55 protein-coding genes, 1 tRNA gene and 2 rRNA genes are annotated in these 57,671 nt (G+C 46.3%); 35 read left to right on the top strand and 23 right to left on the bottom strand.

Going from position 1 to position 57,671, the window contains the following annotated elements; translation table 11 throughout:
• Positions 1–103 precede the first annotated feature (103 nt).
• Positions 104–316 carry a YdcH family protein gene (locus L5M28_RS04800; RefSeq protein ID WP_006083288.1) on the top strand — a complete coding sequence of 71 codons (213 nt, stop codon included), beginning with the start codon at positions 104–106 and terminating at the stop codon, positions 314–316.
• A gap of 65 nt (positions 317–381) precedes the next feature.
• Here the strand turns inward: L5M28_RS04800 and L5M28_RS04795 are convergent, their stop codons facing one another.
• Positions 382–1,557, bottom strand: a complete 1,176-nt coding sequence (locus tag L5M28_RS04795; RefSeq protein WP_105251256.1) for a type III PLP-dependent enzyme — start codon at positions 1,555–1,557, stop codon at positions 382–384.
• Between the two features lie 377 nt (positions 1,558–1,934).
• Complete coding sequence (locus L5M28_RS04790; protein ID WP_219250687.1) at positions 1,935–2,414, bottom strand: hypothetical protein; 480 nt, start codon at positions 2,412–2,414, stop codon at positions 1,935–1,937.
• A gap of 169 nt (positions 2,415–2,583) precedes the next feature.
• On the opposite strand from L5M28_RS04790, the gene L5M28_RS04785 reads away from it, so the two are divergent.
• The 3 genes from L5M28_RS04785 to L5M28_RS04775 all read left to right on the top strand — a co-directional run bounded on the left by L5M28_RS04785 (position 2,584) and on the right by L5M28_RS04775 (position 6,085).
• On the top strand, positions 2,584–3,420 hold the full coding sequence (locus tag L5M28_RS04785) for a mechanosensitive ion channel family protein (RefSeq protein WP_131523458.1): 837 nt from the start codon (positions 2,584–2,586) through the stop codon (positions 3,418–3,420).
• A 118-nt stretch (positions 3,421–3,538) separates the two neighbouring features.
• Positions 3,539–5,077, top strand: coding sequence for a tetratricopeptide repeat protein (locus L5M28_RS04780; protein ID WP_219250688.1), 1,539 nt, complete (start codon positions 3,539–3,541; stop codon positions 5,075–5,077).
• Positions 5,078–5,308: 231 nt separating this feature from the next.
• A complete protein-coding gene (locus tag L5M28_RS04775; RefSeq protein ID WP_263202649.1) occupies positions 5,309–6,085 on the top strand; it encodes a substrate-binding periplasmic protein in 777 nt (258 codons plus the stop codon).
• A gap of 33 nt (positions 6,086–6,118) precedes the next feature.
• Here the strand turns inward: L5M28_RS04775 and L5M28_RS04770 are convergent, their stop codons facing one another.
• On the bottom strand, positions 6,119–6,958 hold the full coding sequence (locus tag L5M28_RS04770; RefSeq protein WP_263202647.1) for a LysR family transcriptional regulator: 840 nt from the start codon (positions 6,956–6,958) through the stop codon (positions 6,119–6,121).
• Positions 6,959–7,149: 191 nt separating this feature from the next.
• Here L5M28_RS04770 and L5M28_RS04765 point away from each other — a divergent pair, with 191 nt between their 5' ends.
• Positions 7,150–7,881, top strand: a complete 732-nt coding sequence (locus L5M28_RS04765; protein ID WP_263202645.1) for an SDR family oxidoreductase — start codon at positions 7,150–7,152, stop codon at positions 7,879–7,881.
• Positions 7,882–8,160: 279 nt separating this feature from the next.
• Entirely contained in the window at positions 8,161–9,321 is a 1,161-nt protein-coding gene (locus tag L5M28_RS04760; protein ID WP_219250690.1) for a putative sulfate/molybdate transporter, read from the top strand.
• Between the two features lie 104 nt (positions 9,322–9,425).
• On the opposite strand, the gene L5M28_RS04755 is transcribed toward L5M28_RS04760, so the two are convergent.
• Genes L5M28_RS04755 through L5M28_RS04745 form a run of 3 tightly spaced genes read right to left on the bottom strand, consistent with a single transcriptional unit; the run spans position 9,426 to position 12,189 of the window.
• A complete protein-coding gene (locus tag L5M28_RS04755; RefSeq protein WP_219250691.1) occupies positions 9,426–10,418 on the bottom strand; it encodes a polysaccharide deacetylase family protein in 993 nt (330 codons plus the stop codon).
• Complete coding sequence (locus L5M28_RS04750) at positions 10,415–11,053, bottom strand: ester cyclase (protein WP_219250692.1); 639 nt, start codon at positions 11,051–11,053, stop codon at positions 10,415–10,417. Before L5M28_RS04750 ends, L5M28_RS04755 begins: the two co-directional genes overlap by 4 nt.
• Positions 11,053–12,189 carry an alkene reductase gene (locus tag L5M28_RS04745; protein ID WP_263196589.1) on the bottom strand — a complete coding sequence of 379 codons (1,137 nt, stop codon included), beginning with the start codon at positions 12,187–12,189 and terminating at the stop codon, positions 11,053–11,055. Before L5M28_RS04745 ends, L5M28_RS04750 begins: the two co-directional genes overlap by 1 nt.
• A 111-nt stretch (positions 12,190–12,300) precedes the next feature.
• On the opposite strand from L5M28_RS04745, the gene L5M28_RS04740 reads away from it, so the two are divergent.
• Complete coding sequence (locus tag L5M28_RS04740) at positions 12,301–13,212, top strand: LysR family transcriptional regulator (RefSeq protein ID WP_263196590.1); 912 nt, start codon at positions 12,301–12,303, stop codon at positions 13,210–13,212.
• Between the two features lie 7 nt (positions 13,213–13,219).
• Here L5M28_RS04740 and L5M28_RS04735 read toward each other — a convergent pair whose 3' ends face one another.
• Positions 13,220–15,031 carry a PhnD/SsuA/transferrin family substrate-binding protein gene (locus L5M28_RS04735; protein ID WP_219250694.1) on the bottom strand — a complete coding sequence of 604 codons (1,812 nt, stop codon included), beginning with the start codon at positions 15,029–15,031 and terminating at the stop codon, positions 13,220–13,222.
• A 212-nt stretch (positions 15,032–15,243) separates the two neighbouring features.
• Here L5M28_RS04735 and L5M28_RS04730 point away from each other — a divergent pair, with 212 nt between their 5' ends.
• The 8 genes from L5M28_RS04730 to L5M28_RS04695 all read left to right on the top strand — a co-directional run bounded on the left by L5M28_RS04730 (position 15,244) and on the right by L5M28_RS04695 (position 21,180).
• Entirely contained in the window at positions 15,244–15,846 is a 603-nt protein-coding gene (locus L5M28_RS04730; RefSeq protein ID WP_219250695.1) for a response regulator transcription factor, read from the top strand.
• 414 nt (positions 15,847–16,260) lie between these two features.
• Positions 16,261–16,536, top strand: a complete 276-nt coding sequence (locus tag L5M28_RS04725; protein ID WP_006087082.1) for a hypothetical protein — start codon at positions 16,261–16,263, stop codon at positions 16,534–16,536.
• Between the two features lie 15 nt (positions 16,537–16,551).
• Complete coding sequence (locus L5M28_RS04720) at positions 16,552–17,103, top strand: dihydrofolate reductase family protein (protein ID WP_263196593.1); 552 nt, start codon at positions 16,552–16,554, stop codon at positions 17,101–17,103.
• 192 nt (positions 17,104–17,295) lie between these two features.
• On the top strand, positions 17,296–17,871 hold the full coding sequence (locus L5M28_RS04715) for a type II secretion system protein (RefSeq protein WP_006087084.1): 576 nt from the start codon (positions 17,296–17,298) through the stop codon (positions 17,869–17,871).
• A gap of 149 nt (positions 17,872–18,020) precedes the next feature.
• Positions 18,021–18,545: an ATP-dependent protease subunit HslV gene (gene hslV / locus L5M28_RS04710; protein ID WP_006083300.1), complete on the top strand. Its 525-nt coding sequence runs from the start codon at positions 18,021–18,023 to the stop codon at positions 18,543–18,545.
• Positions 18,546–18,564: 19 nt separating this feature from the next.
• Positions 18,565–19,893 carry an HslU--HslV peptidase ATPase subunit gene (hslU, locus tag L5M28_RS04705; RefSeq protein ID WP_263196594.1) on the top strand — a complete coding sequence of 443 codons (1,329 nt, stop codon included), beginning with the start codon at positions 18,565–18,567 and terminating at the stop codon, positions 19,891–19,893.
• A gap of 196 nt (positions 19,894–20,089) precedes the next feature.
• On the top strand, positions 20,090–20,476 hold the full coding sequence (locus L5M28_RS04700; RefSeq protein WP_063883307.1) for a gamma-butyrobetaine hydroxylase-like domain-containing protein: 387 nt from the start codon (positions 20,090–20,092) through the stop codon (positions 20,474–20,476).
• Between the two features lie 119 nt (positions 20,477–20,595).
• Complete coding sequence (locus L5M28_RS04695; RefSeq protein WP_263196595.1) at positions 20,596–21,180, top strand: DMP19 family protein; 585 nt, start codon at positions 20,596–20,598, stop codon at positions 21,178–21,180.
• A 34-nt stretch (positions 21,181–21,214) separates the two neighbouring features.
• On the opposite strand, the gene L5M28_RS04690 is transcribed toward L5M28_RS04695, so the two are convergent.
• Positions 21,215–21,691: a hypothetical protein gene (locus L5M28_RS04690; protein ID WP_173496430.1), complete on the bottom strand. Its 477-nt coding sequence runs from the start codon at positions 21,689–21,691 to the stop codon at positions 21,215–21,217.
• Positions 21,692–22,232: 541 nt separating this feature from the next.
• Between L5M28_RS04690 and L5M28_RS04685 the strand changes: the two genes are divergently transcribed.
• The 3 genes from L5M28_RS04685 (at position 22,233) to L5M28_RS04675 (ending at position 27,445) form a co-directional block, all read left to right on the top strand.
• A complete protein-coding gene (locus tag L5M28_RS04685; protein ID WP_263202644.1) occupies positions 22,233–23,798 on the top strand; it encodes a cryptochrome/photolyase family protein in 1,566 nt (521 codons plus the stop codon).
• An 85-nt stretch (positions 23,799–23,883) separates the two neighbouring features.
• A complete protein-coding gene (locus L5M28_RS04680) occupies positions 23,884–24,591 on the top strand; it encodes an SDR family oxidoreductase (protein ID WP_263202642.1) in 708 nt (235 codons plus the stop codon).
• A gap of 520 nt (positions 24,592–25,111) precedes the next feature.
• Positions 25,112–27,445, top strand: coding sequence for a M4 family metallopeptidase (locus tag L5M28_RS04675; protein WP_263202641.1), 2,334 nt, complete (start codon positions 25,112–25,114; stop codon positions 27,443–27,445).
• Positions 27,446–27,655: 210 nt separating this feature from the next.
• On the opposite strand, the gene L5M28_RS04670 is transcribed toward L5M28_RS04675, so the two are convergent.
• From L5M28_RS04670 to L5M28_RS04660, 3 genes are read right to left on the bottom strand one after another with little or no spacing between them, the layout of a single operon-like run.
• A complete protein-coding gene (locus L5M28_RS04670; protein ID WP_105251231.1) occupies positions 27,656–28,207 on the bottom strand; it encodes a response regulator transcription factor in 552 nt (183 codons plus the stop codon).
• Positions 28,204–29,514 (bottom strand): sensor histidine kinase, encoded by a 1,311-nt coding sequence (locus L5M28_RS04665; RefSeq protein WP_263202639.1) that lies wholly within the window; start codon positions 29,512–29,514, stop codon positions 28,204–28,206. Before L5M28_RS04665 ends, L5M28_RS04670 begins: the two co-directional genes overlap by 4 nt.
• Before the next feature lie 8 nt (positions 29,515–29,522).
• Entirely contained in the window at positions 29,523–30,437 is a 915-nt protein-coding gene (locus L5M28_RS04660) for a dTDP-4-dehydrorhamnose reductase family protein (protein ID WP_263202637.1), read from the bottom strand.
• Between the two features lie 178 nt (positions 30,438–30,615).
• Here L5M28_RS04660 and L5M28_RS04655 point away from each other — a divergent pair, with 178 nt between their 5' ends.
• Complete coding sequence (locus tag L5M28_RS04655) at positions 30,616–32,466, top strand: alkaline phosphatase D family protein (RefSeq protein ID WP_263202683.1); 1,851 nt, start codon at positions 30,616–30,618, stop codon at positions 32,464–32,466.
• A 4-nt stretch (positions 32,467–32,470) separates the two neighbouring features.
• On the opposite strand, the gene L5M28_RS04650 is transcribed toward L5M28_RS04655, so the two are convergent.
• The 4 genes from L5M28_RS04650 to L5M28_RS04635 all read right to left on the bottom strand — a co-directional run bounded on the left by L5M28_RS04650 (position 32,471) and on the right by L5M28_RS04635 (position 35,810).
• Positions 32,471–32,863 (bottom strand): hypothetical protein, encoded by a 393-nt coding sequence (locus L5M28_RS04650; protein ID WP_105251227.1) that lies wholly within the window; start codon positions 32,861–32,863, stop codon positions 32,471–32,473.
• Between the two features lie 147 nt (positions 32,864–33,010).
• A complete protein-coding gene (locus L5M28_RS04645) occupies positions 33,011–33,928 on the bottom strand; it encodes a pseudouridine synthase (RefSeq protein WP_263202636.1) in 918 nt (305 codons plus the stop codon).
• A gap of 53 nt (positions 33,929–33,981) precedes the next feature.
• A complete protein-coding gene (locus L5M28_RS04640) occupies positions 33,982–34,557 on the bottom strand; it encodes an LON peptidase substrate-binding domain-containing protein (protein ID WP_105251225.1) in 576 nt (191 codons plus the stop codon).
• A 197-nt stretch (positions 34,558–34,754) separates the two neighbouring features.
• Entirely contained in the window at positions 34,755–35,810 is a 1,056-nt protein-coding gene (locus L5M28_RS04635) for an alpha/beta hydrolase (RefSeq protein WP_263202634.1), read from the bottom strand.
• Positions 35,811–36,157: 347 nt separating this feature from the next.
• Here L5M28_RS04635 and L5M28_RS04630 point away from each other — a divergent pair, with 347 nt between their 5' ends.
• The 4 genes from L5M28_RS04630 to L5M28_RS04615 all read left to right on the top strand — a co-directional run bounded on the left by L5M28_RS04630 (position 36,158) and on the right by L5M28_RS04615 (position 41,086).
• Positions 36,158–38,551, top strand: a complete 2,394-nt coding sequence (locus tag L5M28_RS04630) for a TonB-dependent receptor plug domain-containing protein (protein WP_263202632.1) — start codon at positions 36,158–36,160, stop codon at positions 38,549–38,551.
• 177 nt (positions 38,552–38,728) lie between these two features.
• Positions 38,729–39,190, top strand: coding sequence for a YhcH/YjgK/YiaL family protein (locus L5M28_RS04625; protein ID WP_105251222.1), 462 nt, complete (start codon positions 38,729–38,731; stop codon positions 39,188–39,190).
• A gap of 143 nt (positions 39,191–39,333) precedes the next feature.
• Positions 39,334–40,254: a manganese-dependent inorganic pyrophosphatase gene (locus tag L5M28_RS04620; RefSeq protein WP_173496421.1), complete on the top strand. Its 921-nt coding sequence runs from the start codon at positions 39,334–39,336 to the stop codon at positions 40,252–40,254.
• 220 nt (positions 40,255–40,474) lie between these two features.
• Entirely contained in the window at positions 40,475–41,086 is a 612-nt protein-coding gene (locus L5M28_RS04615) for a DedA family protein (protein ID WP_263196612.1), read from the top strand.
• 45 nt (positions 41,087–41,131) lie between these two features.
• Here the strand turns inward: L5M28_RS04615 and L5M28_RS04610 are convergent, their stop codons facing one another.
• From L5M28_RS04610 to L5M28_RS04590, 5 genes are all read right to left on the bottom strand, one after another.
• The gene (locus L5M28_RS04610; protein ID WP_113940127.1) at positions 41,132–41,575 is read right to left on the bottom strand and encodes an energy transducer TonB; all 444 of its coding nucleotides are present in this window, start codon (positions 41,573–41,575) and stop codon (positions 41,132–41,134) included.
• 363 nt (positions 41,576–41,938) lie between these two features.
• Positions 41,939–43,399: a thioesterase gene (locus L5M28_RS04605; RefSeq protein ID WP_113940129.1), complete on the bottom strand. Its 1,461-nt coding sequence runs from the start codon at positions 43,397–43,399 to the stop codon at positions 41,939–41,941.
• A 141-nt stretch (positions 43,400–43,540) separates the two neighbouring features.
• Positions 43,541–44,581 carry an MJ1255/VC2487 family glycosyltransferase gene (locus L5M28_RS04600; RefSeq protein ID WP_105251217.1) on the bottom strand — a complete coding sequence of 347 codons (1,041 nt, stop codon included), beginning with the start codon at positions 44,579–44,581 and terminating at the stop codon, positions 43,541–43,543.
• A gap of 70 nt (positions 44,582–44,651) precedes the next feature.
• A complete protein-coding gene (locus L5M28_RS04595) occupies positions 44,652–45,164 on the bottom strand; it encodes a phosphatase PAP2 family protein (RefSeq protein WP_263202631.1) in 513 nt (170 codons plus the stop codon).
• A gap of 413 nt (positions 45,165–45,577) precedes the next feature.
• Positions 45,578–45,826 carry a YgjV family protein gene (locus L5M28_RS04590; protein ID WP_006083323.1) on the bottom strand — a complete coding sequence of 83 codons (249 nt, stop codon included), beginning with the start codon at positions 45,824–45,826 and terminating at the stop codon, positions 45,578–45,580.
• 324 nt (positions 45,827–46,150) lie between these two features.
• Between L5M28_RS04590 and rraA the strand changes: the two genes are divergently transcribed.
• From rraA to hemB, 12 genes are all read left to right on the top strand, one after another.
• Positions 46,151–46,636 (top strand): ribonuclease E activity regulator RraA, encoded by a 486-nt coding sequence (gene rraA, locus L5M28_RS04585; protein ID WP_006083324.1) that lies wholly within the window; start codon positions 46,151–46,153, stop codon positions 46,634–46,636.
• A 129-nt stretch (positions 46,637–46,765) separates the two neighbouring features.
• Positions 46,766–47,830, top strand: a complete 1,065-nt coding sequence (locus L5M28_RS04580; RefSeq protein WP_263202629.1) for a formimidoylglutamase — start codon at positions 46,766–46,768, stop codon at positions 47,828–47,830.
• Positions 47,831–48,075: 245 nt separating this feature from the next.
• On the top strand, positions 48,076–48,831 hold the full coding sequence (ubiE, locus tag L5M28_RS04575) for a bifunctional demethylmenaquinone methyltransferase/2-methoxy-6-polyprenyl-1,4-benzoquinol methylase UbiE (protein WP_006083326.1): 756 nt from the start codon (positions 48,076–48,078) through the stop codon (positions 48,829–48,831).
• Positions 48,831–49,451 carry an SCP2 domain-containing protein gene (locus L5M28_RS04570; protein WP_220777270.1) on the top strand — a complete coding sequence of 207 codons (621 nt, stop codon included), beginning with the start codon at positions 48,831–48,833 and terminating at the stop codon, positions 49,449–49,451. The genes ubiE and L5M28_RS04570 overlap by 1 nt, the downstream gene beginning before the upstream one ends.
• On the top strand, positions 49,448–51,097 hold the full coding sequence (gene ubiB / locus L5M28_RS04565) for a ubiquinone biosynthesis regulatory protein kinase UbiB (protein WP_263202625.1): 1,650 nt from the start codon (positions 49,448–49,450) through the stop codon (positions 51,095–51,097). The genes L5M28_RS04570 and ubiB overlap by 4 nt, the downstream gene beginning before the upstream one ends.
• Before the next feature lie 59 nt (positions 51,098–51,156).
• Positions 51,157–51,396 (top strand): Sec-independent protein translocase subunit TatA, encoded by a 240-nt coding sequence (gene tatA, locus L5M28_RS04560; RefSeq protein ID WP_006083329.1) that lies wholly within the window; start codon positions 51,157–51,159, stop codon positions 51,394–51,396.
• A gap of 6 nt (positions 51,397–51,402) precedes the next feature.
• A complete protein-coding gene (tatB, locus tag L5M28_RS04555; RefSeq protein WP_168825776.1) occupies positions 51,403–51,891 on the top strand; it encodes a Sec-independent protein translocase protein TatB in 489 nt (162 codons plus the stop codon).
• Between the two features lie 3 nt (positions 51,892–51,894).
• Positions 51,895–52,647 carry a twin-arginine translocase subunit TatC gene (gene tatC, locus L5M28_RS04550; RefSeq protein ID WP_168825778.1) on the top strand — a complete coding sequence of 251 codons (753 nt, stop codon included), beginning with the start codon at positions 51,895–51,897 and terminating at the stop codon, positions 52,645–52,647.
• A gap of 45 nt (positions 52,648–52,692) precedes the next feature.
• Positions 52,693–53,214 (top strand): hypothetical protein, encoded by a 522-nt coding sequence (locus tag L5M28_RS04545; RefSeq protein WP_219234468.1) that lies wholly within the window; start codon positions 52,693–52,695, stop codon positions 53,212–53,214.
• On the top strand, positions 53,214–54,017 hold the full coding sequence (locus L5M28_RS04540) for a TatD family hydrolase (protein WP_263142611.1): 804 nt from the start codon (positions 53,214–53,216) through the stop codon (positions 54,015–54,017). The genes L5M28_RS04545 and L5M28_RS04540 overlap by 1 nt, the downstream gene beginning before the upstream one ends.
• Positions 54,010–55,896 carry a diguanylate cyclase gene (locus L5M28_RS04535; RefSeq protein WP_198573019.1) on the top strand — a complete coding sequence of 629 codons (1,887 nt, stop codon included), beginning with the start codon at positions 54,010–54,012 and terminating at the stop codon, positions 55,894–55,896. The genes L5M28_RS04540 and L5M28_RS04535 overlap by 8 nt, the downstream gene beginning before the upstream one ends.
• 9 nt (positions 55,897–55,905) lie before the next feature.
• The gene (gene hemB / locus L5M28_RS04530; protein WP_105251204.1) at positions 55,906–56,913 is read left to right on the top strand and encodes a porphobilinogen synthase; all 1,008 of its coding nucleotides are present in this window, start codon (positions 55,906–55,908) and stop codon (positions 56,911–56,913) included.
• Between the two features lie 243 nt (positions 56,914–57,156).
• Here the strand turns inward: hemB and rrf (L5M28_RS04525) are convergent.
• From rrf (L5M28_RS04525) to rrf (L5M28_RS04515), 3 genes are all read right to left on the bottom strand, one after another.
• Positions 57,157–57,272 (bottom strand): 5S ribosomal RNA (gene rrf / locus L5M28_RS04525).
• Between the two features lie 37 nt (positions 57,273–57,309).
• Positions 57,310–57,385, bottom strand: a tRNA-Thr gene (locus L5M28_RS04520).
• A 38-nt stretch (positions 57,386–57,423) separates the two neighbouring features.
• Positions 57,424–57,539: ribosomal RNA gene (gene rrf / locus L5M28_RS04515) — 5S ribosomal RNA — on the bottom strand.
• Positions 57,540–57,671: the final 132 nt, after the last annotated feature.

The raw sequence follows: 57,671 nt of genomic DNA, 5'->3' as shown, positions 1-57,671 counted from the left end.
AAGTGACCGCTAAAAGTGATCTAAGTCACGTTTAACGACTTGGTATAAGGTTAGGGTTAAGGCGTAACCTGAAGTGTAGTAAATGACGACAAGGAGAATGCCGATGTTTCCAGAGTACAGAGAATTAATTTCCACCCTGAAAACCCAAGATGCTCATTTTCAACGTAAGTTTAATGAGCATAATCAGTTAGACGAGGAAATCAAACAACTGGAAAAACGTGTCGCCAGTGATTTCAATCCCACTGTGAAAGAACTCAAAAGCAGAAAGTTACATTTAAAAGAGGAAATTTATCAGATCCTCAAATCCCACGAGTAATTCTACTATTACTCTAAAGACAAATAAGGGCGCCTAAGCGCCCTTATTAATGTCATCACAATCGCTTACAGATAGTAATCCTTCAGCGGTGGGAAACCGTTAAAGCATACTGCTGAATACGTCGTCGTATAAGCCCCTGCGGTTAACCAATACATACGATCGCCAATGGCTAAGTCATTTGGTAAGCCATAGCTATAGTGCTCATACATGATATCTGCACTGTCACAGGTTGGGCCGGCAATCACGCATTTATCCAGCTCGCCTTGACGCTCAGTATAAATCGGGAACTTAATCGCCTCGTCCATCGTTTCAATCAAGCCAGAGAATTTACCCACATCGGTAAACACCCAACGCTCTAAAGCCGTGTAAGATTTTTTGCTGATCAGTACCACTTCAGACACTAAAATCCCCGCGTTAGAGATCAACGAACGACCTGGTTCCAAAATAATTTGTGGTAAATCATCACCAAAATCTTCCTTCAGGAAGTGAGTGATTTGCTCGGCATACACACCCAATTGATTGGTTTTATCAATATAGTTAGCAGGGAAACCGCCGCCCATATTGATCATCTTCAGGGTGATATTGTGCTCATCACGCAGTCGGTCAAAAATACTTTTCACTTTACCAATAGCGGAATCCCAAGCACCTATGTCACGTTGCTGAGAACCCACATGGAAAGAAATACCGAAAGGTTCTAAGCCTAATTCCTGCGCCAATACTAATAGCTCATAGGCCATTTCGTTTTGGCAGCCGAATTTACGGGATAACGGCCAATCAGCAGTATCTGTACCTTCGGTCAGAATGCGCACATAAATACGTGAACCCGGCGCTTCTTCAGCGATCATTCGCAAATCGGCTTCTGAGTCAGATGCATACATACGCACGCCACGCTCATAAAATGCACGTACATCTTGACGCTTTTTAATCGTATTACCATAGCTGACTCGATCGGTTGTCACACCGACATTCATGACCATATCTAGCTCATAAATCGAGGCTATATCAAAGTTTGATCCTTTATCTTTTAGTAAAGATAAGATCTCGGCCGCAGGGTTTGCCTTAACTGCATAATAAACGTTGGCGTAAGGAAAACTATTAACCATGTCATCGTATTGTTTCGCTATGATACTGGTATCGATCACGACGAACGGGGTTGCTTTGTCTTTGGCAAACGCTTCAATACGCTTGAATGTGTCCATATCATAATAGTCAGCAACATCAATAGATTGAAATTGGCTCATTGGGCCAGAGTCTCCTTTGGGTCAGATAGATAACAGTAAGTGTGATGTATTAAAAACGTGCGCAGTAAACGATATTTTTTCGCTTTACGCAACGAATTTTTATGCTGAATTAATAACTTTTTATTCCCCAACTCTTTAAGGAACTGAACCATCAAAAAAAGGCGCTATAAAACAAATAATTATGCACACAAACCCTAAGGTAAATTTGTGTTCATTATCAGAATAAAAAGTGAATTTTTTACGACGTTATCGGAAGGGAGATGGATAGACTGGCTGGAGCCAAAATATCCATCTAAAAACAGTTATCTTGAAGTAACAGTCACACAGCGAAAAGAAGACTAATGGATGCCTTAAAATACGTCCGTTAAATCGAGTCGTTACTGCGGCTGATTGAGTTTTGCGAGGGCTTGGTTCAAGGCTTCACTGGAATCAAAATAGGCAATGTCCAAAATGTTACGCTGCTTGAGCAATATCATAGTGGCCATATCTTTGTTATCAGGTAATAAACGACTGATCTCACCATCCCTATCTAACCCAATCGCAAAAGGTAAATCTTGCATCTGTGGCACAGCCACAAATTTAGCGATCAAAGAAGGCATACCACTGATATCGGCAACATAAACTAAACCCGCTGGCATTTGAGTCGCGCTCAAGGGGGTAAGTGCATCCTTAATCACATCACCGCCTTTCATGCTGCGACTAAAGAGCAGCACTTGAGTCTCATCAGTCACATTAATGGTTTTATCATTTTGGTCGAGAAGTGAAATGGGATTAATCGCATCTCCGGCAACATAACTCGCAGCATACGCCCAGATTGGGGTTAACAGACAAGACAAACATAACAACAGCGTTTTCATAAACACTCGACTCCATTATTGGATAGGCGAACAGCATACCTGACTCCCCCTATCGACTCATTAAATCAACCACGATTACATGATACGCTTCACACATGAAGGGCGAAAAGTATTTGGTGAAATTTCTACGCTATAATCGCACAGTTAATTTTATTACAAGGATATCATAATGATAACACCTGGACTCGATCAAGAATTGCAGCAACTACAAGGCGTTTATCAACTCATCACCGAGTTTTTAGTCACCTACAGCTTTCAACTCGTAGGTGCTTTGCTGATCTTTTTGTTAGGTTTATGGGTAGCCAGTAAAGTATCACGCTTAGTCGCTAAGCAATTCGACAAACACAATATCGATATCACCCTAAGCAATTTTGTCAGCAATCTTATCCGCATTCTGATCATCGTCATGGTTGGGATTATCGCCCTCGGCAAAATCGGCATCAGTATTACCCCTATGGTTGCGGCAATTGGTGCCGCCTCCCTCGGTGCAGGTTTAGCCTTACAAGGTATGCTAGCGAACTATGCCGCAGGCGTGACTATTATCGTCACCCGCCCTTTTGTGGTAGGCAATACTATTGAAATTAAAGGGGAAAGCGGCGTTGTTAAACGTATCCACTTAGGCATGACCATACTCACCAATGAGGAAGGCGAGCAAATCAGCATTCCTAATAAGCATATCGTCGGCGAAATCCTGCACAACTCCTTCAGCAATAAGCTAGTCGAAACCCAGTTCAATCTCAGTTACAACACAGATCCCGAACGAGCCATTAGTGTGATTACTGAGTTATTGAGCAATAATCCCTATGTTTATCAAGAGACCACACCTAATATTGGCATCAATGGTTTTAATGCTAATGGAATTGAAATGGGGGTTCGTTACTGGGTGCCCACACAAAGCTATTTTCAACATAAATATAAGGTGAACCTCGCTCTTTATAACGCCCTTAAGCAGGCAGGAATCGAGATTGCCTGCCCCATTAGGGAGATCCATCTGCAAGATAAATAACGCTAATGCCCATGGGATTGGTAGGCTTAGTCGATCAGCCTAGCCCAAATTGTAAACTTGCATTCTTGTAAAAATTTACGTTTACTATACTCCCAAATATCGATAGTGATGGACTACTATGTTGTTGATACTCATAATTATTGCTTTTATTGTACTGTTTATTTTTTTCGCTAAATATCAAAAAAAACAAGTGCAAGCTAAAGCACTTGCCGCAGGTGATCCTACTGCGCTACTCAATCATGGCTTAACACTGATTAACCAAGGCGAAGTCAACTCTGGCCTAGATTATATTCAGCAGGCAGTCGATAAAGGCTTAGCCGTTGCCGCCATTGCTATGGCCGAACTTTATTCCGGTCGATTCCCACAAGTTCCCGCCGATCCCAAGGCATCTAACGATTGGTATAAAAAAGCCGCCGAAATAGAGCCTCAATTTTTACCCATGCTCACACTACCTAATTTGCTCTCTTCTGAGTCGCAAACACTCGATGAGTTAATCGCACAGGCAGAACAGCTCAAACCTAATGCCGAAGCGGGGCAAGCCGAGTTTCAATATGAGCTTGCTTACTTGTATCTAAGCCAGCCCTTTCTCGATCCCGATGCTAGCCAAGCAATTTACTGGTTCGAAAAAGCCGCCGCACAAGAAGACCAAAGAGCCTATTACCATTTAGCCACACTCTACTGGCATGATGAACGCGTTACTTCGGACTATTCCAAAGCACGGGAATACTTTGAGAAATCCGCCGCCGCTGGTGATGAATTAGCAAAAGATGATCTAGGACATATGCTTGCTGCTGGCCAAGGTGGACCTAAAGATTTAGCGCGTGCAGAGGCATTACTTAGCGAGCGCGCCGCAGACGATGATTTCCGCCAGTATTATCTTGGTAAACGTTTCCTCTACGGTGAAGATTTGGCTGTCGACTATGACAAGGCGCGCCATTGGTTAAGCCAATCTGTCGCTAGAGGTAATGACTTCGCTAAGATTGAATTTGCTCATCTTTTACTGAAAGCGCCACAAAATGAGAGTGATTACCAACAGGCTAAAATTGACTTTGAAGAATTCGCACTTAAGTGGAATGAAGACGCACTGCTAGGCTTAGGCAAGATTTATGAGCAAGGTTTAGGCGTGAGTCGCCAACCGATTAAAGCGTTAATGTATTACCAGCTCGCGGCCATGAGCAATAGAGCCGATCATCTAAAAGAATTAGCCAGATTCAGTCAGCAACTAGGTACCTTAGAGATAAGAGAGGCTGAGCGTCTACGTGACAGTTTCTTGCATCAGCATCCAATCCCCGCTGAGCAACAACAATATTTTTATTTCTATAAGGCTGAATCATTTTTAAGTGGTGAAAAACCCACTCAAGAGGCTCTACAAGCGGCAGAAGCTTGGTACGTCAAATCGGCAGAGCTAGGTCATGAAATTGCTATGCGGGAACTGGTCAATATTTACGGCGCAGAACAATTAAATAAACCTATACAAATGTTTATTTGGTCTAGTTTATTGCTACGTCATTTTGGTAAATACGGGATGAATAGCGCTCAACGACTCCATCAAAACACCGCAAAATCATGTTTAACCGAATCCGAACTTGCCTACGCCGAAACTCAAATTGAGGCTATTGAAACCCAATTAACGCCCTATCTTGAGTCGGATAGGTAAGTTTCCTAGCAGCGAATGAGCCCCAGAAAAGGTTTGGTCAGATTTAACAGGCCAAACCGTTTGGTTATAAAATAGAGTGAATTTATAATTACTTAAAAAGCACAGTGGATGTATAAGCACTACAATCAATTATTGACCAAACCTGCGCAGCTAAACGACTCAAAAATAAAACATAGTCAGGTTAACTGCCCAGCCCTAAATTAAAACTGACCATTTTAATAGGCAAGATGTATGAGGCTGATACTGATCATTGTCATTTCATGCTTATTTCTGCCCCAAGCAAGGGCAGAAACCTCTGCCGTTGTCTGGCAAGCACACTGCCGCGATAGGCATCCTGTTATTTATGTCGAAAATGGTGAGTGCAAAGGCCCAGGTGCAGCTGTCATCAATGAAGTCATCGCCCGCCTAGGTCACAAGATAAATTGGAGTAATGTGCCTTGGGCACGCACAATTAAAGTGGCAGAAATGGGACAAGTCGACCTAATCCCCGTCCATTCGATGAAGCCAGAGCGCAACGATTTTCTAGACCCTATGCTACTGGGATACGACAAGCGCTACGTCTATTACTTTGCCCTTGCGAATAGACAACTTGAAGTCAAACATTTCGATGAACTAAAACCTCATATCATTGGCGCACTTAGAGGCGCTTTTTACTGTCCGCAGTTCAATGACAATCAAAACCAACTAAAAGTGTCTTTTGTTAATGATAACGGTCAGTTAATCAATATGTTGAAGGCTGGACGTATCGATTTAGCCATCACCTCCGAACAACATGAAATGCAATTCTTTGCTAAAGATCCCCAGCTTAAGCAGATGGCATACGTAGATATCAGCAAAAATGGCCGCTATTTCAGTATTCCGCTCATGTCGCCGCGGCATCAATATGCCAAGCAAGTTCACCAGATAGTCGACGACATGCGCACCTCAGGTGAAATTACTCAACTATTTAAATCCTACGGCGTCGAGCCTCCACTTAATCTCACTGAATCGCCCTTAGCGACTCACTAATCTGAATGCTGATAACCCAAAACTAACTTGGAATTAATTCGATCGAGCGGCTAAATGCCGTAACAAGGTCGCCAATGTTGGCGCAACTGCCTGATGGGAGGGATAACACAAACCAATACGACGGAACATTCTCGGACCATCAAATTTCACTTGCTTGAGCCTAGGCTCATCTTCAATCAAACCATCGGGTAAAAAACTCACGCCAAATCCGGCTAACACTAGCGACATCACTAGAGATTTTGACTCAGCCTTAGCGACCAAATTAAGCGACATATTGCTGCACGCCAATAAACCTATCGTTTGCTGATGAGCTTCACAGGGTGGGCACTCAATAAAGTCAAAGCCATTGAGCTGCTCGGGACGTAGGCTATCTACTTGGGCGAGGGTATTATCCTTGGGGACGCAGAGCACATAATCCTCCTCCCACAGCGGAAAAAATACTTCATCTTCATGGCGCAAGCTGTCGATGCTTAAACGGCAATCTGCAGGGCTTTGATAGTCCACCAGCTCCAGATCTAGCTTATCAATGGCTTGATTCACCTGTTGTAAAAATCCAGCCAAACGCCGCTGGCTTAAGTCTGGCATCACAGCCAAACGTAGCTTTTGCCGGCTTGCCTTCGCCATAAACAAGCCTGGTAACTTACTCGCCTCCTCGACTAATTTAACCGCCAAAGGGTATAGATAGTGCGCGCTGTCCAAAGGTTTAACGCCTTTTTTGCTGCGCTCAAATAACTGACCACCAAGCTCTTCTTCGAGTTGCTTTAACCCAGCAGACAGTGAAGGCTGGCTCACAAAGCAACGGTTAGCCGCCGAGGTAATATTGTTCTCTTCAAAAATTGCGATAAAGAAACGCAGCAAACGCAAATCGACCATTTAATCTTCTCCGACAACCGACGAGTTCAGCACAAATTTCAACAATAGTGCCATAGGCTGAGCCTATCATATCCAACTGGAATAAGTATTTTTCGACTGAAAATCCCCAGACTATACTGGTTAACAAGTTCAAGACGCCGAACAACAGTTTGTTTACGGCTTACATTGGCTCCAATTAATAGGAAATACTAATGAATCAAGTTACTAAATCACTGGTTGTCATCACAGGCGCTTCATCGGGTATTGGCGCCGCTATGGCCAAAAGCTTTAGCGCTGCAGGCCACCCGCTGCTATTACTGGCACGCCGAGTTGAAGCAATGCAAGCGCTTGAATTACCAAACAGCCTTTCTATCAGCGTCGATGTCACCGACGGCGCAGCTATTAAAGCAGCCATAACCCAAGCAGAAGCGCAATTTGGCCCGGTCGGCTGTCTTATCAATAACGCGGGAATCATGCTACTAGGCCAAATCGATGTGCAAGATCCCAATGAATGGAGCCGCATGCTCAATATCAATGTGATGGGCGTGCTTAATGGTATTCATGCGGTATTAGCCGACATGAAAGCTCGCAAAACTGGCACTATCATTAATGTCAGCTCAGTGGCGGGGCGTAAAACCTTTCCAAACCACGCCGCTTACTGCGCCACTAAATTTGCCGTGCACGCCTTAACAGAAAACATTCGTGAAGAAGTCGCCATGGATGACGTACGCCTTATCACTATCGCCCCAGGCGCGGTAGAAACCGAATTGTTAAGCCATACCACCAGCGATGACATTAAAGCGGGTTACCATGACTGGAAAGAAGAAATGGGCGGCGTTATCGCCCCTGAAAACGTCGCCGCTGCTGCGCTGTTTGCATGGCAACAACCGCAAAATGTGTGCGTACGCGAAATCGTTCTAGCACCAACGCGCCAGCAACCTTAACACGCAACATTACACAATAAAGAATATCAACCACGGCACTGACCGCCAGTGTTGCGGTTGAATCATGACTCACAAATGAGCTTGAGTTAACAATTAACCCAATGCAGCCGCAATAGACACAGGTACAGACAATTAGACTCAGCCATTCTTCGGCCTTGCCCCAGTTTGTCTCATTGAGTGACTCAATACGGTAGTTTGACTCTGTTTACCCCCCAAATCATCTGATTTTTATGGCATTTATTTTGCGTAGTCATAGCGTGTTCAATTACGGCAATCAGTATGACCTCGGGCAAAATTTCCCAAACAGTATCCAATCCTTCATTCAACCGTTTACTCGGTGAAACCAGTGGCGCTTTTGCCGACTTAGGCACTTTTTTACCTTTAGTACTAGGGCTAATTGCCCTCAATCAATTTTCGCCCCAAGGGATATTTTTGGGGTTTGGTCTATTCGCTATTCTCAGCGCGCTGTTTTACCGTCGCCCGATTCCGGTACAACCGATGAAAGTCATCGCTGCACTGGTGATCGCTCAGGGCTTAACCCCAGGCATGTTGCAGGCAAGCGCCATGTTGATGGGCATTATCCTGTTAATTCTCGCCTTTAGCGGCGCCATCACTTGGTTAGCCAAACAGTTATCCCAAGCTGTGAGTGTTGGTATTCAACTCGCCATAGGTCTGCAACTGATGTGGATGGGCACTAAGATGATGAGTGAATTTTGGCTGGTTGGCGTGGGGGCATTTGTACTGTTATTTATCAGTAAATTTTTGCCGCTGCGTTACCTTGCCATGCCCTTAGTCATAGCAGCGGGGATGATTTGGCAAGCAAGTACACAAACTAGTTTAGCCACTAACTTTGATATTCAAGCAATGACAGCGCCATTTCAATTAGCGTGGCCGACATCAGTTGAATGGACCTCTGCCGCCGTTTTGTTGGTTTTGCCACAACTGGCATTAACCTTAACCAATGCGGTCATTGCCACGTCTGTAATGGCACAGGAGAAATTCCCTGAAGATGCCGCCAAACTCACGCCCAAAAACTTCGCCATTAGCTCTGGTCTTGCCAACTTATTGCTCGCGCCCTTTGGTGCCTCGGCCATGTGCCACGGTGCGGGCGGACTCGCGGTGCAATACCATTTTGGCGCCCGCACTTATCTGGCGCCGTTAATTTTTGGCAGTACGTGCTTAATGATAGCCCTATGCTGGGGTAGTCATATCGCTTGGCTATTAAGCCTTATTCCTATGGCAATCCTCGGCAGTTTACTGACCACTGCGGGGCTACAATTAGCATGGTCGAAACGCTTAATCGATGGTAAGCCCTTCTGTATCTTTGTGATTTTATCAACCGCTGTGACTTGCCTCGCTATCAACGCCGCTGCGGGACTTGCCGTGGGGATAATTCTGGAGCAAGGTCGCCGCACTTGGGCCATGCTGGCCATGCGTTAATCACTTCCGACTTGCTGTAATAAGGGTTCCCAAAAACAAAAAGCGCGTTATACAACGCGCTTTTTGTTAACCATTCAAACCTCTTCTAACAAAGCTACAGCAGGCTAAAATGTTCTTGCAGGATTGGTCGGTGTGTCCTTTTGCGCCAGCGCCCATTTAGCAATGGCATCTTTACGCATAAAGCCTACGTTAGTGTGACCTTTAGCGTACTGAATAAACTTATCTAAAGCGGTCACAAGTCCAGGAGCGCCACCAATACGGTCGTGCACACTGATCGACATCATCCGTCGCTGCGTCGAACCTTCTTGATAGAGCATATCGAACTCATCCTTTAGTTCCTGCAAAAAGGCCGTGGCCGTCATGGCAGTGTTGCCACCAAAACGTCCGATATCATTGTTCCGTAAAGTGTAAGGCACAACCGCAAAGGGCTTATTTCCTACAGGGATAATTGAAGGCTCGTCCCGCGATAGGTCATCGATATGATAAATAAAACCTAAGTCCTGCAAAATATTGAGGGTTTGAGTACTATGGCGCATCCAAAAGGCATTAAAACCTAAGGGGCGCTGACCTGTGATCCTTTGCAGCGTCTCAATACCCGCCACATAGGAGACGCGTTCCTCTGCTGGCGACATGCTGTATTGTGGCGTCCACGTTTGTCCGTGGCCCGAAATCTCATGCCCCTCATCTGCAACTTGTTTGGCAAGTTGAGGATGTAGTTCAGCGGCGCGCCCAACCATGTGAGAAGTCACCTTGATATTGTGCTTACGCCACAAGCGCAGCAGCCTTGGAATGCCTTCGTTCATACCGTAATCGTACCAAGTCGGGGTGATGGTATCTGGATAGCCCTTTTCCATCGGCGGAAACGGCCCTTCGGCATTTTTATCTTGAGCACCTGCTTCAAACTGCATTGAGATTGAAATCACTAACTGCTCACCACTTGGCCAAAATATTTTGTTCATCCCACTGCCACCTGAACTTTTGGAGTCATTTTCTAAGGTATCTAATGATGGTAAACCAATAGCAAGCGCCGTTTGGCTTAGGCCGAACCCAGCAGCGATGGCGCCACCTGCCATTAAAAATCGTCGACGTTGATTCATGATTGAGTCCCTGCAGCTAATTGAGAAAATAGCGTTTGATAATCTTCGAGGTGCCAGTTATCTGTGATGAAACCATCCCGTACTCGATACATGTCAACAGCACGAAAATCGATTTTCTGCCCTTGGCCTTTTTGCTCACCAAAGACACCAGTAAAGCGGCCATTAAAACGCAGACGTACCACTGCACGATCGCCAACGACTAGCAAATGCTCAACTGAAACAGAGAGATCGGGGACCGCTGCCCTAAATGCCTTTGAGGCTTCGAGTGGACCCGTGATTCCCTGTGCGCGGCCAGCGGGCAGAGTACGGTCGATAAAACCAGTCGCCAATGCGCCGTGGGCAAAACTTGCATCGCCCGTGTGCCAAAAACTGGCATATAACAAAGCGGCGCGGGCGATAGCTTGTGCCTGCGGTGATTCATCAGAAATCGTTTCCATTGCCGCCACTTTTGGCACTAACGCCGCTCGCACTTTAGCACTATCCTGTGTTGTTGCCCCTTGAGCGGCTAACGCATCCATGCTCAGACTTGCTAAGCTAAAACCCACAATAGCGATACCTATAAAGCCTGAAAACCATAGACTTAAACTGAGCCAAGCGGGTAAGCGTTGAACATACAAAGTGTTAACCCGATCCATTATGCCACCTCATCGTCAGCGGATCGGATGACGGCTCTCAATGCTTCGTTGTGTGTAGGATAATCGGTATAACCCGCCGCACTACCGCCAAACAAGGGCCCTTTGTCGAATGCAGATAAAGGCAATTGATGCATTAAACGGTAAGGCAAATCAGGATTCGCAATAAAAGGTCGACCGAAGGCAACTAAGTCCGCATAACCGTTATCAATCACTTCATTGGCACGCGCCACATCATAGCGACCCGCAACAATAATGCTGCCCTTAAAGACTCTGCGCAGCTCGACTCTAAAGGACTCTGGCACCTGCGGTGCATCATCCCAATCCGCCTCAGAAAGATGTAAATATGCCACGCCCAATGCCGATAAATGCTTAGCCGCTAACAGAATAGTGTCTACAATTTCAGGACACGCCATATCTTTAAACGTCACGTAAGGGGCGAGGCGAACCCCAACTTTATTGGCACCAATTTTCGCACTCACGGCTTGGACAATTTCGAGTAAAAAACGAATGCGATTTTCCTGAGAACCGCCGTAGGCATCAGTTCTGTGGTTTGAATTGGTGCGTAAAAACTGGTCAATCAGATAACCATTGCCGCCGTGAATTTCGATGCCATCAAAACCCGCCGCAACCGCATTCACACCCGCCTGTGCAAAATCGGCCACAACGCGGTCGATATCCGCTTGCACCATAGCCCTAGGTTCTGGGCAATCCACCATTTGCCCTTCAGGATGCGCTTCATCCACAATCCATACTTTAGTGCCAACGGGCGCAATAGCTGATGGCGCAATAGGGGCATTACCTTGCTGAAAAATCGGGTGCGATACACGGCCAACATGCCAAATTTGATTGAAGATTTTACCACCCGCCTGATGCACTGCCGCAGTGACTTTTTTCCAGCCCTCAATTTGCTCAGCGGTATACACGCCCGGCGTAAATGAATAGCCTTGACTGTCATCGGAGATTTGTGTCGCTTCTGTGATGATTAACCCCGCCGAGGCGCGCTGGGCATAATATTGCGCCATCAGATCATTAGGAATATTGCCTGGCTGCGTAGTACGCGCCCGAGTCATAGGGGCCATCACAATGCGATTGTTTAATGCCAGTGACGCTAATTTGTAAGACATGAATAGACTCATACACACTCCGAACCAGAAATTAAGATGAAACATCAGTGGTGCAATTGTGCATTAGTTAATCTATATTGATAATCAGGCTATTATTAAAATCATTTTCAAAAATAATTTGATATGTATCATTTAAACGATCTGCAATTAGCGCTGCGTATCGCAGCCTTAGAGAGTCTCTCGGCAGCCAGTAAAGAAATAGGCATGACGCCGGCAGCGGCAAGTGCCGCGCTGCAAAGATTAGAGAAAAAGCTAGGATGTCAGCTATTTGCTCGCTCGACGCGGCGCTTACAGCTCACAGAAGAAGGGCGGATCTTTCTCGATTCGGCGAAACCCGCACTGGCGATTCTCGAAACTGCCAGCGCCAATTTAGCAGAACACAGGGGTGAGCTTAAGGGCGAAGTACGCCTCGCGTTACCTTCGGATATTGGTCGCAGCCAGATCCGTGCTTGGCTCGATGAATTGATGGACAGCGCCCCAGAACTGACAGTGCAGCTGTATTTTGGCGATCATATGACAGACTTAATCGACCAAAATATCCATTTGGCTTTGCGCTATGGCCAACTTGACGACTCAAACCTTAAAAGGCGTCAGCTCGCCATGACCCCAAGGGTACTGGTCGCCTCACCCGCTTATCTGGCACAACACGGCACACCAAGCACGCTAAATGAACTGAGCCAACACGCAGTACTGATCTTAAATCGCGGCGGTGAGCCGTGGCAGAAATGGAAGTTAAGTCATAACGGCGCCTCCGTTGAAATCGAAGTCAGGGGCCAACGTTTCTGTAACGATGGCGCAGTGATCCGCGACTGGGCACTCTCAGGTCGTGGGATTGCCTATAAGAGTTGGCTCGATGTGGCGCAAGATGTGACCGAAGGCAGACTCCACTTAGTGCTAGCCGATAAAATAGCCCCGCCGATCCCACTGCAATTGGTATACCTACAAACCGATTATCCCAGCCATAAGATCCGTCGCACCATAGAGTTTTTAGTAGAAAAGCTCAGCCAGTTCTCCCAAAACTATCCACTGCCCTAATGGTAATTTATTCCTTGGGAAGCACGACTGTCACCACACAGCCCTGTTGCCAAGGGAGTAACGCTTGCGTGGATTGCTGACAGTTTTCGATTTGAATGCTGCCGTGATGGCGGGTGACCACATCCTTACAGATGGCTAAGCCAAGCCCTAATCCTGCATCTTTGGTTGAGGCAAAAGATGCCATCAACTCACTCGCCTGCCCCTGTAGCCCTTCGCCATTATCAATAACTAACACTTTGATTTCATTTGGATGATAATAGATATCGATCCATAATTGACGCACACGATTATCGCCGCAGGTTTCTAACGCATCTAAGCTATTTTTTACTAAATTGACCCACATTTGGCTTAAACCAACGCTATCGCCCATCAGTTCAAAGGGCTCACCCTGCACTCGCACATTCACTTGCACATTGGCGCGGTCTAGCTCGCGCCGCAACAGAGCTAAAGCTTCTTTCACCACTGGCACTATATCTAAAGGTTCGGCCTTGGCCTGACGCCGCTTGAGTAAACCGCGAATACGATGCACAACCGCTCCAGCGCGAATCGACTGCGCATTAATTTTACCGAGTACATCATAGAGTTCCGGATTATCTTGCCCAAGCCTTTCCAATTGCAGCATGGCACCTTCGCTGTATTGGGTAATCGCCGCTATGGGTTGATTGAGTTCGTGCGCAAGACCCGCGCCAATTTCCCCCAGAATTGCCGCACTTTGCAGCCGCTCAAGCTGCAATGCCTTGTCCTTTAATTGGCGCTCAGTGCTGACTAAAAACTCACTTTTCTGGCGAAACTTATATTCAAGCCACAGGTGATAAATGGTGGAAATAATGAAAATTAACAACAGTGCGCCACCCCATTCTTTATTTTTTGCCATCCATTTGTATACGGTTTGATAAAGTGGTGGTGATGCTCCCTGTAGTTGTAATTCTTTAAATAACTCAATCACTTTTAACTGGCTTACGGGCGCAGTCCAGCCCAAAGTATCGGCGGTAATTGCTGCAATATGATCGGCGGGTAAATCGAATAAGGCGCGGGTAATCGCCATAGTCAGCTTAGGAGAAACCGTATCCGCCGCAGCGAATGACCAGTTTGGGTATAACTGAGTGCTCACCTCGCAATCATATCCTGCAGGCGTTGCAGGATGGATAACCCGATAATCGCCCTGATTAACAAGACCCGTTGCGATCATTTCCTCTAAGGTACAAAAAGGCGCTATTGCGGCGTCGGCACTGCCATCTCTGACTTGATAGATAAGCGGTTCTAACGGGAACCCGAGGAAGCGCACTTGCCCAAAAAATTGTTCGGGTAAAAAACCCATTTTATGCAGTAACCCCATTGCCGCTTGATACCCCCCCAAAGCCTGCGGATCACTGGCGACCACATTGCGCCCGCGCAAATCCTGCAAGGTACGGATAGGGCTGTCGGCGCGGACAATAATGGTCGCACCTATGGTAAAAGTACTGCCTTGATGCTTACGACTCTTCATTGTCGCAAGCCAAGACAGCGGGAAGTTGTTACTTAAATGCAGATATTGCCCTGGGTTAGTGACGATAAACTGCAAATCATGTTCAAGTAACTGACTACGCATGCCATTAAAATCCACTGGCACGACTTCAAAATGACTATTAGGCACTTGCTCACTGAGGTAATCCATCATAGGTTGCCAACGCTGCTTAGCCTGTAACACACCATGGTTTGCCAGCACTCCGACTCTAAAATGGTTCACTTCTGTCGCTTCGTTGGCATAGGACGGATTAAGCCCAATGATACTCAGCAAGAATCCCATCAATATCGCTTTACACCAAGAGTCAATCGTCATCGCCTCTATTACCCACTCTTATATGCCATTGTCATGGAACGACTTTAGCTCGCAGCTAAAAATCAAGCTGTGAAATGCCGCCAAACTCTGGTTTATGCCCAGAGGGAATCGGCTAATTTAGTGATGTATCTCCCAAGACCTAGGCTTAAAATTGAGCCCACTCTGCACCCAGCTTAAGCTGATAGCATGCTTACCGACCTACAAGGAACACCATGTCGATAAAATTGCCACTCTATCTAGTCGATGACGATGAAGCGATTCTGGATTCACTGGGCTTTATGCTCGGACAATTTGGCTACCAAGTGCAAACCTTCAACAGCGGCCGCGACTTCCTTACGCACTGTGCATTATCGCAGGCGGGCTGCGTGATTTTAGATAGCCGAATGCCGGAGATCACCGGCCAAGAAGTGCAGCAAAAACTGCTCGAAACCCACAGTCCGCTTGGCGTCATCTTTCTCACTGGCCACGGCGACTTACCTATGGCGCTGAGCGCCTTTCGTAAGGGAGCCTGCGACTTTTTTCAAAAACCTGTGTCCGGCAAGGCATTAGTGCAAGCGATAGAAAAAGCACAGCGTGAAAGCCAGGCGGCCTTCGAGCAGCAAAGTCTGCAACATAAGTTTGACCAACTGACCGAGCGCGAACAGCAAGTGTTAGCCCATGTGATCCAAGGCATGACCAATAAGCAAATATCGGAGGCGATGTTTTTATCTCTGCGTACGATTGAAGTACACCGCGCAAAAATCATGAAAAAACTCGAAGTGAACAATATGGCGGAGCTAGTGCAACACTTAGGCAATCTGAATTCTGTCTTATAAGTCAATCACCCGTGGTCACTAAACAATCGTTAAGCCTTCTCGCCACGCATAAGGATTTAACCGTTAAACCCTTTTTACCCCGACCATTCAAGATACCGTAACTACACAGTTTTCATCCAACCTGCGACAAGCTGTCGCAGGTTGCGCATTTGGCTTTGTGAAATGTCGTATCAGCCCGCACAATCACGCCATAGGTTCCTTCCTTTGTGCCCCGCAGGCGCTCAAGAAATCCACTGCTTTTTGAACCTCCACCCGAGGGTAACTATGCCCTCGGGGATTTTTTCTCCCACCCGCGAATGCCTTACTCTGAGATAACAACCAAAGTGGAAATGAAACGATCCAGTTCTAGCTCCGTCTGTAAAGCAGTTATATACTTTCCAACCGTCTCAAATAATAAGAATCATGGAAGAGCGAATGTTCAAGCCTTTAATATTACTCAGTTTTAGCGCCTTAGCCTTGACCTGTATGAGTGGCTGCGTTGGGCCGCTTAATTCAAAATGTGATACAAATTCCCCCTACAGCAAACAAGAATGCAATGCAGCCGATGCCGCTGTTTATGTTGCAGCCGCCATATTAGAAGGCCCAGATAAAGGTCAAACGTGTAACGATATGTCGGGCAAAGCAAAACAAGACTGCCTCGCTCAGCAACAGGCACTAAAAGAATCACTAGAGAAACACGCTCGAAAATAGCATTAAGGAAGATAAATGAAAGCCTCCGTTTTTATTGCCGCGACCCTCGACGGCTATATCGCCACTCCCGATGGGGATATCGACTTTTTAAACCAGCATCCCAGTACAAATCCCGATGAAGACTTTGGTTATCATGCCTTTATCGACACTGTCGATGCGATAGTGATGGGACGTAAAAGCTTTGAGAAAGTCCTCTCCTTCGATTGTGATTGGCCCTATGTAAATATCCCAGTATTTGTATTAAGCCGCAGAGGTATAACAGTGCCGTCGGCGTTAAGTGAGCACTTACAAGTACTCAATGGCGATACAGCAAGCATTAGCGAACAACTTAAAACCCGTGGCTTTAAGCATCTCTATATCGATGGTGGCCAAACGATCCAAGGCTTTTTAGCGGCGGGGCTAATTCAAGAACTCACGCTCACTCGTATCCCCACTTTACTGGGTAAAGGTATTCCGCTCTTTGGCGACTTAGCTCAAGCGCTTCAATTAATGCCAATCCACACGCAGCAATATGACAATGGCTACGTACAAACCCGCTACCAAGTGATAGACGACACCACTTTATAAGTCGTTTACCTGCGGGCGATGACATTAATGACGAAGGTAACCCCTGCCATTTTGCGGCTTGCCCTCTTCTATTTGAGTTCATGTAACCAAAACGTTAAACAGAATGTTAAACAAATAAATACTATCAATGACTTACTGATTGCGAATCGAAGTTCCGTTAGAATATCCCCCTCTAACAGATAGGTGAGCAATATGAGTCGTTTGCAGTCATCGAAGGGTTTTACATTAATAGAACTGGTTGTGGTCATTATCATCCTTGGGATCTTGGCCGTCGTTGCGGCACCTAAGTTTTTAAACCTAGGCCAAGATGCCCACGATGCTAGAGCCAAAACCGCATTTGCGGCCTTTACCTCTGGCGTTAAGCTTTACCACAGCTGCTGGCTTGCAGGCGGTCACTCAGGTTATACCCAAGATCTCGCCTGCTATGGCGATGGTAAACTCGACTCGAGCACGACAGGATTTCCACTGGGAACAGAGACTGCAACCGCTGATGCCGGTGTTAAATTGCAGGGCGATTATTGCGGTCAGTTATGGCAAGGTCTTTTGGCTAATAATGAATTTATCATTGCTACTCAATATACTTGGCGCACAGTTCCCAATGTCGACATTGTTTACTGGTATGGTGCCGTCGACATTACCGATCCCAATGCTTACTGTATTTTCAACTATGTCTCGGACGATCGCAGCTTCGGCAGTGAAAACTGGGATTTTAAATACTATCCCTATAGTGGAAAGACTGAAGTCGGTCGCTCAACCCTTCCCCAGTAAGCGCTTATTTTTGCAGCCAAAGGTGCGCGAAAGATCGCAAACTCCTTTGGCTTTTCTCGCTATAACTTGAATTATTGTCATCTATCCCCATATCTACTCCATCATCCACCGCATGATTTGTCATTGCGGGCCAGAGAAGAGGATTCATTGTGACCACTATCGTATCAGTACGCCGTAATAATCAAGTTGTCATCGCCGGCGATGGCCAAGTCTCCCTAGGCAATACCGTAATGAAAGGTAACGCCAAAAAAGTGCGTCGCTTATATCACAACAAGGTACTGGCAGGTTTTGCAGGCGGCACCGCCGATGCTTTCACCCTATTCGAGCGTTTTGAGGCCAAACTCGAAATGCACCAAGGCCATTTATTGCGCTCGGCCGTTGAGCTCGCCAAAGATTGGCGTACCGACCGTATGCTGCGCAAACTCGAAGCCCTACTCGTCGTGGCCGATGCCGAAACCTCGCTTATCATCACAGGTAACGGTGATGTCGTTCAGCCAGAACACGACTTAGTCGCTATTGGTTCAGGCGGCAACTATGCCCAAGCGGCGGCCCTTGCGTTATTGCAAAATACCGAGCTATCGGCCTTAGAAATCGCTGAAAAATCCCTGACCATTGCTGCGGATATCTGCGTATTCACCAATCAATTCAAGACGATTGAAGAACTCAATTACTAAACAGCCCGTGAGGAATATTATGTCTGAAATGACCCCCCGTGAGATTGTCCACGAGCTGGATGCACACATTATTGGCCAACAAAAGGCCAAACGTTCTGTTGCTGTTGCCCTGCGTAACCGCTGGCGCCGGATGCAACTGGATGTGGATTTCCGTCAAGAAGTCACCCCAAAAAACATCCTGATGATTGGCCCAACTGGCGTAGGTAAAACTGAAATTGCCCGCCGTTTAGCCAAGCTTGCCAACGCGCCTTTTATCAAGGTCGAAGCGACTAAATACACAGAAGTGGGTTATGTCGGTAAAGAAGTCGAGCAAATCATCCGCGACTTGACCGATATCGCCATCAAGCTGACCCGTGAACAGCAAATGGGTAAGTGCCGCCAACGCGCCGAAGAAAATGCCGAAGAGCGCATTCTCGATGCCCTGTTGCCTAAGCCGAAAAACGACTGGGAAAGCACAGAAACCGATTCCAGCTCAAACACCCGCCAAGTGTTCCGCAAGAAGCTGCGCGAAGGCCAATTAGACGATAAAGAAATCGATATCGATGTGGCCCAACCGCAAATTGGTGTTGAAATCATGTCGCCTCCAGGCATGGAAGAAATGACCAACCAGCTGCAAAGTCTGTTTAAAAACATGGGCCAAGCACCAGCAAAACGTCGCAAGATGAAGATCAAAGAAGCCTTTAAGCTATTGATCGAAGAAGAAGCCGCCAAACTGGTCAATCAAGAAGATTTAAAAGAACAAGCCATTGAAATGGTTGAGCAACACGGCATAGTGTTCCTCGACGAAATCGACAAAATCTGTAAGCGCGGCGAAACCTCAGGCCCAGACGTTTCCCGTGAAGGCGTGCAACGTGACTTACTGCCGCTGATCGAAGGCTGCACAGTCACCACAAAACACGGCATGGTAAAAACCGACCACATACTGTTTATCGCCTCTGGTGCATTCCAGATGTCTAAACCGTCGGATTTAATTCCTGAATTACAAGGTCGTTTACCGATCCGTGTCGAGTTAGATGCATTATCAGCCAATGATTTTAAACGCATTTTAACCGAGCCACACGCCTCGCTCACCGAGCAATATATCGCGCTGATGGGCACAGAAGGCGTGAAAGTTGAATTCAGCGAATCGGGTATCGACAGCATTGCGAAAGCCGCATGGCAAGTGAACGAGCGCACCGAAAACATCGGCGCCCGTCGTTTACACACTGTGATGGAAAGGCTGATGGAAGATATCTCCTACGAGGCATCGGAAAAATCGGGCTCCGCCTTTGTTATCGACGCCGACTATGTCAGTGCCCACTTAGACAACTTAGTCCAAGACGAAGATCTCAGCCGCTTTATCCTCTAGTGCAAAACCCGCTCACCGCCAAAGCCCAAACGACTTGGCGGTGAACGACTCAAATGCAAAAGTGTGACTTAAACGAAAAAGCCTGACCAAGGCTCTCGCTTACCCTTTGTATCCTTGGCCGCGAGTGGTTACATTAGTCAGGTGTTATTTTAATGAGTCGTTATCCTATCCTTAGCATTTTCTTGGTAGCCAACCTATGACCACAGCAACGCCCAATGTCACCGATCTTAAACTGAAACGTAAATCACGCATTCTAGAAATCAGTTTCGACAATGGTGAGCAATATCAGCTCAGCTGCGAGATGCTCAGAGTCTACTCGCCCTCGGCCGAAGTGCATGGTCACGGTAATCCAAAGCTGGTCACCCACAAGAAAAACGTCAACATCAGCGCCATAGAACCCGTCGGTAACTACGCAGTAAAAATCGTCTTCGATGACGGCCACGATACCGGCCTATTCTCGTGGAAAGTACTCTACGATCTCGCCACCCACCAAGTGGATCTATGGGAAAAATACCTCGCCCGCCTACGCGCCGAAAAAGCCTCACGCGAACCGCTGATCGCCATGAACATAAAGTACAACTAGTACGTTAGGTAAATGGACACTTAATTGTGGGATGTAAACTCTAGAAACAGAGAATTTAACAATGGGTAGCTTGTGAAGCTGTGACTTCTCTTACTGACTTGAGTATCAAAGGAAAGACCATGTCGGAAAAAATCCCCTGCCAAGAATGTAAAACCTTAATCCTTCCGAGTACCGCCGAGAAAAATGAGGGTTTATGCATGCCCTGCAAAAATGGCATACGTGCAAATCTCGAGCGTGCGAAGGAATACTACCAACAAGAGCGTGAACTCGATAAAACCTGTCCCTTTCGAGCCTTTTGGCGAGATCTTGTTGTAAGGGTACATAACAAAGATCAAGGTTTTTATACGCTTAGACCAGAGAAACAAAACTACTATGCGGTGAACTGCTTATCTGGCGAAGTCTATAATGGTGGATTTATTCAGTATTTCGACAACTCTTCAGGTGAGCATTACGCCTTTGCTGAACGTGGACTTATCCAAATGGGAGCAAGCCACTCGTTAAACTTACTGCACCAAGCAAAACAGGCCGTGTTTGGCGAAAAGCCAGTACCAATCGACAGAGATCGTCGTTTAGCCGCAACCGATAACCAAGACCTGTACAGCGTACTCGATAAGCTCGATGACGAGTTTTATAAAGATTTAGATGATCTCGATGCCAAGCTTGAAAGCTACGCCCTTGATTACGGACTGGTAAATAAGACTTAACTGGCAATTGTCGGTAATCACTTAAAGATAAAGGCTATCCTTGGCAGAAATAAGCATAATTGAGCCTATCTTGCTGACCCCATACCGCAGTCCAGCCATTCACATCACTCATGTAAGCGAAATAAATAGACTGCGTTTTAAGACAAACATCTTGAAATGGCGCTTTATTCTCATTAATAAAATGCGCCGACCTAACCAGCACATCGGTACAAACGTCTTCATCTTCCACTAACCAAATAAAATCATCACGCCATTCATCCAATGCTATCGCCGCCTCTGGGGAATAGAGTCTCAACTTATCTTGAGCGAGTTTCATTTGCTCGGGAGTCACAGAACATGAAACCGCCAACTTATCAAATACACCTGAACCGCCAGCCCAAAAAGACAAATCAAATTCCAACCTATCCTCTAGCGGCATAAAACCCAATAAATTTTCGATAATCATCAAACTTTTAGCTAAATCGGCATCTGGCCTTTGGTAACGCTTTTCAATCCCATCATATTCCCGCATACGAACTAAGCTCCTGCTGCGTTAAGTGACGCATTAAAATTGAGTAACATACTATAAAATAATGAAAAAGATAGGACAGGCAAAATTTTTTTGAGATTAGAAGCTAACACCGAAACTTTAGGAGTTCACCTTCCCCTGCGAAGTTATCGAAATACGCAGATAAAAATGCCGTGGCGGCATCATGGATGATGGCGCAGGCTCGGGGGGACAGGGATGTCCCATCTGAGCCGTTAGGCAATTTTTATTGGAGTATGAGACCAGTAACTAATGCATGTAACTTCGCTAGGGACGCCGGGGGATTTCCAAAAGGGGAACAGGCGCTTTTCCCCTTTTGGTCGGGTGTGGGGTGAAGCCCCACGACTTTGATTTAGCTTTTAAAAGCCTTTTAAACGCAATTAAACGAAGTTTACAGATAAACCTCCTTGTCGAAATCACGACAAATACCCTGCTTTGTGATCCTCACTGCAACCCAATTCGTAATGTCAGGCAATATCCCATCGCGAAATGCTTAACCGCGAAAGTCATTCAACGAGTCCACTTAATGCAATTACAGCAATTTCATACCGTCAGGTTAATTTTAGGCGATCAACTCAATGCCCAGCATTCTTGGTTTAACCGCGTTGATGATCAAGTGCTGTATGTGATTGCAGAACTGCACCAAGAAAACACTTATGTGACCCATCATGTGCAAAAGATATGTGCCTTCTTTGCGGCAATGGCGCAATTTGCCAAAGAGCTGCGTGCGCAAGGGCATCAAGTGCTTTATTTGAATCTAGATGACACTCATGATGGCACCCAAGGCTATAGCGATCTACTGACTCTAATTCAACATCAAGTGACACAGGTTGGCGCGATCAAGTTTGAATACCAAAGGCCTGATGAATACCGCTTACTTGAGCAATTAAGTCAGCTTAAACTCAACACAGCCGTGGTGAACTGTGTCGATACTGAGCACTTTATCTTGCCCTTTGACGAAATCGATGCGCAGTTCCCCGTCGGCAAACACATTATGATGGAGCACTTTTATCGCCGCATGCGTAAGCGTTACAACATCTTGATGCATGACGCAAAACCACTCGGCGGGCAATGGAACTTTGATGTCAGCAACCGTCAGAAACTTAAAACTCAAGATATAAAAGTCTTGCCTGAGCCATTAATGTTTAGCTTCGATGTGACGGAAATTCTCGCACGTCTTGAACGTCATCAAATTCCGACCATGGGTCGTATTGATGCGCCATTGCTGTGGCCGATAAACCGTGCGCAAAGCCTCGAATTATTAACGTATTTTTGTCAGGTTTGCTTGCCTTCCTTTGGCCGTTTTCAAGATGCCATGACAGCGCAACATCCTGCCAAGTGGAGCTTGTACCATAGTCGACTATCATTCAGCCTTAACAGTAAATTAATCAGCCCGTTAGAAGTCATCAATACGGCCATCGAAAGTTATCAAACTAATGCTGAGATTGATATCGCTCAAGTCGAAGGATTTGTGCGGCAGATATTAGGTTGGCGAGAATACGTTCGCGGCATTTACTGGGCGAATATGCCGCATTACGCCAGCACTAATGCGCTCGATGTCCATGGGACGCTGCCCGATTATTTTTGGCATGGCGACACTAAAATGAACTGCATGCGACAAGCCTTATCCCAATCATTAGATTTTGCCTACGCCCATCATATTCAGCGCTTAATGGTGATCGGCAATTTCTGCTTATTAACCGAAATCGAGCCAAATCAAGTCGATGAGTGGTATTTAGGCGTGTATGTTGACGCCATCGAATGGGTTGAAATGCCCAACACCCGCGGCATGGCATTGTTTGCCGACGGCGGCATTGTCGGTACTAAACCCTACGCCGCCAGCGGCTCTTACATTAATAAAATGAGTGATTACTGCAGCGGCTGTCATTACAAGATAAAAGAGCGCAGCGGCACACTCGCCTGCCCGTTCAATAGCTTTTATTGGCGCTTTATGGACAAACACCGCGTGCGATTATCGCAAAATCCTAGGATCGGCATGCTATACCAAACTTGGGACAAAATGGACGAGTCCGTAAGAAGCGCCATATTAGCCACAGCGGAACACAACCTCGTTCACCTAAACCGTTTGTAGCTGAGTAATGTTAAGCGTGACTCATTGATATAAAGAGTTTGATATAAAGAATTTGATATAGATATTTGGATAGGGAGAGTTTGTGATGAAAGTACTTATCGTCGGCGGGAGTGGGGGTATTGGCAGAGCCATGGTTAAGCAAATTCAAGAAAGCTATCCCAACGCCACTGTGCACGCCACCTACTTGCATCATCTTCCCCAAGACAGGCAGGATAAAATCCAATGGCATGCATTAGATGTGACCAATGAAGCTGAGATTAAACAGCTAAGCGAACAACTCACTGAATTAGACTGGATTATTAACTGTGTTGGAATTTTACACACCCAAGATAAAGGGCCAGAAAAAAGCCTACAGTCACTTGATATCGACTTTTTCCAGCACAATTTAACGCTCAATACCCTGCCCAGCATCATGTTGGCGAAGCACTTTGCTAAGGCATTAACACAAAGCCACTCGGCAAGGTTTGCGGTGATATCGGCGAGAGTCGGCAGTATTACCGATAATAAATTAGGGGGCTGGTACAGCTATCGCGCCTCAAAAGCCGCGCTGAATATGTTTCTCAAAACACTGTCGATTGAATGGCTACGCACCATGAAACACGGCGTGGTGTTGTCTCTGCATCCGGGCACGACAGACACGCCATTATCTCAGCCATTTCAACAGAGTGTCCCCAAAGGCAAACTGTTTACACCTGAGTATGTCGCCAACTGCTTACTGCCCATCATTGCCAATGCTACACCCGCACAAACAGGGCGTTTTTTTGCCTACGATGGCACAGAGTTACCTTGGTGAAATAAACTGAAGAGCAAGTCAAGCAGCGGCAACTCCGATGGAGTCTTTCTAAATTAATAAATCAAAGCCGAGGGTTTTAACCCCTTGATAGGATGATGCCCCCAACGCACACCCCATCCTTAATCAAGCCTTTTCAAGAACACTGAAAAATAAACAATTGAAATAAATCATTAAATTATTTTAAAACACTCAAGTGCATCACCCTTCCGCTTGGCAAAATCGCTATTACCCAAAAGTCCTAATTCAGATTTAAAAGCGTCTAAATGAACGTTGAAGATAGTTCCTTTGTACGATTGTTAACACTTTTACATTTAAATAACATCTAGAGTCATGCGGTTATTCACGCTTTGCACAGAATAAAAACCTGAGAATTTCCGCCTGAGCAACAGCTCATTCTATGCGGCCATGGCAGAGGGATGCCGACGACCCTGTAGAAATCACAATAAAAAACGCTCGCCCGAGCCAGTTAAGCTGTATGGCATTCCAACGTTATTTACAAAACGGAAAAAGGATTTCAAGCATGATGCTAAACAAAAAACTGTCGCTACTCTTCATTGCTGTGTCGGCCACTTTAGGCACATCCGCATTTGCTGCCGATGTTGTCGATGTCGGTACTCTTAGAAGCGCGTCTTCAAGCAATAACTTAGTGTCTCAGTTCAGCTTAGACGCAGGTAGCCAACTCAAAGTGGAGAAAAAACTCAACCTAGGTCAAGGCAAGCAAAAACAACGTTTACAACAATATTTCCATGGCGTACCTGTTTATGGTTTCTCTGTTGCGACGTCACAATCGAGCATAGGCTTTTACAGCGACATGTCTGGCCGCGTATTAAAAAATATTGAAAAGTCGGCTGATTTTGTCAAACCCACTTTAACGGCTAACAAAGCGTTAGATATTGCGATCCGTGGCAAGTCTGACAAAGCCGTTGCAGGCCAAAAAGCTGAAAACAAACAAGCAAAATTATGGCTTTACCTCGATGATGCCGCTAAAACTCGCCTCGTTTATGTGACTTCATTTGTAGTATATGGCGATGAACCAAGCCGCCCATTCACTATGGTTGACGCGCACTCAGGTGAAGTGCTCAAGCGTTGGGAAGGGATTAACCATGCTGCAACCGGCACAGGTCCAGGCGGTAACATTAAGACTGGCCAATACGAATACGGTACTGATTTTTCTAGCTTAGACGTTGAAGTGAGCGGTGACACTTGCACCATGAACTCACCTAACGTGAAAACCGTTAACCTAAACGGTGCCACATCAGGCGCAACAGCCTTCTCTTATACTTGTCCGCGAAACACAGTCAAAGAGATCAACGGTGCTTACTCGCCATTAAACGATGCGCACTACTTCGGCAACGTGATCTACAACATGTATAGCGAGTGGTACAACACTGCACCGTTAACCTTTCAGTTAACGATGCGAGTTCACTACAGCAACAACTACGAAAACGCTTTCTGGGACGGCAGCGCTATGACCTTCGGTGATGGCGCAACAACCTTCCACCCATTAGTGAGCTTAGATGTCTCGGCACACGAAGTGAGCCACGGGTTCACTGAACAAAACTCAGGGCTGGTTTACGCAGATCAATCTGGCGGCATGAACGAAGCCTTCTCAGATATGGCGGGTGAAGCTGCTGAATTTTACATGCACGGCACAAACGACTGGTTAGTCGGCGCCGATATCTTTAAAGGCAGCGGTGCACTGCGCTACATGGCAGATCCAACCTTAGACGGTATCTCAATCGGTCATATCGACGATTACTATGATGGCATCGATGTGCACCACAGTTCAGGTGTATTCAATAAAGCTTTCTACACTTTAGCTAACTTACCGGGTTGGGATACACGCAAAGCATTCCAAACATTTGTAGTCGCTAACCAATTATATTGGACGGCGGACAGCTTATTCTGGCAAGGCGCCTGTGGTGTTAAATCGGCCGCAACTGACTTAGGCTTAAATGCTAGCGATGTGGTCACTGCGTTTGCCGCTGTGGGTATCACCCCTTGCGAAACCCCACCACCACCGCCACCACCAGAAGCCACTGAGCTCGCCAACGGTGTTGCTGTGACAGGTTTGGCGGGTGCGTCAGGTAGCAAAAAATACTACAAACTAGACGTCGCTAGCGGTGCAACTAACCTGAGCTTCAATATGTCAGGCGGCACAGGTGATGCGGACATGTATGTTAAATTTGGTCAAGCGCCGACGTCTAGCAGCTATGATTGCCGTCCATACAAGTCAGGTAATGCCGAAAGCTGTGCTATTGATCCTGCTCAAACGGGAACTTATTGGGTGATGGTCAGCGGCTATAGCAGCTACACAGGTGTGAGCCTAGTGGGTGCTTATGACGGCGATGACACACCAAACCAAGCTCCAACCGCAGGCTTTACTGCAAGCTTTGCTAACGGTAACGGTAGCTTCACAAGCACCAGTACTGACAGCGATGGCGACCTGACGTCATGGAACTGGGATTTTGGTGATGGTACAAATGCCGCAGGTGCGAGTGTCAATCATCAGTATGCCCAGTCAGGCAGCTACACAGTGACACTGACTGTAACTGACAACGATGGCGCAACAGCAAGCACTTCGGCAGAATTTGCGGTTGAAGTCCCTGAAGTCGCATTAGAAATGGCAGTAAAAAATGCGAACAAATCTCGTCGCGGCAGCATTCGTGTTGCACTCGAATGGGAAGGTCACAACGCTGATGAATATACTATCTTCCGTAACGGTGTTGCGGTGGGTACTTCAAGCAGTTCATCGTTTATTGACCGCTTCACTGACCTAGCTGGCGCAAGCTTCACCTATAAAGTGTGTGAAACTAACGGCCCTTGCTCAAACGAAGAAACCGTTAATTTTTAATCGCATAACCTAATCGTGCAGTGGCGCTAGCGTAAAATCCTAGCGCTAATTCATCGATTCACTTCTCGTTTTCTTGTTAATGCCACTCAGCCCTTTTGAGTGGCATTTTTTATGGTCAAACGGCTCAGCCTCAGTACCTCATAAGGTTTGCCTTAAGCTGTTGCCTGTTGCTCCTTGCCCCTTGCCCCTTGCCCACACGTGGATGAATCGTTACTTCAAATGTCCACTTTCACCCACTGGTTTCTTCAGCAATTTACGTTGTAACGTCCGACGATGCATTCCCAATTGGCGAGCCGTGGCGGACACATTGCCTTGGTTAGCATTGAGCACTTGCTGAATATGCTCCCACTCCAAACGCTTAGGATTAAGTGGCGAATCGTCGACTTCATCTTCTTGAAGAGTATGGGAATGCCCATCCATTTCCAGTGCGGCGAGCAAGGTTTGGGTATCCACAGGTTTAGCTAAATAATTATCGGCGCCGAGACGAATCGCTTCCACCGCAGTGGCGATACTGGCGTAGCCGGTGAGTAACACCATAGTCACCTTGGGCAGCAGATGACGCAGCGGCACAATTAATCCTAGGCCATTGGCTTCGGCAAGCTTCATATCTAAAAGAATATGGCTAGGACGAAATTCCCGCGCCACCAGCAGAGCATCACTGGCATCATGTGTTAATCGGCATTCAAAGCCATGGCGTGTTAATCGGCGGCCTAAAATACTCGCAAGGGAAAGGTCATCCTCAACAATCAACAAACGTTTCATGAACTTACCTCGTCACTAACCTTAGTCTTGTGCGATACAGACGACGCCAGCTCCCTTAATATAGTGAAACGAATTTGTGCCACAGTGCCACCTTGGGGATGATTAGCCAAAATCAACTCTGCACCCAAACGCTCTAAACTGGCATGACTGAGTAGCAAAGCGACACCTAAACCCTTGGGACTTTCTATGAGTAAGGTGCCCAACTGTGGCAATAAATCGGGCGCGATACCAGTGCCATAATCGCGGATCTGCAAGTAGATCTGCTCTTCGTTTGGCGCTATATCTAAACTGATATCCACCTGCGGCGCACCTATGGTTTCGGCGCTAGCGCGGGCAGCATTTTCAATCAAGGCCATGATGGCTGGCGTTAAACTCATATCAGTCAGAATACTTTGCTCTGCCAGTTGTTCAGGCATACAAGTGATCAACCAATTCAGTTCAGTTTGCGGCATTAACAACAAGGTTTTTTGCTTTAAACTGTCCACCAGCTCAATGATCTTTAGTGGGCGCTGGCGGCGATCGCGGATCGACTCCGTCGCTAATCTCAGCTCGGCAAGCGTATGTTCACAGCGACCTAACGCAGTTTCCATCTCGACAATCGTTATCGAGGTATCGCTCATGTCTTCTTTTACTTCATCGAGTAATAACCTCAGACTCGAGAGCGGCGTGGCCAATTGATGCGCCATCTGCGCCGATACTGTACCTAGGGCTAAGAGTTGCTCCTGACGCAATTGCCCTTCGCGCATATAAGCTAACTGCGCATCTTGGCGGCGCATACGCTTAGTGATTAACGCTACGCTGGTTGTCATCACCAAAGCTGAAATCACAAAGTTGAACCACATGCCTAAATAGTGGGAACTCATGTCCATACCGTGGTGCTGCATGGGGGATTCGGGCACAGTAAAGATCATCAGGCTGTAGGCAAAGGTTGAAATAGCCGTCAGTGCCCAAGGCGCCCAGATCGGCAAAGTCACAGCAGCAAGTGCAATCGGCAACAGTAATAACGAGATAAACGCATTGGTCGCGCCGCCGGAAAAGTGCAACCAAGATATCCAAAATAGCGTGTCTAAGCTGAGCGCAATAAAGAGGCCGCGCTCCTTAGCAAATAAGGGTTTACGTAGCGCCAATGTGAGCGAAAGGTATAACACCTCCAGCACTAACACATGCACTAACGGCTCCATTTGCAGGCTAAGGCCAAAAGTATCGGCGGCAAACGTGGTTAAGCCTATTTGCAGCAGCAAACCTAAGGTTCGCAGTAATGCGACTTGGTCGGCAGCCTGTAGACTGGTCCCTAAGATCTTAGCCATGGCGATTCCTACAGAGTGAGTCTGAGCGTGGCAAGTGCACCACTCGATTGTGTTAATGCTTGGCGCACGCCAGTGGCAAAATTAATTTCAGAACAAATCCCCAGCGCAGCTAAACGCGCACAACTTAAGGTGCAATCCCTTGGCCGCTTGGTGTTATCTGTCGGCGTAGACTCAGGCGTTAAGTGCGCTGTACTGAGTTGTAAAATCTCTCCTAAGGTCAACAACATCTGATACTTAGTCATAGTCTCTGCGGCGCTAAAATGATAAATCCCCTGCACGGTAGAATGTTCAATATGCTGTGCAATCATCTTGTCTATGGCTTGGGCAATATCGGCGGTCGAGGTTGGACTGCGTATCGCCCAATGATCAACACCCTGAGCGTGACGCTCAATCAATTGGTTAACCAGCACTAGCACAGCAGATTCACTCAGTTTTTCTACTTGACCGTAAAGGATTGGCAAGCGTAGCACGGCAAAATCAGCGCTAGTGTCTAGCACTATCTCTTCGCCCTTTAGCTTAGATTCACCATAAAAATTAACCGGATGAGTGACTGCATCTTCAGCGTACTTAGGTTGAGTGCCATCGAACACATAGTCAGTGGAAATATAGATAAGCCAAGCGTTATTGGCCTTAGCTGCCATAGCTAAGGCTTGGCTCGCGGTTAAGTTAAGCGCCAATGCCGCCTGCGGATTTTGCTCGGAAACATCGGGGCGACGCTCGGCGGCGCAGTGCACTATCACTTGCGGTTGCTCGCGGGCGATAAATGCCTCGACATCCAAAGGGGCGGTAAGATCGAGTTTATGCACTCGTTCACTTGCGCGGCTAAAACCCGTGGCGATGATCTCATGTCCTGTTAATTCAAGCTGTTTTACGACAGCTCTGCCGAGTAGCCCTGTTGCCCCCGTGACCATAATCTTAGCCATATCGCCCCATTCAGTTTCAACGCATATTTATGGCTAACAATTCTAAAAGCTTTTCATATTCAACGCACTTGTTTACTCTTCTAAACCAAACTTACTTAGGGTTAACTCATGCAAGATTAACCCAAATACCCATAGGCAGAATTTGAGTACGACACTTCCTCTGATATTAGCTGGCCCCATGCTGCGCCACTGCGATGCCTCACACTTTACCCTGTGGTTTGTAAGTCGTGAGCCATTAACTGAACTTAAGCTGCGTCTTGGTGAGCAAGAGTACCTGTTGCAGGATGCCGATTTACACTATGTGCCACTCGGGCAACATGCCCATCAATATCTAATAATACTGTCGCGCCCAGAGTTGCTCGCGCCCAATATCGTCACACCTTACCAAGTGTCTACCGCTCAACATGGTGATATTTTTGCCACGATAAGCCAGCTAAACTACGGCGATGCGTCGACGCCAAGTGTACGTTTTACCCCTGAATTAACCCAAGTATTCCACGGTTCCTGCCGCAATCCGCATCACCACAGTGACGATGCACTGGTCGCCGCCGATACCCATTTAGCCAAGATAATCAACAGGGATGCGGAGGATGATCGCCCTGCACTTATCATAATGAGTGGTGATCAGGTCTATATTGATGATGTTGCAGGACCTATGTTAAGCGCCATAGGGCAAGTCATCGATTTGCTTGGTCTTAAACATGAGCAATTTGAAGGCGCGAGCATCACCACTAGTGAAGACATTCATTATCAACCCGCATATTTGTATCAACGGCATAAAAACCTGTTGCCTCATACCCAATATCCGGCCAAAACCGCGCTTTGGCGTTGGTATCGCAATCACCCCATTTTTACCTCCTCCATCGCCGTAAATCATTTGGTCAGCCTAAATGAAATCATCGCCCTGTATTTACTCACTTGGTCACCTGAGCTGTGGGAATTAGTGAATATCTCGAAGGATGTCGACGGCTTATCACCCGCCAATACCGCCCGCTGGCAAAATGAGTGGCAACACTTGCTTGGCTTTAAAGCTGGGCTAGGGCAAGTCAGGCGCTTTATGGCGCACATTCCCGTTTATATGATGTTTGATGACCACGACGTCACCGATGATTGGAACCTGACGGCTAAATGGGAACAAGCGGCCTACGAACACGCATTTTCGAAACGCATTATTGGTAATGCATTAATCGGCTACACCTTATTCCAAGGACTTGGCAACGCGCCTGATAAATTTGCCGCCGATATCCGCCCGCTGCTCGATGCGTTTTTTACGCGACAAGAAAGCGAAAGTCAGGATCTGCTCATCGATGAATTACTTAAATTTGAGCAGTGGCATTACACCTTAGAGTCCTCGCCCAAACTGGTCGTGCTCGACACGCGTACCCGCCGCTGGCGCAGTGAATCTAATCTCGCAAAACCTTCCGGCTTGATGGATTGGGAGGCGTTAATGGATTTGCAGCAAGAGTTACTCGGCCAGTCGAAGGTCATTATCGTCTCACCTGCGCCCATGTTTGGGGTCAAGTTGATTGAAGCTGTGCAGCGTACAGCCACTCTGATCGGCGGTTCCCTGTTAGTAGACGCCGAAAACTGGATGGCCCACCCGGGCGCCGCCAATGCACTGCTGAGTATTTTTATGCACCGTAAAACCCCAGAGGAGTTTGTGATCCTCTCCGGCGATGTGCATTACTCCTTTAGTTACGACATCAGTATTCGTTTTAGACGCAGTAGCCCTAACATCTACCAAATCACCTGCAGCGGTATTAAAAATCACTTCCCTGAGAAGCTGTTACCGATTTTCGATAAACTCAATGGCTGGTTTTATGGCCACTTTTCACCACTTAACTTGCTGACAAAACGTAAACGTATGTTGCTGCGTGGCAGGCGACCAAATGGTGAGCCAAGTAAACGTCTAGTGAATAAAAGCGGAATAGGTATGTTGGAATTAGCAGATGATGGTGCACCAACAAAAATTGCGGTTTTACATGGCGATATGAGCGAAACCCTGTTCGAACCACCCAAACAGGAATAACAGATTAAACGGGTTTATTATGTTTAACCGTTTCAGGCTGAGTGGCACCAGAGCCAGAATCCATCAAGGGCGTATTTTTGGATAGCGCCTCATCGGTTTTGGCAGGTTTTGGCTGAGCCTGATTAAAAATCAGTGCTTCTGGCTGCGACTTATTCGACGGTTTTTCATGCGCCATTTGATCCCAAATGATCTTAGGGCTTTGATCCCGCTCGGCATCGACTTCTGCTGTCGATGTGCCTGACGAACTTGGTTTCTTCGGTTCAATCACCGCACTCGCCTTACGGATCTCGGCGGCAATGTCATTCAGATAAGGCTGCTTAGTCCAGTCACCAAAATACATGGCCCCCACTAATACTGCAGCGCAAAGCAAGATAGAGAAGATCGCAGATTTGGTCATAATGGACTTCCTTTAAACAATCGTAATATGGCTCCCTATGGCAGAGACTCAGATACTGCAGATTGTATTCATACCATCACAGGGTCAAGCACACAATTGCACCCGATTATTTCCTTTAAACAGACTGGAAATAATGCTTTCCGCTGACTAAAACTCAAAACCTTGACATTGCATGTCGTGGTGCATCCCGCTCACTGGGTCAATAAAACGTAACCGCTGCGCCATCAACTTAAGAGGCGTCGCAAAGTTATCCGGCCCTTTGGGTAATAAGCTTGGATAAAATCTGTCGTTTAACAATGGCATACCTAAGCTTTGCATATGCACACGAAGTTGGTGGGTTTTACCGGTAATCGGGCTCAGGTGGAACAAACCAAGATCGCCTTTTACCGCCACTAAACTGATTTCGGAATGGGTATTTGCCTCGCCTTCCACGATTTTCATGGTAAAACTCGGGTCGCTCGGCTGCATACGGTTTGTTACCGTCCAGTGCAAGGGCAAAGTTAAGCAGCCAATTTGATATTGTTCAATAATCTCAGGAGTCAACTTGGCAATCGCTTGATAGTCTTTACGAATCGCATCGTCAATAAAGAGTTGATGATAGAGCGCGCGGGTTTCAGGCGCGACCGTCATCAGGATCACTCCAGCGGTTTCACGATCAAGCCTATGAGCGGGCGCGATAGTATCAATGCCAGTACGCAATCTTAGTCTATGCACCAAACATTCGTTCACATAGTTGCCACTTGGCGTCACAGGCAAAAAGTGCGGCTTGTAGGCCAAAATGACATTGTCATCTTGGAATAGGATCTGTTCTTCGAAGGGAATTTTCGCTTCAACCGGCACTTCACGGTAGTAATACACCCGCGCCGCTGGACGATATTCAGTGTCCAAGGCGATCAAACTGCCATCCCGCCAATGCACTTTTCCATCGAGGATCCGCTGACGCCATACATCTTCACCTATACGGGCAAAATGTTGTGCAAGAAAGGCAAACACTGTGGGTTTATCTGTGACATTCACAGGAAGCACTATGTAAGAAGGTTGGGCGGCGCGGGCAGATGCAGTCATATCACAAAAAAAGCGGCTATAGAAAGCCGCTATTCTAGCCTTTTTGTGGTTTTTCAGTCCACATGGGACTTGATGAGTTGCAGCACGAAGTCCAAGGTTTTGTGGCAATCTGGCTGATTCACTAATACTAATTTATCTTTGTTATACATAGGCAAAACCTCGAGCCAGCGTTGGCTCACCCAAGCGGCGTCTTCCAAATGCACTTGAGAATAAAGCTCAAACAGATCGGGATTCACCTCATAAAATTGCTCTAATGCGGCGCTTATCAACTCAAATTCACCTTTAATCGGCTCTTCTTGCCAGTTACGGCAAGGTAAAGTACGCGCCATCCACAGCTTATCTTTGGCCTGCGCCGCTGAGAGGATGCTGACGCGTTGACGCCCTTCGAGCACTATGCTGAGTGAATCATCTTCTAGCTGATTAAAATCGATAATGTCACATTGGGTGGCAGTGGGATAACAGGGCGGACTACCACTGGGTCTAATGGTGGCAAAAGCGAGCACATACTTTCCCTTGAATACATCGGCCACCATGCGCAGATGACCGGGGTCAACCACGCGAACCTCCACCCGTCCCTGTGGCAGTAACAAGGCATCGCGCATGAGTAACGCCATTTCTCGTGTTTGCATAGCAACCTCCTGCCCCAAATAGAAGGAAACGAACTCAATGCATTCGTATTTCCTATTATTGTAGAGTGTAGCAGGTGAAAGAATTTCCTTCCTGAAGCCGCTGAGCGCACAAAGAAATTTGCGACCCCGCTATTTTGAATCAGGGCATTTCAACCACGTCATGTCAAACCCCGTTTTCGAGACCAAATCACTTCAACCTAGAAGTGCTCTAGCCGATCCAGCACATTTCCCCTCGCAACAACCGAGGCAAACTCCTCTGCAAGACGTTCACTCAAAGCCACAGACGTACGCCAATATTGCATCCGCTGCGCCGTGTCCAGTTGCTTAAAATCTTCACGGTCGGGGATTTTGCCAAAGGGCAATGAAGCGACAAATTCGGCCGATGGCGCCAACACTAGCGCATTGTGATAATTAGCGCGACCTTGGCGCCACTTCAAGGATTTATCGAACCATCCTGGGCTGATGGTCGGATAAAAATGCGGATACAGCGTCAGCCCCTTGGCACGGGATAAAGGCAAATCAAAGTGATAGTCGGTAATGCCACCATCGTAATACTGCCCATCGGCAACGCCTTCAATTTGGGACACTGGGGCAAGCAACAAAGGAATCGACCCCGTTGCTAACATCACTGCATCGACATTAGCCTCGGTTAATTCGACCTGCTGACTGGGTAAATCGTTGAGTTGCAAAAAGGGAGATGCTGCAGCTTGTTGGCTAAAGACCACACGCTCAAAATGCCAACCTAAACTCCGACGGCTCACTAAGTTGGTCGCTGCCGTCATCGCCAGCCCCGCCGCAAGCGGAAGCTTTGCCGTTAAACGATTTAAATGTTTGCCGCGGCACACCACTAAATGACTGTGGATATGAGCGTTGTTGACGATCTCACTACCACCACTGGCGCCTAAAATCCCCTGCACTACGCCTTTAACTTGTGCACTGACTTCCTGCGGGGTTGGCATGCTGTCGTAACGCTGACCAATATAAAAATCCTCTAAGCGGCCATAGGCTGCGAGGGGATCTTGCTGCGCCAAACACGCTAAACGCCACGCCCCTGAAGAAGCGCCGAGTGTATAAAGCGGTGTTTGTCTGTCTTTGAAAAACTCAGAAAACAGATACTTATCTAGCCCTGCGATACCAAGCCACTTAGGTCCACCAGAGGCGGCAAGCAACTGGGTAAAATGCTCAGCTTTAAGGCCTTGTTCTACCAAGGTGTTAAATGCCGTTGGTCCTGCAAGAAATCGTAACGCTGACAATTCTATGTACCTTAAAACCAATGCCATTAGAGCAAAATAAAATAGTAAACCACGAAGGTATACGTCAATAAACAATTCATATCATCGAGTTAACTCAGTCGTATTGTGCATGCGGCAACTTGTCTTGTGCCGTATGAAGCCTCAAAAGCACGCAGACCGATAGTGAGGTTTTCATCAATATATTCAACTGCATTTTAAATATTATTTAGAACACTAGGCTCTGAGTTAGCACATTTACGTCTTAATGTAACAATTGTTACAGTGATAACCTTCTCGGCATCAGATTGTTATTTTATCTGCACACCTAAGTTCGAGTATTGGGTTACAAACATCATTAAGAGGTTTTTATGCGTCTAGCCGTTATCGCATTTGCAGTGTCATCCACACTGGTTATTCCAGCAATCCAAGCCGAAGAGCAACAAACCGGCTTCGAAAAAATCGAGATCATAGGCTCACGCATAGCACTACGCACGGCAACTGACAGTGTTGCACCGGTCGATATCATTACTGCCGAACAACTCGAATCAACAGGGATGACGGAAACCGCTAAAGCGCTGCAATTTGCGGCGCCAAGCTATAGCTTTCCATTCTCCTCGGTGACTGACGGTTCAGATGCGGTGCGCCCCGCGAGCTTACGCGGCCTGTCGCCAGACCACACCTTAGTACTCGTAAATGGCAAGCGTCGCCATGGTTCTGCTCTAGTACATTTAAGCGGCACTATGGGAAAAGGCTCCTCTAACGTCGATTTAAATGCGATTCCAATGACAGCGATAAAACGCATTGAAATTCTCCGAGATGGAGCCTCGGCACAATACGGTTCAGATGCGATTGCTGGCGTAATTAACGTGGTACTCAAGGACAGCGATCAAGGGGGAAGCGTCTCGGCGCAAGCCGGACAAACCTACATAGGTGATGGCGAGCAATGGCGTGTGGGTGTAAACCACGGCATAAGTTTAAGTAACGATGGCTTTGTGAATGTCGCCCTCGAAGCGCATCACAAAGACAGCACAAACCGCGCAGGGTTAGATCCACGGCAGCAATACCCTAAGTTAGCAGATGGCTCAGCAGATCCGCGCGAAGCGACATTTAACCGTAAGAGCCACCACGTTGGTGATGCCGAATATGATAATGTCGGTTTGTTTATCAATGCGGCTCAGCCTATATCTACCGACGGAAAACTATATGCCTTTGGTGGTATTAGCCAACGTGAAACTAAATCGGGTGCTTTTTACCGTTTAGCTCTCGATGCCCGTAACTTACCCGAAGTGTATCCCGACGGTTTTTTACCGCAAATTAACCCCAAAATTATCGATTCATCTCTTACCCTAGGCTATGAATTCAACCTGAGTGACTGGGATATTGATGCCTCAGTGGGATATGGCAAGAATTCATTTAACTATAATATCGTCAATACCTTAAATACTTCCTTAGGCCCTGAAACTCCTACCGAGTTCGACGCAGGAACGTTATCGACCCGTGAAGCCAATATCAATTTAGATATTTCCCGTTATTTTGCCTTTATAAACGATTCTGAAATTCTGTTTGCGACCGGTGTTTCATGGCGCCAAAACGGCTATGAAATTGAAGCCGGAGAAGAAGATTCGTATATCAATGGTGGCTATAATGGCAAAGCGGCGGGTAGCCAAGGCTTCACCGGTTTTACCCCTGAGTCTGAGGTTGATGAAACGCGCGATAACACAGGCATTTATGCCGAACTTGAAAACCAATTAACCAACGAGTTTTACTGGGCGGCAGCGCTACGCTACGAAAACTACTCTGACTTTGGCGGCAACACGAGCTGGAAACTCGCGGGTCGTTACGATTTTACCGACAACTTAGCCCTGCGTGGCACTATCAATACAGGCTTTAGAGCGCCGAGCGTACAACAGCTGTACTTCAGCAATATCTCGACGTTATTTAATCCCGATCCAGTGACGGGGCAACTGGTTCCTATTGAATCAGGTACTTTCAACACCTTATCACCAGTAACAAAGGCACTTGGGATTAACGAGCTAGAACCTGAAATATCTCAATCATTTAGTCTCGGTCTTGTTTATACCAATAACACTGGCCTCGCGGTAACGCTCGATACTTACCAAATAGAGATTGATGACCGCATCATTTTATCTGGCGCTCTAAGACCTGCTGATAGCCCCGCGGTTGCGACCGCACTAGCAGGTACCAATGCTGATTCAGCACGCTTCTTCGTCAATGCCGTCGATAGCCGAACTCGCGGAGTCGATCTTGTTGTTAGCCAAGACTTTGATATTGGCACTTGGGGCGATTTACGGGCGAACTTAGCCTATGCCTATAATAAAACAGAGATCCAAGACATCAATCTACCCTCTATTTTAGGCGGATTAGACAAGAAACTCTTTGATAGTATAGAAAGAACCCGCATGACGTCTGCTACGCCGCATAACACGGGTAGCATTGGGCTGACCCATGAACTCGGGGATTTTAAAACCAATATCCGCTTAAACTACTTTGGTGACTACAGTGAAGGTTATTCAACGGGTGATGTGAACTATAGCGATCAGTGGGTGATGGATCTGTCGGTAAGATACGCCGCCACTGATGCGCTAAGCTTTACCGCTGGGGTGCAAAACTTGTTTGATGTGTATCCAGAAAAACGACCAGATAACAATAACTTCAATGGTATCTTCGTATACCCATTAACCAATACCCCCTTTGGCTTTAATGGTGGCTACTACTTCTTAGAAGCCAAATACACTTACTAAACTCGTTTTAGCTAAGTTTAATAATACTTGATGTAGAAACAGGTCATTCAATGGCCTGTTTTTTATGCCGACATGTTTAGACCTGCTTCCAATCGACAAAGCTTATGTCCTAACTGTGGTGATCGGATTATAATCTTTACCATTCGCCCATTTCACTTCCACCATGTCGAGTAGCCGATGATCGTCGATACCTTAAAAAACCGCCATATTTATCAATCCTTAAGCCCTCGGCTTGCGACTGCATTAGAACATCTAGCGACGACCGACTTTAGTCAGCTACCAGTAGGCAATTATCCCCTCGATGGCGACAATATTTTTGTGATAGTGAATGACTATCAAACCAAGCATAAGTCAACAGAACCCTTTGAAGTTCATCAAAAATATATCGATGTGCAATATGTTTTCAGCGGTGAAGAAGAGTTTGGTTACTTGCCACTAGCGGAGCAAACACCCTCGAAACCCTATTTTGAAAAACACGATTACGCCGAGTTTGATTACGAGGCAAACCAAGCCAATGCCTCTTATATCAAACTCAAAGCAGGCATGTTTGCGTTATTTTTCCCCGGTGACATGCATATGCCCGGCACAGGCGATATCGCCACGGCGGTGCGTAAAGTCGTAATAAAAGTGAAGATCTAAACCTTAAGCCATCTTTGTCGAACCTGAGCGTTCGATTTTTAGAGAAATAGCAACTGAAGAGCGCAGTGATATGCGCTTTGGCTATTTCCGATTAAAGCCAAATATTGCTAAAATTGTCACAAATTTAAAGGAGAGTCCCTGAAATGCCCATTTACGTTGTCGGTCACAAGATCCCCGATTCAGATTCAATCTGCGGTGCTATCGCGTTAGCCTATTTAAAAAACCAAATCGGTGAAGAAGCCATTGCCGCACGTTTAGGTGAATTGTCACCCGAAACTGCTTTTATTTTGGAACGTTTCGGCTTCGAAGCACCGGAATACAAAACCAGCTACGCTGGCGAGCAAGTGTATATCGTTGACCATTCAGAACTGACTCAAGCACCGGATGATATCGCCCAAGCGACTATCGTCGGGATTGTCGATCACCACAAGCTAGGCGATCTGACCACAGATACCCCGTTAGAATGCTGGATCCGCCCAGTAGGTTGCAGCAACACAGTGATCAAGATGATGTTCGACTTTTACCAAGTCGCTATCCCTAAAAATATCGCTGGCATCATGATGTGCGCCATTTTGAGCGATACCGTGATTTTCAAATCACCCACTTGCACCACTGCCGACATTCGCTGCGTTGAAGCGTTAGCTGAGATCGCCGGCGTTGAAGATTTCAAAGAACTGGGCATGGAAATGTTCAAAGTGAAATCAGCCGTACAAGGCACACCAGCACGCGACCTCGTTATGCGTGACTTTAAAGACTTCAACATGAACGGTAACTTGGTCGGTATCGGCCAGTTAGAAGTGATCGACCTGTCAGTATTTGACGATATCAAGGCCGAGCTAGAAGCCGATATCAAAGCGCTCAAAGTGGAAGGTAACCGCCACAGCGTTTTATTGCTGCTGACTGACATCATGAAAGAAGGTTCAGAGTTGTTGATTGTGTCTGACGATGCGCAGCTGACCCAACGTGCCTACGGTAAAGATACCGTCGATGGCAAAGTGTGGTTAGACGGCGTATTAAGCCGTAAGAAACAAGTAGTACCACAGCTACAAGCAGCATTCGCCTAGACATTATATCGTCGCCGAATCGCAACAGTAATAGCGTATTAAGGCCGGACTCAGTTCGGCCTTTTATATTTTTAAGGCAAAATTGATATCACCTGTGCCTTAGCCTTGCTAATCACTGCAAACGAAAACGGGCATGAAACTTTGCTCATAAATCTATCCAACCAGAGAAGTTGGCGAGTATGATGGCCCAATCATCCCATTGATTTGATCACTTTCATCCATGCCAGAAGCGCTACAACATATCATCACAGAACTCACGCCTTGGCTGCAGCAATATGGGTATGTGCTGCTATTTGTCGCGATTGCTGTCGAGGGTTTTGGCATTCCGGCGCCAGGACAATCCTTATTAATTGTCGCCAGTTTATTAGCCGCTACAGGGCAAATGTCACTGCCATTGGTATTAATCGTCGCTGCTTGCGCTGCACTCTGCGGTAACAGTTTGGGATATTTCATCGGTTGGCGCTTTGGTGATGTGTTGCTTAAGAAGGGCTGGATAAAACCGCAATTGGAAGACAAAATCCATGGCGTTATTGGTCAATATGGCATCGCCGCTTTAGTGCTGAGTCGTTTTGTTGAGGGATTAAAACAATTTATGTTTATCGGCTGCGGTCTCGCTAAAATGCCACTAAAACAATTTGTGATTGGCAATGCTCTCGCCACCAGCATTTGGGTGGCACTCTTTGGATTAGGCCCAGTGTTAATCCGCGATGAAATCGCTCCCATGCTGGCGTTTTACCACCAGCATAAGTACCCCACATGGGCCATGGTCAGCCTAATACTCGCCGCACTAATCACTTTTACTTGGCGCAGGTGGCAAACCAAAAATCCGTAGTAGGCAATTAAGCCTTGCTTACTACTTAAAATAGTTAAGTTACCGTTAGCCACATACTAATTGCGTTTGTTGCTTACAGGCATTTTGAGATTGTTCCGTCGACTCATTGCCTATACAAAAATCTAACCTTATGGTTCTTCTTTCAGAAGTCATTACGTTCGTAGCGGCAGTGGGGACCCAGTTCCATTTTTTTAATATCTGACTTGAGTATTTACCCAGCGATTTTTGAGGAACAGATTTAACGACTTCGATATTTTCGGCCTTACCCGACTCTGAAATATCAAAAGACATGACAGCACAACCAGCAATGCCCGAACGAGCGAGTTCCATTGGATATTGCGGGGCACTTTTATTTTCACGTTCCCAAATAAAACCACTCGTTGGTTTTATATCTGTAACTTGCACATCCCCATACACATTATGACTTTTTGCAAAACAATAGTTTGATACAGCGAAAATAACCAAGGCGGATAAAATTGAACACTTCATATACACTCCATTGTTTAATGAATTAAAATAATGTCTTATCACTAATTATTTTTTGATTAATAACCACTAACCCTGATAGTACTTAAGTGGTAAATAACGTTAATATACCTAATACTTATTTACTCAAACCAATGACTCTAAATAAAAGTAAGCCAAAATTGATTTCAGTTTGCAAGATAACCTACCGAACTTAGCACGCCATCGCAAGACTTGACGATGAATGTCGAAATATTTGTTTTTAATTAAAATGAGTAAAATAAATTTACTTATGAACCATTTATTAAAAATAAAAAGCGCTTTTACGTTGTTTGGAACACACATTGAAAGCACTTTCAAAACAAGGTTAAGCTCTTTAAAACTCAATCACTTTATGCCTTCAGTTTCAACCTTAGGTTGAGGTTCTGCACCGTCATTTGGCTTAGCCTCAGGCTTTGATTCCGGCGCTTTAATTGGCGCGGGTGGCGCCTCAGTCGCAGCAGGCTTATCTTGTTCCTGTGATACGTTTGGCTCCTGCAATGGTGCATTAACCTTAGGTGTCGGTGAGCTTTGCTCTTCAGGTAAAGGCTCGACAATAATCACTGGCTCTTGTGGCACAGGCGTTTCACCTTCGGTAGATGTTGCAGCTTCTGACTCTGGCGCTAAGGTGCCAAGATCTTGGTTCGCAGGGCTTTCCACCGCATGTTTAGGTAATTGATTTCGATATAAATCAATCATACGCATCACCTCAGACAAGGCTTTACCATGCTCAGGAGTGAGAATGCCATTGTGCCCAGAGACGATTTCGTCCGACACGGCCAGTACCCATACGGCTTGCATATTGGCATCGGGGCAGGTTTGCACGGTACGACGAGCCTGCAGGCGAGCACGAATTTTCCAGCCTGATTGAGGCAGCGTCATCATACAGCCAGGGATTTGATCGTGCGCCATCAAGGCCGAAGGCATCTTCATTGGCGTGGTGCAATTGCCACCAGAGCATTTGTCAATATCGTGGGTAATCGCCCAAGAGTTCCCGACAGCGCGCTCGCCGTCCTTGATGTAATTGAAGGCTTCTTTCACTGCAAAATCCCCCTTCGATTGCAACACCACCATACTCGGTTTTTGTCTATCTAAGCTCACCAACGTATCTAATGGCTGATACTCTTTAGCAGGTACGGCAGGATTTAACAGTAAGAATAAATTAGGATTATCCTGCTGATTATCAATGGCGGCTTTGATGCGATCTTTACTCGCATGCAAAACAACAGCACCGCCAAGACTATGGCCAATCACAGTGTACCGCAGCAGTTTATGCTGTGTTACTAAGCTATCAAGCTTATCCAGCAACTGTGATAGACCTAACTGCCCGATACGTTTAGCAACCCGTTTACGCTGTAAAATAGTGGGAAAATCTAAGGGTTCAATCCAACTTTTTGCATCATCTGAGCCATCGATCCAAAAAGGATCATATTTATCGCCCCGCCAGCCAATATACAAACCCAACAAGTTACGCTGGGTATCGGACGCGGCCATTTGCTGATAAAACTGCTCAAAGGCAATAAAGTTTTCATCCTTAGGCTCAGCGCTATGATGCCAGCCATGGACAAAAATCAATAATTCAGGGATCTGTGCAGGCTCTGGATATAAAATTCGCGTCTCTAAACCTTGCCATTGCCTTTCGTCGTGGGGCTGACCTTTATCATTAAACTCAATCACATGAAAATTTTGCTTAGCGATATCAGGGCCGGGGATGTGGTAAGCCTGATCTGGAATAAAAGGAAGTAGGACACAAAGTAATAACAACATTAAAAACAGTAACTTGTACTGAGTAAACTTTTTCAGGCTCATTTATAACAACATAATTAACGGCCAGGCTAGGCCAAAATAGACGTGCTGAAAGGGACTAACAGCAAAATTGACGAAATTATACGCTAACGCCATTAACCCAGCTAGTGCCTAAGTTGCTTTTCATCTAAACAGCAATGCTGTTTAACGCCAAGTATCGGGAAGCGTGACTTGGCTCCATAACTCTTGGCACAGCGGCTGACTATTGTGCCAGTCGCCGCCGTTAATCCATTTAACCAGCGTATCCCCCACCTTTGGATATGCAATTGGATTAGGCGATGCCGTTTTAAGCCAGCGCTTAACTATGTTCACATCGAGACTCATCATGCTATCTGCAGCCGCTAAAAGTTGTAACGCCGCCACATTCGATAACTGCTCAAACTGGCCAATCAGTGGTTTGACTAAGAGTTTTTTACCTAAGGTTAATGCTTCGCTGGCAAGCTCAAAGCCCGCATTGCCTATCACACCACCGCAGCTGGCAAGATGTTGCTTAAACCCCTCACGATTAAAACCGTGCCATTTAATGTGCTCAGCAACTTGGCCTTTAGGTTGTTGGCTGTGATATACCAAAAACTGATAATCACTAAAATGAGACAGAAAATGAGCAATCATATCCGCATCTTCAAAAGGTAAATAAACTAAAATCTGATGCGTGTGTTCGAATGGGCTGGCATCCACTTCGACAAAAGGCGGCAAAATAGGGAAGCCAAAATGATGCCAATGACACCCCAGCGCCACATCCACTGGTGCAAAATAATTGAGCAGCATCTCATTAAACCAAGTGCTACCGAGTTTTGGCACCGGATGAGTTAACGCCGCCTGATGGCTAATCCCAATGGATGGCACGCCTTGGCGCCGCGCAGCCCAAGCCGACACAGGTTCAAAGTCGTTGAGTACTAAATCATAGCAACTGAGATCTAAGGCTTTAATATCTTTAAATAACGACAAGGACAAATTTTGTCGGACAGTTTGTGGCACATTCACGCGCCCGGAGTGCGTCGCAAACGTCATTCCCGCTTGAACGCGATAATCACCAAAGCACTCCATATCGAAAAACTGATCAGGCTTGCGTCCCGAAAATAGAAAGTCCACTTCAATATCTTGTTTCATCAATGCTTTAGCCATGACGCGTGCACGACTTAAGTGGCCATTCCCTGTGCCTTGAACTCCGTAGAGTATTCGCATTACGTATCCTTAAACTGATGAGTGAAGGAGAATTCCCACTAATGAAATGATTAACAGGCGCATATTTGAATTAAATCACTGGATGAACCAGCAATACCGACCCAATCCCCAATGTGGCTCCCGCCAGAATATCTAAGGGATAATGCACGCCAAGAGCAATACGTGAGCCCCCTATGCTAAAAGCCCATAAATACGCCACAGGAGCCGCCGCTGGATAGATTTGCGCCACGCTCGTTGCCATCACAAAGGCCGCGGCTGTATGACCAGACGGTAAACTGAAGCGATCCGATGGTTCAAAACCACTCTCAAATCCCACTAATGCATGGCATGGCCGTGTGCGACGAATACTATTTTTCAATAGTAAATACAGAGGTAACTCAACCAAAAAACTCGCTAACATCAAATTAAATAGAGCCTGTCCTTGAGCGTGCGTCAGCATCAAACCCACGGACAAATATAAATACACATGCCCATCGCCACTCGCTGATACCCGCTTTGCATGGGCATATAAACCATGGTGCTGGGTGAAGCTCACGATATAGCAAAACATTCGCTTATCTAAGTCTGCAACGTAACTCAACATAAAACAGGCTCCTTGCTGGCATACCAGCGAGTTTTACTGTGATGTTAATCTGTGCATTCTCTCGACGACGCTTAGAGTGCTTAGTCTGAAACCGACCAACTCACCAAGGCTCTATTCACGATTGAATTCGTTATTGACTGCTCACGGCTAATTTACTGTTTGCTAATAGTTAAACCTAAACCACATTAGCTAAAGCACTATTAGATAGCTTGAGACTAAGAAAGACCTGTGACGGCTAAGTGACATCTGCTCGAAGGTTTTATGACAAGAAGCATGGCTGAGGTTTTGATCTAGAAGGATTCTAGGGACGTTATGCTGGGGTTAAGGGATTTATTTAGGAATAGCGATAGGACTGAGGCAGAATATTGTGTTGCTCTAAATGTGAATCCCAAGAGCAACACAATCAAATAAACTTAGGCTGCGGCGGGAGTATTCGCCTTAGCGCGGTAAATTTTCGTCAAATGGTAAATATTAATACAAGCAACAAACGCATTCATGCCAGCCACTGGCCAAGCAGAAATAAACACCCCATAAACAACAAATAGGGTACATCCCACAAAATTCAACCATCGCAACCAAATGATATTCTTCATCATTAGAGAGATCGCCACCATTACAGAGGCAAAATAACCAATAATTTCAATCGTATTTACAGCTTCCATAGGCACCTCTCGAAGGCCCTCTACCGTCCATAAGCGTAACGGGGGGTCCATGCCCCTAAAGCAAATTAAGTTAAGTAAGTTAATTTAAACTTGGGATATAATACCAAAGCACGCAACAGAGTTGTAATAAAAAACCGTTATTTAATGACTAATATCAAGTTTTACCGCATAACTTCTAAAGTGCGACGAAAATTTACTACAGATGTGTTAACAGCCCAATGGCAACAATACCGTGATTGATAACACTTTTCTTTTCAAGAATCCCTTTTATACTGGCGTAAACTCGCTAAACTGTACGCAACGCGGATCAATAGGAGTGTAAATATGGAATACAACACCTCAGAATTATGTGACATGTACTTAGATGTCGTAGATGTAGTCGAGCCCATGTTCAGTAACTACGGTGGTTGTAGCTCTTTTGGCGGTTCTATTAGCACCATCAAGTGCTTTGAAGACAACGGCCTAATCACCGAAGTCCTACAAGAGGATGGTCAAGGTAAAGTCTTACTCGTTGATGGTGGTGGCTCATTACGCCGTGCGCTGATCGATGGTGCTATCGCTGAACTTGCGGTTAGCAACAACTGGGAAGGCATTATCGTTTACGGTTCTGTACGCGATGTGGATGCATTGGAAGAGTTAGACATTGGTATTCAGGCTCTTGCCTCTATTCCAGTGGGTGCTGATGGCAATTCAGTGGGCGAAGTGGAAATTCCGGTCAATTTTGGCGGTGTGACTTTCTTACCCGGCGATCACATTTATGCTGATAACACAGGTGTGATTTTATCACCTGAACCTCTCGACATTGAGTAATCTCACTGTTCAGCCAAGAAAGCCAGCTAAGCTGGCTTTTTTATTCACTATTTTCAACGTTTCCCCATTGAATCCTCGCGCCACACTGGCCACAATAGCTCGACTCCGGCCGAATAAGAATATCAATCTATGCCTGAATTTATTCCCTTTACCCAGACAGATATTGCCTCATTAGTCAGCCCAAGAACCGGCGAAACTAAATTAGGCCAATGCGTCCATCTGGCTAATCACGAACATAGGTTAGAGACCATACTCGCCACTGCCAAAGCCCACGGGGCAAGCTTCGCCATTTTCGGCGTCGGTGAAGATATCGGCCCACGCGCCAACTTAGGCCGCGGCGGCGCGACCGATGCGTTCACTACCAGCATGCGCCAATGGCTCAATCTGCAATCTAATCGCTTTCTTTCTGGTGCCGAATGCCTAGTATTAGGCCAAGTGAACACCGCCGATCTGCAGCAACAAACTGCGGGTAATACAACAGCTAACACTAACGTCACCTTAGATGAATTACGCGATGCGGTGGAGCAACTCGATGAGCGCGTTATCCGCATCGTGAGTGCAATTTTAAAGGCAGGTTTAGAACCCATACTTATCGGCGGCGGCCACAACAATGCCTATGGTTTGTTGATGGCAACCTACGGCCACTACCAACGCCAAGTCGCCGCGGTGAATCTTGACCCTCATTCGGATTTTCGTCTGCTTGAAGGTCGTCACAGCGGCAATGGTTTTAGTTACGCTGCCGATCGCGGCGCCTTAGGTTGCTATCATGTACTGGGTTTACACGAGTTAAAAAACAGCGAAGCCAACCTAAGCCAACTCAGCGAATTTGGGGGCACTTGGCATAGCTTGCAACAAATTTGGGTTCGCCGTGAAATCAGCCTTGGCCAAGCTTTACTTGAAATCGCCGCCAAACTAAATGACACAGGTTTACCCGTAGGATTAGAACTTGACGTAGATGCTATCGCTAAAATGCCCAGTAGCGCTTCAACCGCTGCAGGTGTGCCATTGCTCGATGCGGCGCATTATGTCAGCTATATCGCCCGCCACTGCCTATGCGCTTATTTGCATTTAGCCGAGGCTGCACCAAGTTGCCACGAAGCGGGAATTGAAGCCGGATTCAGGGATGTAGGCCAAAGCCTAAGCGAGCTTATCTACGCTTATGTGCAGGCTCGCATGCAATTTTTGGCACAATGAATATCACCAGTTACACCCAACTGGGCGCTAAGCTATTCACCAAATCCTGATATTGTGGTCTAATGCCTGTCCATTTTACGTGGTCGCTAAGCACTTAATCCTACGACTGTTCAGGAGTGCCTCAAGCTAAGGCATTGCAGTTAGTTTACTAGCTCGATCACAGAGTGATAGATCAAAGATTCAGCAAATGCAGGCGATGGCTTACACTCGCAACTAATACATTGCAAAACAATAGGAACACATTGATGTCTGAGGGCGAATCTAAAAGTACCCACTTTGGTTACAAAACCGTAGAGGCAGATAAAAAGGCTGAACTCGTTGCCGGCGTGTTTCATTCTGTTGCCGCTAAGTACGACATAATGAACGATGTGATGTCCTTCGGCATTCACCGTTTTTGGAAACGTTACACCATTGAAGTCTCTGGCGCCCGCCCTGGCATGAAAGTGCTCGATTTGGCCGGCGGTACAGGTGACTTAACCGCAAAATTCTCTCACTTAGTGGGCGATAAAGGTGAAGTGGTTTTAGCTGACATTAACGATTCCATGTTAAAAGTCGGGCGCACTAAGTTGCGCGACAAGGGCATAGTCAACAATGTCAGTTATGTGCAAGCCAACGCCGAAGCATTGCCGTTTCCCGATAACCACTTCGACATCATTACCATCGCCTTTGGTCTGCGTAACGTGACCGATAAAGATGCGGCGCTGCGTTCAATGAATCGCGTGCTTAAGCCTGGTGGCAAGTTATTAGTGCTAGAGTTCTCTAAGCCTCAGCATGAAATTATGCGTAAAGTGTATGATTTATATAGCTTCAAAGTCTTACCTAAGATGGGCGAGCTCATCACTAAAGATGCCGACAGCTACGAGTATCTGGCTGAATCGATCCGCATGCACCCAGATCAAGACACATTAAAACAAATGATGGTTGATGCAGGCTTTGAACAAGTCGACTACACCAACATGACCGACGGCATTGTCGCATTGCACCGTGGTTATAAATTCTAATGATGCCGCAAGAAGTTGTGCTGCTTGCCTGCGCCGCAATTGAAACGGGTCTGAAAAAACTTCAGGCCCAAGCGGGCGACGATTATTCGCGCCAGCGCCAGTTGCATGGCAAAGTGTTTCGTATCCAATTATCGCAGCTCAGCTGGCCATTCTATTTAGTGTTTGCCAAAGAGATCCAAGTACTGAGCCGCTATGAAGGCGATGTCGATGTCAGTCTACATGCCGATGCGACAACGCTTTACCGCGTGTCCGAAGGCGCCAACCTAACTGAACTAATCAAGCAAGATAAACTCAAGCTTGAGGGCGATCTCAATTTATTACAAAGCTTTAGCCAATATCTACGCGGTATCGAGTTTGACTTTGCCGAGCCAATATCCCGTTATTTAGGTGATGGTCCTACTCACAAACTCATCTGTTCTAGCCATCAGGCAAAAGACTTTGCACTCGAAGTGTTGCGTAAAACCCGCTCCCACTTAGGGCAACTCGCAGTTGAAGAGTATCGCCTCGCACCACACCCAATTGAGTTATTGCACTTTCGCGATCAAATGGATGATTTAGTTGCCGATACTCGCGCGATTGAACAACGGATTGCCCAATTAAGAGACCAAATTAAGCCATGACCTTTGCCAGTATCCGCCGCGGTTACCACGTCATCAAGACCTTACTTCAGTACGGGTTAGATGACGTATTGCCGCCAAAGATGACACCTTGGTACTTTAAACTCGCCCGTAACAGCCTATTCTGGATCAGCAATAAGCATAAAAATAAGCCCGGTGGCGAACGCTTAAAACTGGCGATGCAGGAACTCGGCCCCGTTTATATCAAGCTTGGGCAAATGCTCTCAACCCGCCGCGATTTACTCAGCGATGAATGGGCCAGTGAATTGGCCATGCTACAGGACAAGGTGCCGCCCTTTGATGGTGCACTTGCCCGCCAAGCGATTGAAGCTGAGCTAAAAGCGCCGATTGAATCGCTATTCGATGACTTTAATGAAACGCCACTGGCCTCAGCCTCTATTTCTCAGGTGCATACCGCGACCCTCAAATCTAACGGCAAAGACGTCGTACTTAAGGTGCTACGCCCGAATGTAGAAGCCAAGATTCAAGCCGATCTGCAGTTGATGTCGCAAACGGCAAAACTGATTGAATACCTCCTCGGTGAAGGTAACCGCCTGCGCCCTGCTGAAGTGATCGAAGATTACCGCGTGACCATTTTAGGCGAGTTAAACCTTAAGCTCGAAGCCTTAAACGCAGTCAAGCTACGCAACAACTTCCTCAACTCAGATGCGCTCTATGTGCCTTATGTGTATGAAGAGTTTTGCTATCCACGCCTGATGGTGATGGAACGTATTTACGGTATTTCTGTCTCGGATATTGCCGCCCTTAAAGCGCAAGGTACCAACTTTAAGTTATTGGCCGAGCGGGGTGTTGAACTATTTTTTACCCAAGTATTCCGCGATAACTTTTTCCACGCCGACATGCATCCGGGCAATATCTTTATTTCCCGCGATCATCCTGAGAACCCATACTACATTGGGCTCGACTGCGGCATCATGGGCACACTCAGCGAAGTCGATAAGCGCTATCTCGCCGAAAATTTCCTCGCCTTCTTTAATCGCGATTATCACAGAATCGCCCAGCTCTATATTGAGTCTGGCTGGGTATCGGAAAAAACCGATCTACAAGCTTTCGAACAGGCCATCAAAGTGGTGTGTGAACCTATGTTCAACAAGCCGCTCGACGAGATCTCCTTTGGTCATGTGTTACTGGAATTATTCCGCACTGCGCGCCACTTCGATATCGTGGTGCAACCGCAATTGGTATTGTTGGAAAAAACCTTACTCTACATCGAAGGCTTAGGCCGTCAGCTGTATCCGCAGTTGGATTTATGGCAAACCGCCAAACCTTTTTTAGAGCAGTGGATGGCCGACCAAGTCGGTCCTAAAGCTATGTTTAAAAAGGTATCCACAAAACTGCCATATTGGGCTGATAAACTACCTGAATTCCCTGAACTAATTTACGATAATCTTAAGTTAGGCAGGAAATTGCTGAGTTCTCAGCAACAAATGCTAGATAAGTATTTGAAATATCAGCAGCAGGCACACAAGAGTAACTACTTGCTTATCACTTCTGCCGTTTTATTGATCTGTGGCACGTTATTGATTAATAGAGACGCTACACTATGGACCCCTTATGTTTGTCTAATTTCAGGCATGATATTGTGGTTTGTAGGATGGCGATCTAGGCCAAAGAATCGCAAATTTTAGCTAGCACTAATTAATCAGAGGTTCATAATAGAACCGATATCAATTAAGAGGATACCTTCATGGGTGGTATTAGTATTTGGCAACTGCTTATCGTTGCGTTAATCGTTGTCTTGTTGTTTGGAACTAAGAAATTACGCTCTTTGGGTGGTGATTTAGGTGGTGCGGTTAAAGGCTTCAAAAACGCCATGTCTTCAGAAGAAGACAAGAAGGCATTAGAAGACACCGAAGCGGCTAAAACAGCGCAAACAACTCAACAGGCGACTGAAAAGAAACCTGAGTCTAACAAAGAACAGGCGTAACTCTTTATGTTTGACGGTATCGGCTTTATGGAGCTGCTGCTGATCGGTGTTTTGGGGCTAGTGGTTCTTGGCCCCGAACGTCTACCGGTTGCGGTGCGTTCGGTAACGAGTTGGATCCGTGCGATGAAACGCATGGCGAACTCGGTAAAAGAAGAACTTGAGCAGGAGCTGAAGATCGAGCAGTTGCATGCCGATCTTAAAAAAGCCGAGAGCAAAGGTTTATCTAACCTCTCACCTGAACTCAAAGAGTCTATTGAGCAACTAAAGCAAGCGGCGCAGTCAGTGAACCGCCCTTATCAAGTTCAGGATCCGTCAAAAGACACCCCTGAGCCTGAGAATCAAATTCACACTCCTGCTCAAGTGAATCCAGTTCAAGCTAGCCAAACTAATCCAACAGCCACTGTAGAGGCGAGTCAAACATCGGCTTCTCCCGCTACTTCAAGTGAGCCATCTCAGGGCGTGGATACCAGTTCTAACCCGAAAGCCAACGGATAATTCATGTCGCAACAGCAGCCACTTATCAGCCATTTGCTTGAACTTAGGTCCAAGCTGCTAAAATCCATTGCCAGTGTGTTATTAGTGTTCATTTGTAGTGTGTACTGGGCAAATGATATCTACCACTACATGGCAATACCTTTAATGCAGTCTTTACCTCTTGGTGGCAGCATGATTGCGACGGATGTCGCTGCACCATTTTTTGCACCTTTCAAGCTAACCCTCGTTTTATCATTTTTTGTGGCAGTGCCCTACGTGTTATTTCAAATTTGGTCCTTCGTGGCACCGGGTTTATATAAACATGAAAAACGCTTAGTGATGCCACTGCTATTCAGCAGTACCTTATTGTTTTATCTCGGCATTGCATTCGCTTATTATCTTGTATTCCCTGTTGTTTTTGGTTTTTTTGCTAACAATGCGCCAGAGGGAGTTCAAGTAGCGACAGATATTACCAGTTACCTTAACTTCATTCTGAAGCTATTCTTTGCCTTCGGTCTATCCTTTGAAATCCCCATTGCCGTTGTTTTACTCTGCTGGTCAGGTGTCACTACACCTGAAGATCTCAAGCAAAAACGTCCTTATATCATAGTGGGCGCCTTTGTCGTCGGCATGCTATTAACCCCACCAGATGTGATTTCCCAGACTATGCTTGCTGTACCAATGCTGTTATTGTTCGAAGGCGGTTTATTAGCGGCTCGTTTCTACAGCAAACCAGATGACGAGTCAGACGAAGAGACTGAACAAACAAACGACTAACGTCCTCGAAGGCGTTAGGGGAATAATATAATAAGGAACATTCTCATGCGCTTAACTCTTATCACGGCAGCGATAATGCTTGTATCTGTCCAAGCAAATGCCAGCATTGAACAACAGTTAACCCAATGTGCAACAACCGCCGATAAACTCGACCGCTTGATTTGCTATGACAAGCTAGCAGAAAGCGTAAAAGCTGGCACCATTAGCACTCAAGTGATACCGACTACAGTAGCAACAGTTGCAGTCCCTACGACTGCAGCTGCGATAGTGGCAACCGCCCCCCAAGCACCAGCGGCAAAAATTGCCGATGACTTTGGAATGGAAGCCAAGCGTGTTCAAGAAAATACTGTCGATAAGATTTATTTAGAGATTCAATCTATAGCTGAAGATGCCTACGGAGACATTAAAGTGACTTTCACTAACGGTCAGGTATGGAAACAAACTGATGGCCGTAAGTACAATGTTAAGCAAGGTGAAACTGTCTATATTGAAAAAGCCGCTTTAGGTTCTTTTTTAATGGGTACCGATGATCGCAATGCCAAGGTTCGGGTAAAACGCCTAAAATAATGCCCTCATACATAGATATCGCTGTCAATTTACTTGGCAGCGCACTCGAACAAGATACTGTATCGATAATACAAGCGGCGGCGGACCAAGGGGTTTCGCCGTTAATTGTTATTGGCAGCGATTTAACTGAAAGTGCGGCAGCTATTGCTGTCTGCGAACAATATCCTAATCAACTTTACTGCACTGCTGGTGTGCATCCCCACCATGCCAGTGGTTGGCATGATGGCTCAAACGCTCGACAAGCTGAACTCTGTCACGCACCGCAAGTGGTTGCCGTTGGCGAATGTGGTTTAGACTACAATCGTGATTTCTCCCCGAGACCTATCCAGCGCCAAGCTTTTATTGCCCAACTCGCCTTAGCCGTTGAACTTCAAATGCCCGTACTGATGCACGAGCGCGATGCCCACGAAGACTTTATCGCAATCCTGCGTGAATATCGACCTCAGCTTAATGGTGCGCTTTTACATTGTTTCACAGGCACTCACGCACAGATGGAAGCCTATATTGACCTCGATTTACACTTAGGCATAACAGGTTGGGTCTGTGATGAAAGACGCGGCCAAGAACTAGCGCAACTCGTCCCCTTTATTCCGCAGAATCGCATTTTAATCGAGACAGATAGCCCTTACCTACTCCCCCGTAGTATGCGACCTAAGCCTAAATCGAGCAAAAACAAGCCCGAATACCTTCCTTATATCGCAAATTATATTGCAAACCTACGCGGAGAGGATGCGGATGAGTTTGCAAAACGTTGCTACCAAAATAGCTTAGCGTTTTTTAATTTGGATCGAATCCATGCTTAACAAAAACATGCCACTCATATTCTTGATGTGGCTATGGATATGCCCAACACAGGCCTTGGCAACCCTATTGAGCATTGACGAGTCAACCACGACGCCTTTAAACCTTACGCCTTGGTTAATGGTCAGCCACCCTACACCAGCAAAAGAACTGGCCGAAATACAAGCTTTGCCAAAAACTGATTGGCATAACTTTACCAATAAAGACATTCAAAAACTCAGCGGCCATGATTTTTGGCTCAGTTTCAGCTTAACCAGCCCTGACGAAACACTTTCGCGCATTTTAGCGCTAGATAACCCTTTGTTAGACAAGGTAACTATCTACCATTTAGTCAATAATAAACTCATGAATACTGTGCTGATGGGTGATATATTCCCCTATGAGGATCGACCATTCTTGAGTAATATTTTCCTATATCCTTTCAAGATCAACACAGATGACTCCCATACTTTCTATCTGCATATTCAAACTGAAGGTAGTGCTGCAGTACCATTAAACCTATGGTCTTCTAATGACTTAGCTCAAATTGCCGAATCTACCGCCGTTGAGCATGGATTCCAACTTGGTGTACTTGCCGCAATTGGCATTTTTAGCCTTTTTATCGCCATAGCATCGGGCTCATTCAGCTACAGCTATTACTCTGGCTATGTCCTTAGCATGACCTTACTCGTTGCCACGATTAACGGTTTTGCCTTCCGATTCCTCTGGCCAGACTGGCCGCTATTGCAGCAAGTTATGGTGCCGTTTTTACTGCCAATCGTTATGGCATTTGCGTTAATGTTTACTGAAAAAATATTACAGCTCAAATATTTAAACCGCCGTATGTTACTCACTTGTCGCTATAGTGCTGTGTATATCCTCTGTGTGGGACTTACCACACCTTTCATCCAATATGGTACAGCGTTATATATTGAGATCATTTCAGTTGCTGTACTCAGCTTAGTCCTCATGGTCTTTGCCATTACTCAGGCTATCAATGGCCATAAACTGGCACGTATGTACACTATTGGCTGGGTGAGTATGCTGACTGGCGCTTGCATCAGTAGCTTGCTATATCTCAGCGTGATTGACCTCAATTTAAAACCGCAAACACCTGTCATGCTCGGCCTGACATTTGAAATCATCTTTATGTCTTTGGTACTTGCCATTCGTTATAACGATGAGCGTAAAGCTAAACTGCGTATCCAGCAAGAAGCCTTGAAACAAGCACAAAAAATTCGTAGTGCGCGGGAAGAAGCCCTAAAAGCGGAAGCCGAGAGCAATGAGAAACTCGAACAAATGGTGCAAGAGCGGACTTTAGAACTGGAAATCACCCTCAGAGAATTGCATGAGGTGAATCAAAAGCTCACAGAACAAAGTACTATCGACAGTTTAACTGGGGTCAAAAACCGCAGTGCCTTTGATAAACGTTTAATCGCTGAAAGCCGGATCAGTCGCAGGCAAGAAACTCCCATAGCACTGTTAATGCTTGATATTGATCGCTTCAAGCTGATCAACGACAGATTCGGTCATCTTGCAGGCGATCAAGCATTACGTACAATAGCTCAAACATTACAGCAGCATTTAAAACGGCCAACGGATCTAGTGTCACGTTTTGGGGGGGAGGAATTTGCTATCATCCTTCCTAATACAACTGCAGAAGGTGCTCTCCAAGTTGCTGAAACAATAAGAGACGCTGTTGCCTCTATTCATTTTGAATGGGAAGGTGAAGCGATACCTTTGACTATCAGTATCGGAGTCAGTGCCGATATAGTGACCCACGATCAACACAGTACTAAATTACTAGAACAAGCAGATAAAGCCCTCTACCAAGCAAAAAATGGTGGACGTAATCAAGTCAGCTTGTATTTGTCGGATCAAGCAAGACCAGTACCTAATTAGGAGTCAAATGTGAATATCATTACCAGTGCCTTCCCTCAGCGTAGAATGCGCCGCATGCGTAAACATGATTTTAGCCGTCGCCTCATGGCCGAAAATCATCTAACGGTCAATGACTTGATTTACCCAATGTTTATTCTAGAAGGCACTAATCGCAGTGAAAAAATAGCCTCTATGCCCGGTGTTGAACGCTACTCGATAGACTTGCTACTGAAAGAAGCTGAAGAACTGGTTGAGTTAGGTATCCCATTGATCGCACTTTTCCCTGTGACACCTGCAGAGAAAAAAACATTAATGGCAGAAGAAGCCTATAACGCTGATGCCCTAGTGCAACGTGCAGTGCGTGAGCTAAAAAAAGCCTTTCCACAGCTCGGCATCATGACTGACGTGGCACTAGATCCTTTCACCACTCACGGTCAAGACGGCATCATAGACGAAACGGGTTATATCCTTAACGATATCACCACCGAGATTTTAGTGAAGCAAGCACTGTCACACGCCGATGCTGGAGCTGACATCATTGCACCATCGGACATGATGGATGGCCGTATTGGCGCGATTCGCCAAGCATTAGAAGCGGCAGGGCACGTCAACACCCAAATCATGGCTTACTCGGCAAAATACTCTTCAAACTACTACGGTCCATTCCGTGATGCCGTAGGCTCAGCGGGTAACCTCAAAGGTGGCAATAAGCATAGCTATCAAATGGATCCAGCGAACAGTGACGAAGCTTTGCATGAAGTCGCACTCGATATCCAAGAAGGAGCTGATATGGTGATGGTTAAGCCAGGTATGCCGTATTTAGATATAGTGCATCGCGTTAAAACTGAACTTGCAGTACCAACATTCGCCTATCAAGTCAGTGGTGAATACGCCATGCATATGGCTGCAATCCAGAATGGATGGTTAGCCGAAAAAGCCATCGTCATGGAATCCCTCCTTTGCTTTAAACGTGCAGGCGCAGACGGTATTTTAACTTACTTCGCTAAACGTGCTGCCCAGTGGCTTAAGGAAGCTTAAGCAACCTAATGCTAAGGAACCACCTCAAAGCAGCCTTCTGGCTGCTTTTTTTATCGATGAATAGTGCAAAAATCTGGAAGTAAAGCTTGTGTATTGAGGGGAAGAAAAGACTCGCCAACAAAGCTAATAGCAATACTTACAGTCGGCAGCATTACTATTAGTGCAAATAATGTTACAGATTATAAAAGCAAAAAAGCCAGCTTATTCAGCTGGCTTGGTTGCATCTCAACGAGATAATTAGGCGCTTGGCGATGACCTACTCTCACATGGGGAGACCCCACACTACCATTGGCGCGTTTGCGTTTCACTTCTGAGTTCGGGATGGGATCAGGTGGTTCCACAAGGCTATTGTCACCAAGCAAATTCTTTATTCTAGGATTAAACACTAGATTGTAATGGTGCTGATACCCAGAATCGAACTGGGGACCTCATCCTTACCAAGGATGCGCTCTACCGACTGAGCCATATCAGCAATTCTATACTAATCAATTAAGATTATTTAAATTAGGTGCTTGGCGATGACCTACTCTCACATGGGGAGACCCCACACTACCATCGGCGCGTTTGCGTTTCACTTCTGAGTTCGGGATGGGATCAGGTGGTTCCACAAGGCTATTGTCACCAAGCAAATTCTGTTTATTACCGTGTCCATCTCTGGCTCACGTTAATAATAATTCGGAAAGCTGATTTGCTTTGTTTGAGTTCAAACTTTATCAAGTGTCGATATTCTGTCTAAGGCTTCTTTGTAAAACCCATCT

It is taken from the genome of Shewanella sp. SW32 (assembly GCF_025653365.1).
GTDB classification, from domain to species: domain Bacteria; phylum Pseudomonadota; class Gammaproteobacteria; order Enterobacterales; family Shewanellaceae; genus Shewanella; species Shewanella oncorhynchi.
Note: the sequence above shows the minus strand (reverse complement) of the source record. Positions and strands in the feature narration are given on the sequence as shown.

Coding starts and splice junctions, on each gene's coding strand:
- L5M28_RS04800 (WP_006083288.1), top strand. CDS start 104: ATGTTTCCAGAGTACAGAGAATTAATTTCCACCCTGAAAACCCAAGAT.
- L5M28_RS04795 (WP_105251256.1), bottom strand. CDS start 1,557: ATGAGCCAATTTCAATCTATTGATGTTGCTGACTATTATGATATGGAC.
- L5M28_RS04790 (WP_219250687.1), bottom strand. CDS start 2,414: ATGAAAACGCTGTTGTTATGTTTGTCTTGTCTGTTAACCCCAATCTGG.
- L5M28_RS04785 (WP_131523458.1), top strand. CDS start 2,584: ATGATAACACCTGGACTCGATCAAGAATTGCAGCAACTACAAGGCGTT.
- L5M28_RS04780 (WP_219250688.1), top strand. CDS start 3,539: ATGTTGTTGATACTCATAATTATTGCTTTTATTGTACTGTTTATTTTT.
- L5M28_RS04775 (WP_263202649.1), top strand. CDS start 5,309: ATGAGGCTGATACTGATCATTGTCATTTCATGCTTATTTCTGCCCCAA.
- L5M28_RS04770 (WP_263202647.1), bottom strand. CDS start 6,958: ATGGTCGATTTGCGTTTGCTGCGTTTCTTTATCGCAATTTTTGAAGAG.
- L5M28_RS04765 (WP_263202645.1), top strand. CDS start 7,150: ATGAATCAAGTTACTAAATCACTGGTTGTCATCACAGGCGCTTCATCG.
- L5M28_RS04760 (WP_219250690.1), top strand. CDS start 8,161: ATGACCTCGGGCAAAATTTCCCAAACAGTATCCAATCCTTCATTCAAC.
- L5M28_RS04755 (WP_219250691.1), bottom strand. CDS start 10,418: ATGAATCAACGTCGACGATTTTTAATGGCAGGTGGCGCCATCGCTGCT.
- L5M28_RS04750 (WP_219250692.1), bottom strand. CDS start 11,053: ATGGATCGGGTTAACACTTTGTATGTTCAACGCTTACCCGCTTGGCTC.
- L5M28_RS04745 (WP_263196589.1), bottom strand. CDS start 12,189: ATGAGTCTATTCATGTCTTACAAATTAGCGTCACTGGCATTAAACAAT.
- L5M28_RS04740 (WP_263196590.1), top strand. CDS start 12,301: ATGTATCATTTAAACGATCTGCAATTAGCGCTGCGTATCGCAGCCTTA.
- L5M28_RS04735 (WP_219250694.1), bottom strand. CDS start 15,031: ATGACGATTGACTCTTGGTGTAAAGCGATATTGATGGGATTCTTGCTG.
- L5M28_RS04730 (WP_219250695.1), top strand. CDS start 15,244: ATGTCGATAAAATTGCCACTCTATCTAGTCGATGACGATGAAGCGATT.
- L5M28_RS04725 (WP_006087082.1), top strand. CDS start 16,261: ATGTTCAAGCCTTTAATATTACTCAGTTTTAGCGCCTTAGCCTTGACC.
- L5M28_RS04720 (WP_263196593.1), top strand. CDS start 16,552: ATGAAAGCCTCCGTTTTTATTGCCGCGACCCTCGACGGCTATATCGCC.
- L5M28_RS04715 (WP_006087084.1), top strand. CDS start 17,296: ATGAGTCGTTTGCAGTCATCGAAGGGTTTTACATTAATAGAACTGGTT.
- hslU (WP_263196594.1), top strand. CDS start 18,565: ATGTCTGAAATGACCCCCCGTGAGATTGTCCACGAGCTGGATGCACAC.
- L5M28_RS04700 (WP_063883307.1), top strand. CDS start 20,090: ATGACCACAGCAACGCCCAATGTCACCGATCTTAAACTGAAACGTAAA.
- L5M28_RS04695 (WP_263196595.1), top strand. CDS start 20,596: ATGTCGGAAAAAATCCCCTGCCAAGAATGTAAAACCTTAATCCTTCCG.
- L5M28_RS04690 (WP_173496430.1), bottom strand. CDS start 21,691: ATGCGGGAATATGATGGGATTGAAAAGCGTTACCAAAGGCCAGATGCC.
- L5M28_RS04685 (WP_263202644.1), top strand. CDS start 22,233: ATGCAATTACAGCAATTTCATACCGTCAGGTTAATTTTAGGCGATCAA.
- L5M28_RS04680 (WP_263202642.1), top strand. CDS start 23,884: ATGAAAGTACTTATCGTCGGCGGGAGTGGGGGTATTGGCAGAGCCATG.
- L5M28_RS04675 (WP_263202641.1), top strand. CDS start 25,112: ATGATGCTAAACAAAAAACTGTCGCTACTCTTCATTGCTGTGTCGGCC.
- L5M28_RS04670 (WP_105251231.1), bottom strand. CDS start 28,207: ATGAAACGTTTGTTGATTGTTGAGGATGACCTTTCCCTTGCGAGTATT.
- L5M28_RS04665 (WP_263202639.1), bottom strand. CDS start 29,514: ATGGCTAAGATCTTAGGGACCAGTCTACAGGCTGCCGACCAAGTCGCA.
- L5M28_RS04660 (WP_263202637.1), bottom strand. CDS start 30,437: ATGGCTAAGATTATGGTCACGGGGGCAACAGGGCTACTCGGCAGAGCT.
- L5M28_RS04655 (WP_263202683.1), top strand. CDS start 30,616: ATGCTGCGCCACTGCGATGCCTCACACTTTACCCTGTGGTTTGTAAGT.
- L5M28_RS04650 (WP_105251227.1), bottom strand. CDS start 32,863: ATGACCAAATCTGCGATCTTCTCTATCTTGCTTTGCGCTGCAGTATTA.
- L5M28_RS04645 (WP_263202636.1), bottom strand. CDS start 33,928: ATGACTGCATCTGCCCGCGCCGCCCAACCTTCTTACATAGTGCTTCCT.
- L5M28_RS04640 (WP_105251225.1), bottom strand. CDS start 34,557: ATGCAAACACGAGAAATGGCGTTACTCATGCGCGATGCCTTGTTACTG.
- L5M28_RS04630 (WP_263202632.1), top strand. CDS start 36,158: ATGCGTCTAGCCGTTATCGCATTTGCAGTGTCATCCACACTGGTTATT.
- L5M28_RS04625 (WP_105251222.1), top strand. CDS start 38,729: ATGATCGTCGATACCTTAAAAAACCGCCATATTTATCAATCCTTAAGC.
- L5M28_RS04620 (WP_173496421.1), top strand. CDS start 39,334: ATGCCCATTTACGTTGTCGGTCACAAGATCCCCGATTCAGATTCAATC.
- L5M28_RS04615 (WP_263196612.1), top strand. CDS start 40,475: ATGCCAGAAGCGCTACAACATATCATCACAGAACTCACGCCTTGGCTG.
- L5M28_RS04610 (WP_113940127.1), bottom strand. CDS start 41,575: ATGAAGTGTTCAATTTTATCCGCCTTGGTTATTTTCGCTGTATCAAAC.
- L5M28_RS04605 (WP_113940129.1), bottom strand. CDS start 43,399: ATGAGCCTGAAAAAGTTTACTCAGTACAAGTTACTGTTTTTAATGTTG.
- L5M28_RS04600 (WP_105251217.1), bottom strand. CDS start 44,581: ATGCGAATACTCTACGGAGTTCAAGGCACAGGGAATGGCCACTTAAGT.
- L5M28_RS04595 (WP_263202631.1), bottom strand. CDS start 45,164: ATGTTGAGTTACGTTGCAGACTTAGATAAGCGAATGTTTTGCTATATC.
- L5M28_RS04590 (WP_006083323.1), bottom strand. CDS start 45,826: ATGGAAGCTGTAAATACGATTGAAATTATTGGTTATTTTGCCTCTGTA.
- rraA (WP_006083324.1), top strand. CDS start 46,151: ATGGAATACAACACCTCAGAATTATGTGACATGTACTTAGATGTCGTA.
- L5M28_RS04580 (WP_263202629.1), top strand. CDS start 46,766: ATGCCTGAATTTATTCCCTTTACCCAGACAGATATTGCCTCATTAGTC.
- ubiE (WP_006083326.1), top strand. CDS start 48,076: ATGTCTGAGGGCGAATCTAAAAGTACCCACTTTGGTTACAAAACCGTA.
- L5M28_RS04570 (WP_220777270.1), top strand. CDS start 48,831: ATGATGCCGCAAGAAGTTGTGCTGCTTGCCTGCGCCGCAATTGAAACG.
- ubiB (WP_263202625.1), top strand. CDS start 49,448: ATGACCTTTGCCAGTATCCGCCGCGGTTACCACGTCATCAAGACCTTA.
- tatA (WP_006083329.1), top strand. CDS start 51,157: ATGGGTGGTATTAGTATTTGGCAACTGCTTATCGTTGCGTTAATCGTT.
- tatB (WP_168825776.1), top strand. CDS start 51,403: ATGTTTGACGGTATCGGCTTTATGGAGCTGCTGCTGATCGGTGTTTTG.
- tatC (WP_168825778.1), top strand. CDS start 51,895: ATGTCGCAACAGCAGCCACTTATCAGCCATTTGCTTGAACTTAGGTCC.
- L5M28_RS04545 (WP_219234468.1), top strand. CDS start 52,693: ATGCGCTTAACTCTTATCACGGCAGCGATAATGCTTGTATCTGTCCAA.
- L5M28_RS04540 (WP_263142611.1), top strand. CDS start 53,214: ATGCCCTCATACATAGATATCGCTGTCAATTTACTTGGCAGCGCACTC.
- L5M28_RS04535 (WP_198573019.1), top strand. CDS start 54,010: ATGCTTAACAAAAACATGCCACTCATATTCTTGATGTGGCTATGGATA.